General features: G+C 72.5%; 48 protein-coding genes (1 of these 48 cut by a window edge). 30 read left to right on the top strand and 18 right to left on the bottom strand.

All coding sequences use genetic code 11. The annotated features are described in order from the left end of the window. The 7 genes from ACTMTU_RS22165 to ACTMTU_RS22135 form a co-directional block, all read left to right on the top strand. Positions 1–56: the 3' end of a bifunctional 3,4-dihydroxy-2-butanone-4-phosphate synthase/GTP cyclohydrolase II gene (locus tag ACTMTU_RS22165; RefSeq protein WP_441265251.1), read on the top strand. The gene continues 1285 nt to the left of window position 1, outside the view; the window shows 56 of its 1341 coding nt (coding positions 1286–1341); the start codon falls outside the window, past its left edge; it ends in the stop codon at positions 54–56. Positions 57–213: 157 nt separating this feature from the next. Continuing rightward, positions 214–699: a 6,7-dimethyl-8-ribityllumazine synthase gene (gene ribH, locus ACTMTU_RS22160; RefSeq protein WP_159693905.1), complete on the top strand. Its 486-nt coding sequence runs from the start codon at positions 214–216 to the stop codon at positions 697–699. 33 nt (positions 700–732) lie between these two features. Then, positions 733–1005 (top strand): phosphoribosyl-ATP diphosphatase, encoded by a 273-nt coding sequence (locus tag ACTMTU_RS22155; protein ID WP_005319995.1) that lies wholly within the window; start codon positions 733–735, stop codon positions 1003–1005. A gap of 53 nt (positions 1006–1058) precedes the next feature. Then, positions 1059–1907, top strand: coding sequence for an ATP phosphoribosyltransferase (gene hisG, locus ACTMTU_RS22150; RefSeq protein ID WP_441265250.1), 849 nt, complete (start codon positions 1059–1061; stop codon positions 1905–1907). Positions 1908–1924: 17 nt separating this feature from the next. After that, positions 1925–2413, top strand: coding sequence for a PH domain-containing protein (locus ACTMTU_RS22145; RefSeq protein ID WP_441265249.1), 489 nt, complete (start codon positions 1925–1927; stop codon positions 2411–2413). Positions 2414–2621: 208 nt separating this feature from the next. Then, positions 2622–3974: a hemolysin family protein gene (locus ACTMTU_RS22140; protein WP_441265248.1), complete on the top strand. Its 1353-nt coding sequence runs from the start codon at positions 2622–2624 to the stop codon at positions 3972–3974. Continuing rightward, positions 3971–5110: a hemolysin family protein gene (locus tag ACTMTU_RS22135; RefSeq protein WP_441265247.1), complete on the top strand. Its 1140-nt coding sequence runs from the start codon at positions 3971–3973 to the stop codon at positions 5108–5110. Before ACTMTU_RS22140 ends, ACTMTU_RS22135 begins: the two co-directional genes overlap by 4 nt. A 12-nt stretch (positions 5111–5122) precedes the next feature. Here the strand turns inward: ACTMTU_RS22135 and ACTMTU_RS22130 are convergent, their stop codons facing one another. Continuing rightward, positions 5123–7018, bottom strand: a complete 1896-nt coding sequence (locus tag ACTMTU_RS22130) for an AAA family ATPase (RefSeq protein ID WP_441265246.1) — start codon at positions 7016–7018, stop codon at positions 5123–5125. A gap of 410 nt (positions 7019–7428) precedes the next feature. Next, on the bottom strand, positions 7429–8061 hold the full coding sequence (locus tag ACTMTU_RS22125) for a uridine kinase family protein (protein WP_441265245.1): 633 nt from the start codon (positions 8059–8061) through the stop codon (positions 7429–7431). A gap of 199 nt (positions 8062–8260) precedes the next feature. Between ACTMTU_RS22125 and ACTMTU_RS22120 the strand changes: the two genes are divergently transcribed. The 3 genes from ACTMTU_RS22120 (at position 8261) to ACTMTU_RS22110 (ending at position 11350) form a co-directional block, all read left to right on the top strand. After that, positions 8261–9637, top strand: coding sequence for a peptidase C39 family protein (locus ACTMTU_RS22120; protein ID WP_441265244.1), 1377 nt, complete (start codon positions 8261–8263; stop codon positions 9635–9637). A gap of 149 nt (positions 9638–9786) precedes the next feature. Then, positions 9787–9936, top strand: a complete 150-nt coding sequence (locus ACTMTU_RS22115; RefSeq protein ID WP_159693922.1) for an SCO1431 family membrane protein — start codon at positions 9787–9789, stop codon at positions 9934–9936. A 241-nt stretch (positions 9937–10177) separates the two neighbouring features. Beyond that, entirely contained in the window at positions 10178–11350 is a 1173-nt protein-coding gene (locus ACTMTU_RS22110) for an acyl-CoA dehydrogenase family protein (RefSeq protein ID WP_441265413.1), read from the top strand. Between the two features lie 556 nt (positions 11351–11906). On the opposite strand, the gene ACTMTU_RS22105 is transcribed toward ACTMTU_RS22110, so the two are convergent. Further along, positions 11907–12323 carry a hypothetical protein gene (locus ACTMTU_RS22105; protein WP_441265243.1) on the bottom strand — a complete coding sequence of 139 codons (417 nt, stop codon included), beginning with the start codon at positions 12321–12323 and terminating at the stop codon, positions 11907–11909. Positions 12324–12528: 205 nt separating this feature from the next. Between ACTMTU_RS22105 and ACTMTU_RS22100 the strand changes: the two genes are divergently transcribed. From ACTMTU_RS22100 to fxsA, 4 genes are all read left to right on the top strand, one after another. Further along, positions 12529–12969 carry an Lrp/AsnC family transcriptional regulator gene (locus ACTMTU_RS22100; RefSeq protein WP_441265242.1) on the top strand — a complete coding sequence of 147 codons (441 nt, stop codon included), beginning with the start codon at positions 12529–12531 and terminating at the stop codon, positions 12967–12969. Between the two features lie 78 nt (positions 12970–13047). Continuing rightward, positions 13048–14694, top strand: coding sequence for an amidohydrolase (locus ACTMTU_RS22095; RefSeq protein WP_441265241.1), 1647 nt, complete (start codon positions 13048–13050; stop codon positions 14692–14694). Positions 14695–15237: 543 nt separating this feature from the next. Beyond that, the gene (locus ACTMTU_RS22090; protein WP_441265240.1) at positions 15238–16053 is read left to right on the top strand and encodes a polyprenol monophosphomannose synthase; all 816 of its coding nucleotides are present in this window, start codon (positions 15238–15240) and stop codon (positions 16051–16053) included. 46 nt (positions 16054–16099) lie between these two features. Continuing rightward, positions 16100–16672: an FxsA family membrane protein gene (gene fxsA / locus ACTMTU_RS22085; protein ID WP_441265239.1), complete on the top strand. Its 573-nt coding sequence runs from the start codon at positions 16100–16102 to the stop codon at positions 16670–16672. Between the two features lie 154 nt (positions 16673–16826). On the opposite strand, the gene ACTMTU_RS22080 is transcribed toward fxsA, so the two are convergent. From ACTMTU_RS22080 to yczE, 4 genes are all read right to left on the bottom strand, one after another. Then, positions 16827–17201, bottom strand: coding sequence for an RNA polymerase-binding protein RbpA (locus tag ACTMTU_RS22080; RefSeq protein ID WP_003959706.1), 375 nt, complete (start codon positions 17199–17201; stop codon positions 16827–16829). A gap of 266 nt (positions 17202–17467) precedes the next feature. Then, positions 17468–18826, bottom strand: a complete 1359-nt coding sequence (locus ACTMTU_RS22075) for an MFS transporter (protein ID WP_441265238.1) — start codon at positions 18824–18826, stop codon at positions 17468–17470. 61 nt (positions 18827–18887) lie between these two features. Continuing rightward, complete coding sequence (locus tag ACTMTU_RS22070; protein ID WP_441265237.1) at positions 18888–19652, bottom strand: glycerophosphodiester phosphodiesterase family protein; 765 nt, start codon at positions 19650–19652, stop codon at positions 18888–18890. Further along, positions 19649–20368, bottom strand: a complete 720-nt coding sequence (gene yczE / locus ACTMTU_RS22065; protein WP_441265412.1) for a membrane protein YczE — start codon at positions 20366–20368, stop codon at positions 19649–19651. The genes ACTMTU_RS22070 and yczE overlap by 4 nt, the downstream gene beginning before the upstream one ends. A 30-nt stretch (positions 20369–20398) precedes the next feature. On the opposite strand from yczE, the gene ACTMTU_RS22060 reads away from it, so the two are divergent. After that, a complete protein-coding gene (locus tag ACTMTU_RS22060) occupies positions 20399–21898 on the top strand; it encodes an SCO1417 family MocR-like transcription factor (protein WP_441265236.1) in 1500 nt (499 codons plus the stop codon). Positions 21899–21970: 72 nt separating this feature from the next. Here the strand turns inward: ACTMTU_RS22060 and ACTMTU_RS22055 are convergent, their stop codons facing one another. Both ACTMTU_RS22055 and ACTMTU_RS22050 read right to left on the bottom strand, forming a co-directional pair. Beyond that, positions 21971–23554, bottom strand: coding sequence for a hypothetical protein (locus ACTMTU_RS22055; protein WP_441265235.1), 1584 nt, complete (start codon positions 23552–23554; stop codon positions 21971–21973). 33 nt (positions 23555–23587) lie between these two features. Further along, complete coding sequence (locus tag ACTMTU_RS22050) at positions 23588–23782, bottom strand: hypothetical protein (protein WP_005320068.1); 195 nt, start codon at positions 23780–23782, stop codon at positions 23588–23590. A gap of 295 nt (positions 23783–24077) precedes the next feature. On the opposite strand from ACTMTU_RS22050, the gene ACTMTU_RS22045 reads away from it, so the two are divergent. The 5 genes from ACTMTU_RS22045 to ACTMTU_RS22025 all read left to right on the top strand — a co-directional run bounded on the left by ACTMTU_RS22045 (position 24078) and on the right by ACTMTU_RS22025 (position 29653). Then, positions 24078–24470, top strand: a complete 393-nt coding sequence (locus tag ACTMTU_RS22045) for an ankyrin repeat domain-containing protein (RefSeq protein WP_441265234.1) — start codon at positions 24078–24080, stop codon at positions 24468–24470. Positions 24471–24735: 265 nt separating this feature from the next. Then, positions 24736–26154, top strand: coding sequence for a HEAT repeat domain-containing protein (locus tag ACTMTU_RS22040; RefSeq protein ID WP_441265233.1), 1419 nt, complete (start codon positions 24736–24738; stop codon positions 26152–26154). Between the two features lie 189 nt (positions 26155–26343). Then, the gene (locus ACTMTU_RS22035; RefSeq protein ID WP_441265232.1) at positions 26344–27468 is read left to right on the top strand and encodes a glycosyltransferase family 4 protein; all 1125 of its coding nucleotides are present in this window, start codon (positions 26344–26346) and stop codon (positions 27466–27468) included. Further along, the gene (locus ACTMTU_RS22030; protein ID WP_441265231.1) at positions 27465–28634 is read left to right on the top strand and encodes a glycosyltransferase; all 1170 of its coding nucleotides are present in this window, start codon (positions 27465–27467) and stop codon (positions 28632–28634) included. The genes ACTMTU_RS22035 and ACTMTU_RS22030 overlap by 4 nt, the downstream gene beginning before the upstream one ends. After that, positions 28631–29653: an SGNH/GDSL hydrolase family protein gene (locus tag ACTMTU_RS22025; RefSeq protein WP_441265230.1), complete on the top strand. Its 1023-nt coding sequence runs from the start codon at positions 28631–28633 to the stop codon at positions 29651–29653. Before ACTMTU_RS22030 ends, ACTMTU_RS22025 begins: the two co-directional genes overlap by 4 nt. A gap of 53 nt (positions 29654–29706) precedes the next feature. On the opposite strand, the gene ACTMTU_RS22020 is transcribed toward ACTMTU_RS22025, so the two are convergent. Further along, positions 29707–30984: an MFS transporter gene (locus ACTMTU_RS22020; protein ID WP_441265229.1), complete on the bottom strand. Its 1278-nt coding sequence runs from the start codon at positions 30982–30984 to the stop codon at positions 29707–29709. Between the two features lie 386 nt (positions 30985–31370). On the opposite strand from ACTMTU_RS22020, the gene ACTMTU_RS22015 reads away from it, so the two are divergent. The 3 genes from ACTMTU_RS22015 to ACTMTU_RS22005 all read left to right on the top strand — a co-directional run bounded on the left by ACTMTU_RS22015 (position 31371) and on the right by ACTMTU_RS22005 (position 38811). Beyond that, entirely contained in the window at positions 31371–32915 is a 1545-nt protein-coding gene (locus ACTMTU_RS22015; protein ID WP_441265228.1) for a hypothetical protein, read from the top strand. A 130-nt stretch (positions 32916–33045) separates the two neighbouring features. Next, the gene (locus ACTMTU_RS22010; RefSeq protein WP_441265227.1) at positions 33046–33972 is read left to right on the top strand and encodes a hypothetical protein; all 927 of its coding nucleotides are present in this window, start codon (positions 33046–33048) and stop codon (positions 33970–33972) included. A gap of 39 nt (positions 33973–34011) precedes the next feature. After that, positions 34012–38811 (top strand): hypothetical protein, encoded by a 4800-nt coding sequence (locus ACTMTU_RS22005; RefSeq protein WP_441265226.1) that lies wholly within the window; start codon positions 34012–34014, stop codon positions 38809–38811. 366 nt (positions 38812–39177) lie between these two features. Here ACTMTU_RS22005 and ACTMTU_RS22000 read toward each other — a convergent pair whose 3' ends face one another. Beyond that, complete coding sequence (locus tag ACTMTU_RS22000) at positions 39178–39618, bottom strand: hypothetical protein (RefSeq protein WP_441265225.1); 441 nt, start codon at positions 39616–39618, stop codon at positions 39178–39180. Between the two features lie 456 nt (positions 39619–40074). Here ACTMTU_RS22000 and ACTMTU_RS21995 point away from each other — a divergent pair, with 456 nt between their 5' ends. The 4 genes from ACTMTU_RS21995 to ACTMTU_RS21980 are packed head-to-tail and all read left to right on the top strand — an operon-like array spanning position 40075 to position 44347. Further along, on the top strand, positions 40075–42891 hold the full coding sequence (locus tag ACTMTU_RS21995; RefSeq protein WP_441265224.1) for a sensor histidine kinase: 2817 nt from the start codon (positions 40075–40077) through the stop codon (positions 42889–42891). Beyond that, positions 42888–43343 (top strand): roadblock/LC7 domain-containing protein, encoded by a 456-nt coding sequence (locus ACTMTU_RS21990; RefSeq protein ID WP_159693960.1) that lies wholly within the window; start codon positions 42888–42890, stop codon positions 43341–43343. Before ACTMTU_RS21995 ends, ACTMTU_RS21990 begins: the two co-directional genes overlap by 4 nt. A 4-nt stretch (positions 43344–43347) precedes the next feature. Beyond that, positions 43348–43752 (top strand): DUF742 domain-containing protein, encoded by a 405-nt coding sequence (locus ACTMTU_RS21985; RefSeq protein WP_005320095.1) that lies wholly within the window; start codon positions 43348–43350, stop codon positions 43750–43752. Next, positions 43733–44347 carry a GTP-binding protein gene (locus ACTMTU_RS21980; RefSeq protein WP_005320097.1) on the top strand — a complete coding sequence of 205 codons (615 nt, stop codon included), beginning with the start codon at positions 43733–43735 and terminating at the stop codon, positions 44345–44347. Before ACTMTU_RS21985 ends, ACTMTU_RS21980 begins: the two co-directional genes overlap by 20 nt. A 215-nt stretch (positions 44348–44562) precedes the next feature. Here the strand turns inward: ACTMTU_RS21980 and glpK are convergent, their stop codons facing one another. From glpK to ACTMTU_RS21960, 4 genes are all read right to left on the bottom strand, one after another. After that, positions 44563–46077, bottom strand: coding sequence for a glycerol kinase GlpK (gene glpK / locus ACTMTU_RS21975; RefSeq protein WP_441265223.1), 1515 nt, complete (start codon positions 46075–46077; stop codon positions 44563–44565). Positions 46078–46157: 80 nt separating this feature from the next. Beyond that, complete coding sequence (locus ACTMTU_RS21970; RefSeq protein ID WP_441265222.1) at positions 46158–46919, bottom strand: MIP/aquaporin family protein; 762 nt, start codon at positions 46917–46919, stop codon at positions 46158–46160. A gap of 482 nt (positions 46920–47401) precedes the next feature. After that, positions 47402–47752, bottom strand: a complete 351-nt coding sequence (locus ACTMTU_RS21965) for an Mpo1-like protein (RefSeq protein WP_441265221.1) — start codon at positions 47750–47752, stop codon at positions 47402–47404. Between the two features lie 31 nt (positions 47753–47783). Continuing rightward, a complete protein-coding gene (locus ACTMTU_RS21960; protein ID WP_441265220.1) occupies positions 47784–48602 on the bottom strand; it encodes a M15 family metallopeptidase in 819 nt (272 codons plus the stop codon). Positions 48603–48660: 58 nt separating this feature from the next. On the opposite strand from ACTMTU_RS21960, the gene ACTMTU_RS21955 reads away from it, so the two are divergent. Further along, complete coding sequence (locus ACTMTU_RS21955) at positions 48661–49170, top strand: NUDIX domain-containing protein (RefSeq protein ID WP_441265219.1); 510 nt, start codon at positions 48661–48663, stop codon at positions 49168–49170. 13 nt (positions 49171–49183) lie between these two features. Here ACTMTU_RS21955 and ACTMTU_RS21950 read toward each other — a convergent pair whose 3' ends face one another. Continuing rightward, positions 49184–51559 (bottom strand): glycoside hydrolase family 31 protein, encoded by a 2376-nt coding sequence (locus ACTMTU_RS21950; protein WP_441265218.1) that lies wholly within the window; start codon positions 51557–51559, stop codon positions 49184–49186. Between the two features lie 214 nt (positions 51560–51773). On the opposite strand from ACTMTU_RS21950, the gene ACTMTU_RS21945 reads away from it, so the two are divergent. Beyond that, positions 51774–53750 (top strand): acetoacetate--CoA ligase, encoded by a 1977-nt coding sequence (locus tag ACTMTU_RS21945; RefSeq protein ID WP_441265217.1) that lies wholly within the window; start codon positions 51774–51776, stop codon positions 53748–53750. Positions 53751–53877: 127 nt separating this feature from the next. After that, positions 53878–54786 (top strand): hypothetical protein, encoded by a 909-nt coding sequence (locus tag ACTMTU_RS21940; protein ID WP_441265216.1) that lies wholly within the window; start codon positions 53878–53880, stop codon positions 54784–54786. 61 nt (positions 54787–54847) lie between these two features. Here ACTMTU_RS21940 and ptsP read toward each other — a convergent pair whose 3' ends face one another. Together ptsP and ACTMTU_RS21930 are read right to left on the bottom strand one after the other, a co-directional pair. Further along, entirely contained in the window at positions 54848–56518 is a 1671-nt protein-coding gene (ptsP, locus tag ACTMTU_RS21935; RefSeq protein ID WP_441265215.1) for a phosphoenolpyruvate--protein phosphotransferase, read from the bottom strand. Between the two features lie 74 nt (positions 56519–56592). Then, the gene (locus ACTMTU_RS21930; protein ID WP_441265214.1) at positions 56593–57042 is read right to left on the bottom strand and encodes a PTS sugar transporter subunit IIA; all 450 of its coding nucleotides are present in this window, start codon (positions 57040–57042) and stop codon (positions 56593–56595) included. Positions 57043–57484: the final 442 nt, after the last annotated feature.

Raw genomic sequence — 57484 nt, 5'->3', positions numbered from 1 at the left:
GCCACGACCTGCCATGGCTGGACGCGGCCCCGGCGACGACGTGCGGCAACCAGTAGAACCCGTCATCAGCACAACCGCGTACAGCAGAACCGCGTGAGGCGAGACACCGCGCGCGGCCGGTAGAACTTCGCAACAAGTGAGAATCGCGCCACCAGCAGGACTGTCCGACCGGCAGGACTGCGCAACGGCGGTGAAGAACGGCTAGGGAGAAACATGAGCGGCAAGGGTGCGCCCGAACTGTCCGTCCGCAACTGCGGAGACCTGCGCGTCGCGGTGATCGCGGCCCAGTGGCACGAGAAGGTCATGGACGGTCTCGTCGACGGCGCGCTGCGCGCACTGCACGAGCTCGGCATCGACGAGCCGACGCTGCTGCGCGTCCCGGGCAGCTTCGAGCTGCCCGTGGTGGCGAAGGTGCTCGCGGGCCGCGGCTACGACGCGATCGTCGCCCTCGGCGTCGTCATCCGCGGCGGCACGCCGCACTTCGAGTACGTGTGCCAGGGCGTCACCCAGGGCCTGACCCAGGTCTCCATCGACACCGGCGTCCCCGTCGGCTTCGGCGTGCTGACCTGTGACACCGAGGAGCAGGCCCTCGACCGGGCAGGTCTCGAGGGCTCGAACGAGGACAAGGGGCACGAGGCGGTCACGGCGGCGGTCGCCACCGCGACCATCCTGCGTTCAGTATCCGAACCCTGGCGCTGAGCAGCGGCCGCTTCCGCGTAGTCTGGGACCACCATGTCCAATAAGACGTTCGAGGAGCTCTTCGCCGAGCTCCAGCAGAAGGCCGCCGAGGGCGACCCCGCCACCTCCCGCACCGCCGAGCTGGTCGGCAAGGGCGTCCATGCCATCGGCAAGAAGGTCGTCGAGGAGGCCGCCGAGGTGTGGATGGCCGCCGAGTACGAGGGCAAGGAAGCCGCCGCGGAGGAGATCTCGCAACTGCTGTACCACGTCCAGGTGATGATGGTCGCGCGCGGAATCTCCCTCGACGACGTCTACGCCCACCTCTGAGCCAGCCCACCCCTCCGCACGTACACATCACGCGAACAAAGGAAGCCCGTCTCATGCTGCGCATCGCCGTCCCCAACAAGGGTTCACTGTCCGGACCTGCGTCGGCGATGCTCCATGAGGCCGGCTACCAGCAGCGCAAGGAGTCCAAGGAGCTCGTCCTCGTCGACCCCGACAACGAGGTCGAGTTCTTCTACCTGCGTCCGCGTGACATCGCGATCTACGTCAGCTCCGGCAAGCTCGACATCGGCATCACCGGCCGTGACCTGCTGCTCGACTCCGGCGCCGACGCCGAGGAGATCCTCCAGCTCGGCTTCGCCCGGTCCACCTTCCGCTACGCCACCAAGCCGGGCACCGCGGGCGGTGTCGAGGACTTCGGCGGCATGACGATCGCCACCTCCTACGAGGGCATCGTCGCCGCGCACCTCGCGGAAAGCGGCATCGACGCCTCGGTGGTCCACCTCGACGGCGCCGTCGAGACCGCCATCGAGCTCGGTGTCGCCCAGGTCATCGCCGATGTCGTCGAGACCGGCACGAGCCTGCGCAACGCGGGGCTCGAGGTCATCGGCAAGCCGATCATGACCTCGGAGGCCGTCGTCATCCGCCGCACCGGCGCGGACGGCGAGGACCCGAAGGTGCAGCAGTTCCTGCGCCGCCTCCAGGGCGTCCTGGTCGCCCGCAGCTACGTGATGATGGACTACGACTGCCGGGTCGAGCACCTGGAGCAGGCCGTCGCCCTCACCCCCGGCCTCGAGTCCCCGACGATCTCCCCGCTGCACCACGAGGGCTGGGTCGCCGTCCGCTCCATGGTCGCGGCCAAGGAGGCCCAGCGGATCATGGACGACCTGTACGCGCTCGGCGCGCGGGCCATCCTCACCACGGCCATCCACGCCTGCCGCCTCTGAGAGACCGACGACACACCATGTCCGCACCTGCTCCGGCGCCTCGGCCGCCCGCGCTCCCGGTCACCTTCCGGCCGACCCGTACCCGGATCGTCCTGCTGACCGTGGGCGTGGCCATGTTCGCCGCCGTCACCACCGTCACCCTGCTCCTCGACAAGCTCAGCCCGCCCGAGCAGGTCAGCTTCATCTTCACGGCCCTGCTCTTCCTCGGGGTCCTCGCCCTGCTGAGCCGGCCGAAGGTCGTCGCCGACGACGACGGTGTCACCGTCGTCAACCTCACCCGTACGCGACGGCTGGCGTGGGCGGAGATCCTGCGGGTGAATCTGCGCGCCGGCGACCCGTGGGTCTTCCTCGACCTCAGCGACGGCACCAGCCTGCCGGTGCTGGGCATCCAGCCCGGTATCGCCAGGGCCCGCGCCGTCGAGGACGCCCGCGCCCTGCGTGCCCTCGCCGAGACCCGCGGGACCCGGCCGGAGCAACCCGGCGACACCCGGCCGGACCAACACTGAGCGCTGGGACCGACATTTGGGGCAGCGACCCTGCCCTCCACAGCCCCGGCTTGACTACTCTGGTGGCGGTGGCGCCGAGTGCGCCCCGCCCCGCATCGCACGGCCCGTGGGCCGGCGGGGCCACCCTGCGACCCGAGGAGTGACTCCCTCCAGCAATGGACGGATCGTCCGGTAGTACCTGCGCCGCCCCCTCTCCGGAGGCGGCGGCATGATCGTCCCGCTTCTGCTGCTCGCCGCAGCATTCCTTCTCATCCTGGCCAACGGCTTCTTCGTGGCCGCCGAGTTCGGACTCGTCACCGTGGAACGCCCGGACGCCGAACGCGCGGCGGCCGAGGGCGACCGCCGGGCCCGCCGCGTCGTCGGCGCGCTGCGCGAGCTGTCCTTCCAGCTCTCCGGCACCCAGCTCGGCATCACCATCACCTCCCTCGTCGTCGGTATGCTCGCCCAGCCCGCGCTCGCCGCGCTGCTCGGCGGCCCCCTGACCGCGACCGGGCTGCCCGAAGGCGCAGTGCCGGGCGTGGCGGTGGTCGTCGGCATGCTGCTGGCGTCCGCCGTCCAGATGGTGATCGGCGAACTGGTCCCCAAGAACTGGGCGGTGTCCAGGCCGCTCCAGGTGGCCAGGTTCGTGGCAGGCCCGCAGACCGCCTTCTCGTCGGCCTTCCGCCCCGTCATCACCCTGCTGAACGCCGCCGCCAACCGCCTGGTACGGCTGGCGGGCGTGGAGCCGGCCGAGGAACTGGCCTCCGCGCGCACCCCGGTCGAGCTCATGTCGCTGGCCCGCCATTCGGCGCGGGCCGGCACGCTGGAGCAGGACACCGCGGACCTGTTCGTACGCACCCTGTCGCTCGGCCACCTCACGGCGCAGCATGTGATGACCCCGCGGGTGAAGGTGAGCGCTCTCCAGTCCGACGCCACCGCGGCGGACGTCCTCAACCTCACCCGGGCCACGGGCCTTTCACGCTTCCCCGTCTACCGGGAGCGCATCGACGAGATCGTGGGCATGGTGCACCTCAAGGACGCCCTCGCCGTGCGCGCGGAGGAACGCCGGCGGGTCGGCGTCGAGCGGATCGCCGTCGTCCCGCTGATGGTGCCGGAGACCCTCCCGGTGCAGCAGCTGCTCGAACAGCTGCGCAGCGGGCAGCCCATAGCCGTCGTCGTCGACGAATACGGCGGCACGGCCGGTGTCGTCACCCTCGAGGACATCATCGAGGAACTGGTCGGCGAGGTCAGGGACGAGCACGATTCCGACTCGGACGCCCGTCCGGAGCTGGCGCCAGTGGCCCCGGAGGACGGACGGCCCGCGTGGGAGGCCGACGGCAGCTGCCGAGTGCTGACGCTCCGGCGGATAGGCCTCGAGGTGCCCGACGGTCCGTACGAGACCCTCGCCGGCCTCGTCGCCGACCTGCTGGGCCGCATCCCCGCCCCCGGCGACCGCGCGGAACTCCCCGGCTGGCGGCTGTCCGTGCGCCAGGTCGACCGGTACCGTGCGGAGCGGGTCCGTCTGGTCCGCACCGCCGACGCGGTCACGCAGGCGGAAGCCATGACGGGGGCCACCCGGTGAGCGCTCTCCAACTGCTGTTCGCCCTGCTCCTCGTCGTGGCCAACGGGTTCTTCGTCGGCGCCGAGTTCGCCCTGGTGTCCGTACGCCGCAGCCAGATCGAGCCGCTCGCCGCCGCCGGCTCCTCTCGGGCCCGGAGGGTCCTGCACGGGCTGGAGAACCTGCCGCAGATGATGGCCGCCGCCCAGTTCGGCATCACCGTCTGCTCCCTCACCCTCGGCGCCGTCGCGGAACCGACCGTCGCCCGCCTGCTGGAGCCCGTCTTCCATGCGGCACATGTCCCCGAGGGGATCATCCATCCGCTCGGCTACGCGATCGCCCTGGCCGTCGTGGTGTTCCTGCACCTCGTCGTCGGCGAGATGCTGCCGAAGAACCTCGCCATGGCGGCGCCCGAGCGCACCGCCCTGTGGCTCAGCCCCGGCCTGGTCGGCTTCGCCCGTCTCTGCCGCCCCGTCACCACCGCGCTGGGAGCCTGCTCCCGGCTGGTGCTGCGGGCCTTCCGGGTCGAGCCCAGGGACGAGGTCGAGGCCGTCTTCACCAGCGTGCAGCTGGGCCGGCTCGTCGAGGACGCGGGCCAGGCCGGACTGCTGGCCCCCGCGGAGCAGGAACGCCTCGAGGACGCCCTCGAGCTCGGCAGCCGCCCGGTCACCGACGTGTTGATCCCGCGCGCGGCGCTGGTCACGGTCGCGCCCTCGGTCACCCCCCGGCGACTGGAAGAGCTGACCGTCCGCACCGGATACTCGCGCTTTCCCGTCTGCGCGGACGGCGAGAGCCCGTTCATGGGGTATCTGCACGTCAAGGACGTCCTCGACCTCGAGGACGGGGAGCGTGCCGTACCCCAGCACGTCTGGCGGCCGATGGCGACCCTGCGCGCCGAACTGCCGCTCGACGACGCGCTCACCGTCATGCGCCGTGCGGCCACCCATCTCGCGCAGGTCGCCGACGCGTCCGGACGGGTCCTGGGACTGGTCGCGATGGAGGACGTACTGGAAATGCTCGTCGGCGAGGTACGCGACCCTTCCCACCGGGTCGCGCCCGGCACTCCCCGGCCGGCCTCCGCCCCCGCGGTGACGACCGCGCCCGCGCCCGCCGTCACCGACGCGCGGGACAGCGACGCCGGAGCGCTCGTGAAGGGCTGAGCGGCGTACGCATCACCCGAAGGGAGGCTCCTGCGGGCCGCGGCCGGCCGGACCGCGGCCCGACAGGACCTCCCCGTACGCCTGCATCAGATCGGGCAGCCGCAGCGTCGACAGGTCCTCGCGGGTCGGCGGACCGGGACAGCCGGACAGCCGCAGATCGCGGTACGCACAGCTCTTCTCGTACAGCGTGCGCAGGAAGCGGCCGTTGCCCAGCTCGTCGATCCAGCCCTGGTCGACCACATGGCCGCTGATCGAGCGGAGCTCGTCGCGCGCCTCCTCGTCCCACACGTCGCCGTTGTCGGCGGCCAGCACCCCGCCGATCGCGGTCAGTTCCAGCGGCCGGTACGACGGGAAGTCGACGCGGGTGGTGAAACGGGACGACAGCCCGGGGTTGGCGGCGAGGAGCCGGTCCATGCCCTCCGGATAGCCGGCCAGTATGACGACGAGGTGATCGCGGTTGTCCTCGGCGCGCTTGAGCAGCACCTGAAGGGCCTCGTCGCCGTAGGCGTCGCCCTTGCTGTAGCCGGAGTTGGACAGGCTGTACGCCTCGTCTACGAAGAGCACGCCACCCAGCGCCGAGTCGATCAGCTCGTTGGCCTTCACCGCCGTCTGGCCGAGGAACTCCCCGACCAGATCGGACCGTTGGGCCTCCACCAGATGGTCGCCGCCCAGCAGGCCGAGGGCGTAGAAGACCCGGCCGAGGATCCTGGCGACCGTCGTCTTGCCCGTCCCCGACGGGCCGGAGAATACGAAGTGCCGCTTCGGCGGCTGTACGGGCAGCCCCTGCACGGCCCGCAGCCTGGCCATCTCCAGCTGCGCCGACAGCGCCTTCACCTGCCGCTTCACCGGTTCCAGCCCCACCATGCGCTCCAGCTCCGCCAGCGCCTGCGCGAGCAGAGCCGGGTCGGTGGGCCCGGCAGGGAACCGCGGGGGAGAGGACGGCGACGACGTGGCCGACCTGCGGCGCGGGCCGTCGGCCGGCACGACCGGAGCGGGTCCCGGCACGGTGACACCGGTGTCGCCGCCGAAGCGAGGCTCGGGGCCCTGGGCCGTCTCGCCCTCGGCCTGGACGTCCGCCGTGTCACCGCCGTATCCGGCCAGGGAGACGGCGGCCAGACCGACCGAGTCGTCGTACACGTCGATCCCGTCGTACTCGGCGATGGCCGCCAGGCGGGCCGCGGTGTCCATGAAGGCCGGATCGATGCGGTGCACGGCGCGGTACAGGGGCAGTGCCGCCGCGCTGCGGCCGGTGCCCTCGTGCGCCCGCGCCAGCCAGTACCGAAGCTCCTTGCGCTGCGGCTGCTCGCTGCGGCAGCGCATCAGGGCCGCGGACAGCAGCGGCTCCGCCTGCCCGTACATTTCCAGCCGCACTCGGGCCATGCCGCCGAACAGCCCGGCCTCGATGCCCAGCAGCGGGTCGTCGACCAGCGGCTCCGTATGGCGTACGAGCTGCTCCCAGTCCTTGACGAGATAGGCCCGGCAGGCGTGCAGAAACCGCACCTGAGGGTCGGTGTCCACCGGCGGCAGCGCGGCGAGCGCCCGGTCGAGCTCGGGCACATGGCGGCCGTCGAGCCAGTGGGAGGCGTGCGCGAGCAGCAGATCACGTCCGCTCTCCAGCACCGGCTGCACCCACCAGCCCAGCCAGTACCAGGAGTTGAGGGTGCGGCGGTGGCGTGCCCGCTGCTCGCCGAAGCGGTCGCGGCTGCGGTACATGTGGAGCAGCGCCGTCGAGGTGTCCACCCGCAGGGCGTGCAGCCCCAGCCAGGCGTCGGCCATCCCCGGGTCCAGCCGGACGGCCGTGCGGAACTCCTCCTCGGCCTGCGGGTACGCGCCCATGGTGCAGGCGTCCACGCCACGCACCCAGGCCAGGTCCGCCGGCGGCCGTGACCCTTGCGTGCCGATGTCCATAGGGTCCCCCCACTCCCCCCTACAAACCGTGCACCAGTGTTGTCGCGCCGGGCGGAGGCCCACGACCGCTGCCGGAACAGCCATGCCACGAGGGGGAGTTGGGCGCCCGCTGTGGCGTGGCAGCCGTCAAAGGCTTCCAGTCGTGCATCGTACCCGCGCACGGGGCGGCGATTAAGAGCGCCACAACGACCCGGTGACGGCGCGGAGATGGTGACCCAGGGTGAGCGACAGTGGCTCGCAAGGGGGAAAGGAGAAGGAAAACGGGCAGAACGAAGCCCCCGATCACGGGGGAACAACCGGGGGCTTCGCGTCTGCGACGGCTTCGAAAAGCCGCACATTGAGAACGTAAGACCTGTACGCCCCGTCGGTCAAGCAGAGTTGAGGCACTCTTGAGACGTAATCCCGACACCTCAGAATGCCGGGGGAAGGCCATTACTGGGAGTGATCGATTGGTGCGAACCTGCATTCCCGGCGGGCACCTGGAGCCACTCGTAACCCTTCGGGCACTCGCGTATCAGGGCATCGGCGAACGGTGCCGAAGGATCGGACAAGAAATGGCGCATCTCCGCCGCTGTCCATCCGTCCCAGAAGCCCGAGAGCGCCGCACCGTCACGCGCTCTGCCGCGTGCCCAGGACTCCTCGGCGCCCCGGTCCATCCACAGCAGCGCCGCGAGATACGGCCGCAGCGCCCGCCGCCCCGCCCCGACGCCCTCCACCAGGACCACGGGCGCCGCGGGCAGCACGCGCGGCGCGAGGAAGCGCCGGAGGTTCCAGTCGTACGGGTGATAGGCCGCGTCCAGGCCGTGCGCCAGGGGCTCGATCACCTGGCTCAGCATCCGTCCCGTCCAGTCGAACAGCTCCTCGTGGGTGGCCAGATCGTCGAGGTGCAGTACGGGCACGTCCGCGCCGAGCGCGTCGGCCAGCCGGCCGGCGAACGTGCTCTTGCCCGAGCCCGCGTGACCGTCCACCGCGACCAGGCGCACGGGGCCGCAGGAGGGCGGCAAGGCGCGCAGCCCGGCGGCCCGGCGTTCGAGGTCGTTCATGGGGCCACCCTAAGAGGCGCTCGTCCGGCGCGGCAGTCCGGTACGGTGCGGCGCCCCAGGTCACCCCGCTGACCCCGACGGCGGAACCGCCGGTGGACCAGACCAATATTGCTTCCGCGACGCGAGGCGAATCCCTGGCAGAAGCGAGGCGCGAACCGCGATAGTGGCCCCACTGTCGTGCTCCTGACTTGGGGGTCCCATGGCCAGACCTACTTCGCGCAGAGACGTTCTGGGTGCCGCCATCGCGGTAGCCGCCACCGCAGGAACGCTGTCCGTCGCGGCCGGCCGGGCAGTCGCCGCGAGCGGTGCGGCCGCCGTCGCCGCGGCACCTGCCAGGCGCACGCAGCCGCTCGTCGACAACCGCTTCTGGTCCTCCTACACGGACTGGCGCTGCGGCGACCGCGCCGGCACCAAGGCCGTCGCCGGCCGCCGCCCGGGCGTGGTGATCGCCCAGCCCGCCGGCACCACCGACTACACCGACCCGCACACCGGCACGACCGCCACCTGGGAGTACGCGACCTGGACCTCGCCGGTGCACCGCTCACGCGTGCCCGCCACGGAAGCCATCGCCTCCTGGAACGCGGACACCCCCGCCGGGACATGGCTCCAGGTGGAGCTGAGCGGCGAGTACTCGGACGGCGCCGCGACGCCCTGGTTCGTGATGGGCCGCTGGGCGGCCGGCGACCAGGACATCCGCCGGACCTCGGTGGACGACCAGGGCGACGGCAGGGCGAGCATCTGGACGGACACCTTCTCCGTCGACGACGCCGCGAGCGGGCTGCGCCTCGACTCGTACCGGCTTCGGCTCACGCTCTACCGCCGGCCGGGGACCTCCCTCACGCCCACCGTGTGGCGGCTGGGCGCGATGACCTCCGACATCCCGGACCGCTTCGGCGTGCCGGCCTCGGAGCCGGGCCTCGCCCGCGAGCTGATCGTGCCGAGGTACTCCCAGAACACGCATGTGGGCCAGTACCCGGAGTACGACAACGGCGGCGAGGCATGGTGCAGCCCCACGTCGTCGCAGATGATCATCGAGTACTGGGGACGCAGGCCCACCGCCGACGATCTGGCGTGGGTCGACCCCGCGTTCGCCGATCCGCAGGTCTGCCACGCGGCCCGCTTCACCTTCGACCACCAGTATGAAGGCTGCGGCAACTGGCCCTTCAACGCCGCCTATGCCGCGACCTACCGCGACATGAGCGCCGTCGTCACCCGGCTGAACTCGCTGACCGATCTGGAGACGCTGATCGCCGCCGGCATCCCGGCCATAACGTCCCAGTCGTTCCTGAAGGAGGAGCTGACGGGGGCCGGCTACGGCACCGCGGGGCACCTCATGACGGTGATCGGCTTCACCGCCGACGGTGACGTGATCGCCAACGACCCGGCGTCGCCGAGCAACGAGGCGGTGCGCCGTGTCTACCGCCGTGCCGAGTGGGAGAAGATCTGGCTCCGTACGAAGCGCTACAACGCGAGCGGGAAAGTGGTCTCCGGCACAGGAGGCGTCTGTTACCTGTACTGGCCCGCGCACCCCACGGCCGCCCAGCAAGCGGCTCTGGCGGCCGTCGGCGTCCACTGACGCACCGCGAGCCCCCGGCGGCAGTGACGAACGTCTCTACCCCGGGGGCCGCTGCCGCTGGCACTGTTGTGTGGCCAGGATCTTCCGCCCGATCCGGACGAAAGATCCCCAGGGGGAGCCACCCGCCGGACGACCGAACGAGACGCACCATGACCTCGAACGCAGCAACCGCCGACCGCACTCTGCCGACGACCCGCACCGGCGGCCCGGACGACGGACCCGACTTCCTCGAGCACGTCCTCGGCTGGACGCTCGTCGTGGTCCTGGCCATGCTCATCACCCAGGTCGGCCTGCTCTAGTCCCCGGTCTCCCGCCCGCGACGCCCCACCTCCCGGGAAGCGCCCCGCGGGCTGCGGCTTTCTCCCCGGCAGACTCGTGACGCCCGCGTTCCGATCGGGCATACTCAGGCGCGCCACAAGCCGCCATGCAGCCTCTTTCGTGATCCGGAAGGGCACCATCGGCCTGGCAGAACAACCGGCGGCGCGCCCACACCCTTTGCGCGTGACCGCCGCAGCGCCCGACAGGGAGGAGAGCGCCGCCATGCCCGACCGCGCCCCGCAGCCGGTGGACCGTCAGCTGCCCACCGAAGAGGCCAGGGATCTGATCACCCTGGTCCGCGACATCGTCCAGCGGGAGATCGCCCCCCGCGCGGCCGAGGAGGAGGACGCCGGGCACTTCCCGCGCGAGGTCTTCTCGCTGCTGTCCGAATCAGGACTGCTCGGCCTTCCCTACGACTCCGAGTTCGGCGGCGGGGACCAGCCGTACGAGGTCTATCTCCAGGTCCTCGAGGAGCTCGCGGCGGCCCGCCTCACCGTCGGCCTCGGCGTGAGCGTCCATTCCCTGTCCTGTCACGCGCTGGCGGGATACGGCACCAAGGAGCAGCAGGGCGAGCACCTGCCCGCGATGCTCGGCGGCGGTCTGCTCGGCGCCTACTGCCTCTCCGAGCCCGCATCCGGTTCCGATGCCGCGTCGCTGCGGACCAAGGCCGTCCGGGACGGTGACGACTGGGTCATCACCGGGACGAAGGCCTGGATCACCCACGGCGGCGTCGCCGACTTCTACACGGTCCTCGCCCGCACCGGGGTGGAAGGCCCGCGGGGCATCACCGCGTTCCTGGTGCCGGGCGACGCGCCGGGGCTGAACCCCGCGGTGCCGGAGAAGAAGATGGGCATGAAGGGATCACCCACCGCCCAGCTCCACTTCGACGGCGTCCGGATCCCCGACTCGCGCCGTATCGGTGAGGAGGGCCAGGGCTTCGCCATCGCGCTGTCCGCCCTCGACTCGGGCCGGCTCGGCATCGCCGCCTGTGCCATCGGCGTCGCGCAGGCCGCGCTGGACGAGGCGCTCGACTACGCCACCGGACGCAAGCAGTTCGGACGTCCCATCGCCGACTTCCAGGGCCTGCGCTTCATGCTCGCGGACATGGCCACCCGGATCGAGGCGGGGCGCGCGCTCTACCTCGCCGCTGCCCGGCTCAGGGACGCGGGACAGCCTTTCTCCCGGCAGGCCGCCATGGCGAAGCTGTTCTGCACGGACGCGGCGATGAGCGTCACCACCGACGCCGTCCAGGTCCTCGGCGGCTACGGCTACACGCAGGACTTCCCGGTGGAGCGCTTCATGCGCGAGGCCAAGGTGCTGCAGATCGTCGAGGGGACCAACCAGATCCAGCGGATGGTCATCGCCCGCCATCTGGCCGGCCCTGAGACGCGCTGACCCGCGCGCTCTGCACCGGCGGCGCCGCGAGTCTCGCCCACTCGGGGTCGCGGCGCCCCGGCAGCGTTCTGCCCCGGCTAGCCCACAGTTGGAGAAGCTCACGGTAGATGGGCGGATCGGCCGGGTGCGGAACCGATTCTTCACGAACGGGCACGACGAGGCGCCGACGGCCTTGCGTGGTCGGGGGATGCAGGCTCATGCCCGGCCAACGCGCCACGCGCGGAAGCGGTTACCGGCGGGACTATTCGAGCGCCAGTGCAGGGGCTACACGGTCGCCGACCGCGGCGCGAGGCGCTGCGCGGTCACGTTCCCGCGGCACCGGAAGCACCCGACGCCCGGGGACACGTCTTCGGTCGTGATCGTCGGCGCGCCGGGAGCGCGTGCGGCGCCCCGGCACACGTCTGCGGTCGTGTTCGTCGGCGGGAGCGCGTGCGGCCTCGGTACACGTCTGCGGTCGTGTCCACCGACGCCGGGAGCGCGTGCGGCGCCCCCTTGGCACGTCTGCGGGTCGCACTCGCGGTCCGGGGAGCGCGTCGGGCTCCCCGGGGCACGTCCTTCAGGCGGCCCGCCGCATCGGCGGCACCTTCAGCGGCCGCGAGCCCGGGCCGCCGACGTGCGAGAACGGCTGGGTGCGCCAGTCCAGGCCCTGCGGCAGCGTCAGCAGGAGCGCGGTGTCCTGCTCCTGGACCTCCAGCGACTCGTCGGCGGGACGGGCGAGGGAGGCGTCCCGGCCGGTGCCCGAGCAGACCGTCAGACCGAACGGGTTCCACGGGGTGGGGCACAGCGCGTGCTCGGGCAGGACGTCCTCGTCCGCCAGCAGCGCGATCGGCTGAGCGCAGTCCGGGCAGATCACCCGGTACATCTCGAAGGTGTCGTACGCGTCCAGGACGTCCGTCTCCGCCGGCTCGGCCGGATCAACAGGCTCCGGTTCGGTACGTCCGGACTTGGAAGACACAGTCTTGACACTCTGCATGGAGAATCTCCCCCTTGGATGGGCCGACCAGGCATGTGCGGCCTCGACCACAGCAAGCAATGCCCACCGTGCAGGTCGGGTAACCGTGGGGTCACGGCGCATCGGCCGGGCAAACCTGTGGCGTTGGTCACATGGAGGCCTCTGGCGCCCGTCCGGACGCTTCGGGACTGTGCCGGAAGCGATCCAGGGCCATAGGTTGATCCGCATGGAGGAGCTGGATCGTCAGATCGTGGACCTGCTCGTCAAGGACGGGCGGATGAGCTACACCGACCTGGGCAAGGCCACCGGCCTGTCCACATCGGCGGTGCACCAGCGCGTCCGCCGTCTCGAGCAGCGGGGCGTCATCCGCGGCTACGCGGCGGTCGTCGACCCGGAGGCCGTCGGCCTGCCGCTCACCGCGTTCATCTCGGTGAAGCCGTTCGACCCCAGCGCTCCCGACGACATCGCGGACCGGCTCGCCGGTGTGCCGGAGATCGAGGCCTGCCACAGCGTCGCCGGCGAGGAGAACTACATCCTCAAGGTGCGCGTCGCGACCCCCCTCGAGCTGGAGCACCTGCTCACCCGGATCCGCTCGCTCTCCGGCGTCTCCACCCGTACCACGGTCGTCCTCTCCACCCCGTACGAGGCCCGCCCGCCGCGGATCTGACCACAGTGGTCCACGGGCCGCGGCCACGGACCACCGGCCCGGCACGGGGCGCGCCCACCGGCTCTCTAGGCTTGCCCCATGACCGAGAGCACCGCCCCCCAGAGCGAACACCGCACCGTGCTGCTGCGCGGTGGAGAAGTCCACAGCCCCGCCGACCCCTTCGCCACCGCGATGGTCGTCGAGAAGGGACACGTCGCCTGGGTGGGCTCGGAAGGCGCCGCCGACGCCTTCGCCACCGGCGTCGACGAAGTGATCGACCTCGAAGGGGCCCTGGTCACCCCCGCGTTCACCGACGCCCACGTCCACACCACCTCGACCGGCCTCGCCCTCACCGGCCTCGACCTGTCGGGTGCGACCTCCCTCTCCGAGGCCCTCCGCCTCGTACGCGAATACGGTGCCGCCCACCCCGCCGCCGGCCAGGTCCTCCTCGGGCACGGCTGGGACGCGACACGCTGGCCCGAGCAGCGGCCCCCGAGCCGCGCGGAACTCGACGAGGCGGCCGGCGGACGGCCGTTGTACCTGCCGCGGGTCGACGTCCATTCGGCGGTCGTCACCACCGCGCTGCTGGATCTCGTTCCCGGCGTCACCGGTCTGGCCGGCTTCCACCCCGACGCCCCGCTGACCGCGGCGGCCCACCACGCCGTCCGCGCCGCCGCCCATGCGGCCGTCACGCCCGCCCAACGGCGGGCCGCGCAGCGGGCAGCGCTCTCCCGCGCCGCGTCCCTCGGCATCGGCAGCATCCACGAGTGCGCGGGCCCCGAGATCTCCGACGAGGCCGACTTCACCTCCCTGCTCGCGCTCTCCCGTTCGGAACCCGGCCCACGGGTCGTGGGCTACTGGGCCGAACAGGTCGCCGACGAGAAGGACGCCCGGCGCATCCGCGAGCTCGGCGCCTCCGGCGCGGCAGGGGACCTGTTCGTCGACGGCTCCCTCGGCTCGCACACCGCCTGCCTGCACGCCCCGTACGCCGACGCTCCCGCCACCACCGGAAGCGCCCATCTCGACGCCGCGGCCGTCGCCGCCCATGTGGCCGCCTGCACCCGGGCGGGGCTGCAGGCCGGGTTCCACGCCATCGGCGACGCCGCCCTCAGCGCGGTCGTCGACGGTGTCCGGGCGGCGGCCGACGTGCTCGGGCTCGAGCGGATCCGCGCCGCGAGGCACCGGATCGAGCACGCCGAGATGCTGACCCCTGAAACCATCGCCGCCTTCGCCGAGTTCGGCCTCACCGCATCCGTCCAGCCCGCCTTCGACGCGGCCTGGGGCGGCGAGGGCGGCATGTACGCCCAGCGTCTGGGCGCCGAGCGGGCCCGCACCCTCAACCCGTACGCGGCGCTGCTGCGCGCCGGGGTGCCCCTCGCCTTCGGCTCCGACAGCCCGGTGACCCCGCTCGACCCGTGGGGCACGGTACGGGCCGCCGCCTTCCACCGGACGCCCGAGCACCGCATCTCCGTACGGGCCGCCTTCACGGCCCATACCCGTGGCGGCTGGCGTGCCGTCGGCCAGGACGACGCCGGCGTCCTCGTGCCGGGCGCCCCCGCCGACTACGCGGTCTGGCGCACCGGGGCGCTGATCGTCCAGGCGCCCGACGACCGGGTGGCCCGCTGGTCCACCGACCCGCGCTCCGGTACGCCCGGTCTGCCCGACCTCGGACCCGGTGCCGAACTGCCCGTATGCGTCCGGACAGTGGTGGGAGGGCAAACCGTCTTCGAGGGACCGAACGGGTGACGTAAGGACATTTCGCGCCGTCGGGCCGCATTCCCACCGTTCCGCCTCGACCTGCGGATCTTCGCCCCTGACCTGGTGGTTCCCGTAATTCTCGCTGATCAGGCGACTGTTGACAGCGAGCGCCCACCGGCCGGTAGGTTCGGGACAGTCCACCGAAGAACTCCGACCGGCAACCTCCACGCAAGTCGTCGAACGCCGCTGGGTCATGGGGTGGTGTGCCGCACCGGCGCACCACCACTGGGAGCCAGGTTCAGCGCCCGCGCCTCGGGGGCAGAGGGAAGGTTTCCGCCGGTCGGCAGGTGCGACCCGGGTGGGGCCCGGCGTTCAGTAGACAACGGCTCTCGGTCGACCCGCAGCCAGCGGGCCCCAGGTCGGCCCGAAGGACGCCGGGCCCGATCCGCTGCGTCCTGCCGGGCCGGCCGTCGTTCCGTCCCCATGCGGTGTCCTCGTCGTTCCGCCGCAGCTCCGTAGATCCGTGTCGCCGGAAACGCCATGCCGGGGCTCGCTATGGTTGGGCTCTGCGACGGACTTTAAGGGGCAGCAGTGAACGACGGTGGTGCGGTTCCCCATGGTGGACCCCAGGGGAGGCGGTACGGCCCGCTCGGCCGGGTGTTGGTGATCATTCCCACCTACAACGAAGCCGAGAACATCCGGTCGATCGTCTCCCGGGTGCGCGCCGCCGTGCCCGACGCGGACGTGCTCGTCGCCGACGACAACAGCCCCGACGGCACGGGCAAGTTCGCCGACGAGCTCGCCGTGCAGGACGAGCAGGTGCACGTTCTGCACCGCAAGGGCAAGGAAGGGCTCGGCGCGGCCTACCTGGCCGGCTTCCGCTGGGGCATCGAGCACGAATACGGCGTCCTGGTCGAGATGGACGCCGACGGCTCCCACCAGCCCGAGGAACTGCCCAGGCTGCTGACCGCCCTCAAGGGCGCCGATCTCGTCCTCGGGTCCCGCTGGGTGCCCGGCGGGCGTGTCGTCAACTGGCCCAAGCACCGCGAGATCCTCTCCCGCGGCGGCAGCACCTACTCGCGTCTGCTGCTCGGTGTGCCGCTGCGCGACGTCACGGGCGGCTTCCGGGCCTTCCGCGCCGAGACCCTGGAAGGCCTCGGGCTCGCCGACGTCGCGTCCCAGGGCTACTGCTTCCAGGTCGACCTGGCCCGGCGGGCCGTGGCCGCCGGATTCCATGTCGTCGAGGTCCCGATCACCTTCATCGAGCGTGAGCTCGGCGACTCGAAGATGAACAGGGACATCGTCGTCGAGGCCCTCTGGCGCGTCACCGCGTGGGGAGTGGAGGAGCGGGCCGGCCGCCTCCTCGGCCGCAAGGCGTCACCGCCGCGGCGTCCGCGATCTTCCTGACAACCCCCTTACGCCGCTCCGGCAGGCGCCCAGGCACACTGGGAGCATGACGACCGGCGCACCGCCCCCGACCGCCCCGAGGCGCTCCCGCGCCCGCACTTTCGTCCCCCTGGCGATCGCCGCCTGGCTGGTCCTGGAGATCTGGCTGCTGACCGTCGTGGCGGACACGGCGGGCGGCTTCGCCGTCCTCGGGCTGCTCGTCGGCGCCGCGGTGCTCGGTGCCGTGGTGGTCAAGAGGGCGGGGCGGCGGGCCTTCGCCAACCTCACCGCGACGCTTCAGCAGCAGACGGGCAGCCAGGAGGCCGCGCCGTCCGTGCGGGCCGAGGGCAACGGGCTGCTGATGCTCGGCGGTCTGCTGCTGATGCTGCCGGGTCTCGTCTCCGACGTTGCCGGGCTGCTGCTTCTGGTGCCGCCGGTCCGGGCCCGGCTCGGCCGCGCCGCCGAACGCTCGCTGGAGCGGCGGATGAACGCCGCGAGGGCCGGCGGCCTCGGCGACGCTTTCCAGCAGGCCCGCATGCACCGCCCGGACGGCAAGGTCGTCCAGGGCGAGGTGATCCGCGAGGACGGCGCGCGGCCCCGCGACGAGGAGCCCGGCCGGCGGCCGCCGCTGACCCCCTGATCCCCGCCGGGTGCGGCTCCTTCCATGACGGCCGGCGCCGTACGGGGCCGCGACCGGCTCCCCGGATGCGGACATGACGAGAGCCGCGGCCGGCCCACACGGTGTGTGGGCCGGCCGCGGCTCTCGTGCTGCTCGCTTCGCGCGCCTGAACGCGCTACGCGGACTTGCGGCTGTCGCGCGGGTGCACCGCGATGTTCATGGCGCCGGAACGAAGGACCGCCAGCCGTTCGGCCAGCACCTCTTCCAGCTCCTCGCGGGTGCGCCGCTCCATCAGCATGTCCCAGTGCGTGCGCGCCGGCTTGCCCTTCTTCTCTTCGGGGCCGTCCCCGTCGACCAGGAGTGCCTGGGCGCCACACGCCTTGCACTCCCACTCCGGCGGAATCTCCGCCTCGACCGAGAACGGCATCTCAAAACGATGTCCGTTCTGGCATGCGTACTCCACCGCCTGGCGCGGGGCCAGGTCGATGCCGCGGTCCGTCTCGTAGCTGGTAACCACAAGTCGCGTGCCGCGGAGAGCTCGCTCACTCATGAATCGTGCCTCCCGGGCTTGTCGCCCACAGGACAGGTGTCGCTGTCGTCGTCATCCGGTCAACGTCCGGTCGGCGGTAAAGATTCCCGTTCCGGGTCATGCGTCGCCCGTCGTGCCGCTGCTTTGCCATTGGTTGGGGTACCCACCAGTGCCCGGTTTGTCACATCTGACAGAAAGTGTCACCCACTGATTTCACTATTCCAGCACGCAGTAACGGTCCGCCTGGCAAGCCAAAGGCGTACACTACCGGCCTTTTACTCAGGCGTCTAAATCCGCTCCGGTACCGGGTTCCCCGCAGCGGCCACCGCACGCCTCACGGGAACCCTCGCGAGCAGCACGAATCCCACTCCGAAGAAGATCACCAAAGAGATGATCGCGTCACGGTAGCTGCCCGACATCTGATACGCCAGACCGAATACGAGCGGTCCGAGCCAGCTGAGCCCTCGATCGCTCATCTCGTAGGCCGAAAAGTACTCCGCCTCCTTGCCCCGCGGCACGAGATGCGAGAACAGCGACCGCGACAGCGCCTGGCTCCCGCCCAGGACCAGTCCGATGGCGGCCGCGAGGCAGTAGAACCACAGCGGCTCGCCCGGGGGCAGGAAGTACGCCGCCGCCAGGATCAGGGTCCACACCGCGAGCGAGGCGAGGATCGTGCGCTTCGCGCCGTACGAACGGGCCAGCCGGCCCATGCCCAGCGCCCCCGCGACCGCCAGCACCTGCACCAGCAGCACCGCGGTGATCAGGGTGGTCTGGTCCAGGCCCAATTCCTCCGAGCCGTATACGGAGGCCTGGGAGATGACCGTCTGTACGCCGTCGTTGTAGACGAGGTACGCGAGCAGGAACGAGAGGGTGAGGGGGTGCCGGCGCATGTCGCGGAGCGTCGCGACGAGCTGCCGCCACCCCGATCCGACCGCGCCCTCGCCGGACGGTGCGATCCTGCGGTCGCGCAGCCGGCGCAGCGGGATCAGCGTGAAGGCGCCCCACCAGAGACCGGCCGAGGCCAGGCAGATGCGGACCGCGTCGCCCTCGGAGAGGCCGAACGACTCGTGGCCCGAGTAGACGATCAGGTTCAGCACCAGCACGAGGGCGCCGGACGTGTAGCCGAAGGCCCAGCCGCGCGACGACACCGCGTCCCGCTCCTCCGGCCCGGCGATCTGCGGCAGATACGCGTTGTAGAGGACCATCGACACGGCCAGCGCGGCGTTCGCCACGATCAGCAGGAGAGCGCCCAGCAGATAGCGGTCGCCGTCCAGGAAGAACATTCCGGTCGTCGCCGCCGCCCCGACGTACGCGGCGACGGCGAGCAGCGGCTTCTTGCGGCCCGTACGGTCCGCGGCCGCCCCGGCGAACGGCATGATCAGCACCGCGAGAACCACCGAGACCGACACCGCGTACGGGAAGACGGAACCCGCCCGCACCGGGATGCCCAGGGGATGGACGAAGCCCTCGGCGTCGGCCGCGGCCTTCGCCACCGACGTCAGATAGGGCCCGAGGAAGACCGTGAGCACGCTCGTCGAATAGACGGAGCACGCGAAGTCGTAGAAGTACCAGCCTCGTTGCTCGCGTCTGCGGGCACCGTCGTCCTCGCCGGTGCCCTCGGTGCTGTCCGCCGTGTCCGCACTCACTCGGCGCCCCCTCGCTCATGCCGTCGCAGACGCCGGTGCCCCCGCGGCCGCGCGGGCGCGATCAGACCCACACTCCCCGGTCGGTCAGCACCGTGCGCAACGTCTCAAGATGATCGGTCATGATGCCATCCACGCCAAGGTCCAGGAGCCGGGCCATCCGGTCGGCGTCGTTCACCGTCCACACGTGGACCTGCAGGCCCCGCCGGTGGGCCGCGCGTACGAAACGCCGGTCCACCACGCGGATCCCGCCCTGCGTCTCCGGCACCTGTGCGCACACCGCACCGCTGCGCACCGCCGCCGGTATCCCGTACGAGCCGAGCCGCAGGCCGAGCACGCCCCGCACCCCGTACGAGGTCGCCAGGCGCGGACCCGCGAGCCGCATCGCCCGGGCCACCCGGGCCTCCGAGAACGAGCCGACGCACACCCGGTCCCAGGCCGCGGTCCGCCGGATCAGCTCCATCAGCGGCGCCAGCGCGGACTCCGCCTTCAGGTCCACGTTCCACCGGGCCTCGGGGAACTCCTCCAGCAGCTCCTCGAACAGCGCCAGCGGCTCGCGGCCGGCCACCCTCGCCCTGCGTACCTCGCTCCACGGCAGGGCGGCGATCCGCCCTCTGGCGTCGGTCACCCGGTCCAGGGTGGTGTCGTGGAAGGCGACGAGACGTCCGTCCGACGTCGTGTGCACATCGGTCTCGAAGTAGCGGTATCCGGCCGCGGCGGCCCGGCGGAAGGCCTCCGCGGTGTTCTCGATGCCGTCGGCCGCCCCGCCGCGGTGGGCGAAGGCGAGGGTCGCGGGGTGGTCCAGATAGGGGTGGCGTATGCGGGTCACCGCGGCAGTATGGCCTGCGAGGGTGACCCGGTGGCGACCACGGTGCTGCGTCCGTCCCTCTCCCGGACGGCGAACAGGCGCAGGAACAGCTGCGCCAGCGGCCCGATCGCCAGCGCGTACGCCACCGTCCCGATGCCGACGGAACCGCCGAGCGCGAACCCGGTCGCGACGACGGCGACCTCGATCGCGGTGCGCACCAGCCGGATCGAGCGTCCGGTCAGCCGGTGCAGCCCGGTCATCAGGCCGTCCCGCGGGCCCGGTCCGAAACGGGCCGCGATGTAGAGGCCCGTCGCCGCGCCGTTGAGCACGATGCCCGCGACCATCAGCGGAATCTGCCCGACGAGCGTCGTCACCTGCGGTACGAGGGACAGGGTGGCGTCCATGGCGACGCCGATGACGAACACATTGGACACGGTCCCGAGGCCGGGCCGCTGGCGGATCGGTATCCACAGCAGCAGCACCACGGCGCCCACGATGATCGACACCACGCCGATCGTCAGCCCGGTCAGCTCGGCCAGCCCCTGATGCAGCACCCCCCACGGCTCGAGACCGAGCCCGGCGCGCACCAGCAAGGCGGAACTCGCTCCGTACAGCGCGAGGCCGACGTACAGCTGAAGCAGTCGGCGGATGAGATGCGCGGACACGATGGCGCCCCCTGTCTGGTGTTCGTGGACTGACGCATGACACTCTGTGGCTATGGAACGACCGGCAACCATGGCCAATTCGAGGAAGGTGGACCGACTTCCATGACGCAGTGGACTTCTGCCGTGGGCGCGGCCCAGCTCGCCCGACAGCTCACGTCCCAGCAGGCGCGCCCCGCGGGACCCGGCGCCCGCAAGCCGCCGGCGTACCGCGCGCTCGCCGACGGCATCCGCCTGCTCGTCCTCGAGGGCCGCGTGCCGGTCGCGGCACGGCTGCCCGCGGAACGCGAACTGGCGCTGTCCCTCTCGGTCAGCCGCACCACCGTCGCCGCCGCGTACGAGGCACTGCGCGGCGAGGGCTTCCTCGAGTCCCGCAGGGGCGCCGGCAGCTGGACCGCCGTACCCGCCGGGAACCCGCTGCCCGCCCGCGGCCTCGAGCCCCTGCCGCCGGAGTCGCTCGGCTCCATGATCGACCTGGGCTGTGCCGCCCTGCCCGCGCCGGAGCCGTGGCTGACCCGGTCCGTCCAGGGCGCCCTCGAGGAGCTGCCGCCCTACGCCCACACCCACGGCGACTACCCGGCCGGTCTGCCCGCCCTGCGCCGGATGCTCGCCGACCGCTACACGGAACGCGGCATCCCGACCATGCCGGAACAGATCATGGTCACCACCGGCGCCATGGGCGCCATCGACGCGATCTGCCACCTGTTCGCCGGCCGGGGCGAACGCATCGCCGTCGAATCGCCCTCCTACGCCAACATCCTCCAGCTGATGCGCGAGGCCGGCGCGCGGCTCGTGCCCGTCGCCATGGCCGAAGGACTCACCGGCTGGGACCTGAACCGCTGGCGCCAGGTGCTGCGCGACGCCGCGCCCCGGCTCGCGTACGTCGTCGCCGACTTCCACAACCCCACCGGCGCGCTCGCCGACGAGCACCAGCGCCGGGCCCTGGTCGAGGCCGCCCGCTCGGCCGGGACGGTGCTCGTCGTCGACGAGACCATGTCGGAACTGCACCTCGACCGGGACATCGAGATGCCCCCGCCCGTCTGCTCGTTCGATCCCGCGGGCTCCACGGTCCTCACCGTCGGCTCCGCCAGCAAGGCCTTCTGGGCCGGCATGCGGATCGGCTGGGTCCGCGCCGCTCCCGACGTGATCCGCTCCCTCGTCGCCGCCCGCGCGTACGCCGACCTCGGCACGCCGGTCCTGGAGCAGCTCGCCATCAACTGGCTGATGCGCACCGGTGGTTGGACCGACGCCGTGTCCATCCGCCGAGAGCAGGCCCGTGACAACCGGGACGCGCTCGTCGCCGCGGTGCGCAAGGAACTGCCGGCCTGGGAGTTCGACGTCCCCCGCGGCGGCCTCACCCTCTGGGTCCGCACCGGCGGCCTCTCCGGCTCCCGCCTCGCCGAGGTCGGCGAACGCGTCGGCGTCCGGGTGCCGTCGGGGCCGCGCTTCGGGGTCGACGGCGCCTTCGAGGGCTACGTGCGACTGCCTTTCACCGTGGGCGGCCCGGTGGCGGAGGAGGCGGCGGCCCGCCTCGCCGCGGCGGCGCGCCTCGTCTCCAAGGGAGCGACGACGGGCACGGAGGCCCCCCGCACGTTCGTGGCGTAGCCGCCCCGGTGCCATTCCACAACGCCGTCGGGCCGGGCGATCGCCCGGCCCGAAGATCCGCCCGCCCAGGACCTAGGGTTCCGCCGGGACCGTGGGCGGGCAGAGCGGCTTCGCCGGGATCACCGGCGGCGCCGGGGGAGTTTCCGGAGTGCCCGGGCCGGCGGGCAGGAGGGCCAGGACCGCCTGCCGCTGGGCCTCCGTCGTCGCGTCGTCGAACGGGTCGGGCGTCGCCGGGACCTGGAGCCGCAGGACCGGGCCGTTGCCCAGCCGTGCGTAGCCCCGGCCGGCCGGGACGTCGGGGACGGGCGTGGAGCGCGGGGTCTCCCCGAGCACGGACCTGATGTCGTCCGCACCGGCCGCGCCCAGCACCACCCGGGCACGGGTGTGCGTGCGTACCGCCTCGGTCAGCGCGCCGACGCTGTCGAACTGCTCGGCCACGACCACCGTCACCTGCGCGGCCCGCCCGTGGCGCAGCGGCACGGACAGCAGCTCCTGGGGGTCCATGTGCCCGTCGGCCGCGGCCAGGTGTCCGAAGACGCCGGGCCGGTCCACCAGGATCCACAGCGGCCGCCTGGTGTCCTCGGGGGCCGGCTGCCCGGCCTGCCGGGCCCGGTTGGCGGCGATGAGCCGCCGCTCCGTCTCGTGTGCGGCCCACTCCAGGCTCGACAGCGCGCCGGCGAGACCGCATTCGACGGCCAGGACCCCCGCACGGCCGGTGAGACAGGCGTATTCGCCGGTTCCACTGCCCTCCACGATCAGTACGTCCCCGTGCTGCAACGCCTGCAGGGCGATGGAGCGGAGAAGGGTCGTGGTGCCGCTGCCCGGTTCGCCGACGGCCAGCAGGTGGGGCTCTGTGGAGCGGGGGCCGGTGCGCCAGACGACCGGAGGCGCCTGGACGGTCCCGTCGCCCGTCGTGACCGGCACCGTGCGTTGGACCGCGTCGGCGTCGGTGAAGCCGAGGACGGTCTCGCCGGGGACGGTGACGAAGCGCTGGGCGGCGATGCCGGTGGACAGGGCGGGCAGCACGCTCATCACGAGCTCGTTGCCCTCCTCGTCCCAGGTGAAGAGGTATTCGCGCCCGCGCCCGGACTTCGCGTGCAGCAACTGCTCGATCCGGGCCCGGGCAGCATCCTCGCCGTCGGTGAAGTACGCGGGGTAGGTGACGCGCAGCCGGGTGAGGCGGCCGTTGCCGTCGAACTCGTACTCACTGAAGGCCTTGCCCCACTCCCCGCCGTGGGCGAACAGCGGAGCCGGGTCCTCGGGGACGGAGAAGTACGGGACGAGTGCCTCGTACAGCGCCCGCAGCCGGGCGGTCTCCGCCTCGTCGGGTCCGGTCCTGGCCGGGGTCCTGACACGGCCCTGCCAGGCGGCCGCGCCCATCACCGAGATCAGGGCGACCAGGGGCCCGTAAGGGATGAGCGCGACCACCAGGACGCAGGCGGCGACAAGGAACAGGGTCGGACCACGCCGCTCCTTGGGGGTGCCGGCCCACTTCTGCCGGCCCTTCACGGCGAGCTTCCGCAGACCGCGGGAGACCGTGATCAGCGGATGGAGGACGTCCGTGGCGCTGTCGGCGGCCGTGCGCGCGATCTCTCGGCTGCGGGTGATCTGCGCGCTGCCGCTGCTCAGAATGCGGGGGAGTGGACGCCGGGCCACATCGTCTCCTGTGGGTGCCGAAGGGACAGGCGGTCAGAACTTGATCCCGCCCAGCAGACCGGCCAGGCTCGTCGTGCCTGCCTGGATGCTGGGGGCGATCGCGGTGCCGGCGAGGAAGAAGCCGAACAGCGCGGAGACGAGCGCGTGCGAGGCCTTGAGGCCGTCCTTCCTGAAGAAAAGGAAGACGATGATGCCGAGCAGCACGACGCCTGACATGGACAGAATCATGAGGTTCTCCTGGGTGAGGGGACAGTCACCATGAGTTCTTCCAGACTTACCGAAAGTATCTATGCGACAAAAGGTGCAAAAGAGTGAAATTCTGAGCATTTCACTGCACTGGTGGACAGGCGGTCGTTGCCCGGCGGGCAGAGGGCCGGACCGCGCGGCACAGTGCCTCCGCGGCGGGATCCATTGCCACCGCCGCGCCGCGTCATGTCGGCCGCCGGGCAGTACCCTGTCGATTCACTCGTACGGCTGCTCCTGCCGTGCGGGCCAGGTCAAACGGTGAAAGGCGGTACGTCCGATGAGTGAGGTCCCGGACCCCGAGGTGATCGAACTCGCGACCAAGGTCTTCGACCTGGCGCGACAGGGGGAGACCGAGGCGCTCGCCGCGTACGTCGACGCCGGCGTCCCGGCCGACCTCACCAACGACAAGGGCGACACGCTCGTCATGCTCGCCGCGTACCACGGCCACGCGGCCGCCGTGGAGGCGCTCCTCGCTCGCGGCGCAGAACCGAACCGGGCCAACGACCGGGGGCAGACCCCTCTCGCCGGCGCCGTCTTCAAGGGGGAGGACGCCGTCATCCGCGCTCTGCTCGACGGAGGCGCCGACCCCCACGCGGGCACCCCGTCCGCGGCGGATACCGCGCGGATGTTCGGGAAGGCGGATCTTCTGGAGCTGTTCGAAGGCCGCTGAGCGGCTCGCGGACAGCCGCGAGGGCCACCGCGGGGGGCGCCGTAAATGTGGTCGCGGTGGCGAAATGGGTGGGTCATCATGACGTCAGCCCCATCCCGGACGACATCAACCGGGAGTTTCCCCTGGGGCCACCGAAGAGAGGCAGAGGAAGATGGTCTACACCGAGCGGAAGACGCGTACGACGACGGGCGGCCCTGCATGCTGCTGCGTGGCCTAGGCACAACAGTCCCCGGTTGCGTCGACAGCTTGATGTGAGGCATTTTCCATGTTCGATCCAGTCATAGCGCCGAGCGGCACCCTGCTCGGCCTGCTGCAGAGGGGCCGTGGCGACGGCACGCTGCACGCGCTCGCAGCCCCGCGGGCCGAAGCACTCGCCGCCCTCAACCACTGCGTGCTCAATGACCCCCGCCACGACTGGCAGGTCGAGAACCGCTCCCTCTACTACGCACGCCTCTACCTCGATCTCCACGGCAGCCTCGAGGAGATCGAGCGGCATCTGTGCGACGCCGACGACCACCTCGACACCGAGGAGTGCCGGACCGGTCTCGCCCTCGCGGTGCTCGGCCATCTCGCCTCCTACGGCAGGGGCGACGCACTCGCCCTGCTGCGGCAGTACGCGAGGAACGGCGCCAACTGGGCGTGGGCGCTCGACGAGCTCGCCCTCCGCGACGACGACGCCGGGCTGCGGGCACTTGCCGTTCCCGTCCTGTCCCGGTTCCCCGCGACACCCGAAGGCGACGCCGAACTGGCCGCCGCGGTGCGGGACTCCTTCGAACCGCGGCCCTGGCGGCTGTGGGCGGAGGACGCGCGGGAAGGCGTGGGCGCCAGGATCAAGGCAGCGCAGGAAGCGGGCTCCTTCGACCGCTGGCAACGCCAGATGCGGCCCTCCGGGCCCCGGCCCGGCTGGAGCGTCCAGGCGGTCCTGGACTGGGCGGACGAGGGATTGGAGCGAGGCAGCGCCTTGCACGTCCCGGCAGCCCGGTGCCTGAGCGCCGTCGCAGGGCCGGAGGACCGGCCCGTCATCGTCGAAGCTGCCCGCAGCGGCCCGGACGGCGCGCGCTGCACCGCCCTCCACTACCTCGCCGAGTCACGCGACGCCGTCGTCCTCGACCTGATCGAGACGGCGGTGGGCGCCGGTTCGAGGACCGTCGCCGAAGCCGCCGTCGCCGCCTTCGAGCGGATGTGCGGCGAGGAGGCCGTCGACCGCGCACGGGCCTGGGTGCACCGCCCCGACGCCCTGGGCGCCTCCGCGGCCGGCGTGCTCGCCTGCCGCGGCGTCCCCGGCGACGCGCAGCTCGTCCTCGGCGCCCTGCGCGAGACCGTGCGGGGTGACGGGCCCGACTCGCCCCGGCTGTGGACCCTGGTCGACGGCGCGGGACGGCTCGGCATCGCCTGCGCCGCCCCCGTGCTGCGCCATGTGTACCGGGAAACCGCCTCCTCGCACCTGCGGGGCCGCGCCGCCCGCGCCCTCGCCACGACCGACCCCTCCTTCGCCACCGGCTTCGCAGTCGAATGCCTGTGGGACTGCGAGGAGACCACCAGAGAAGTCGCCGCACTCCACGCGGAGACGGGTGACGTACGCGTCGCCGACCGGTTGCGCAGGCTCGCCGCCGACCCGGCGGAGGAGGCCGAGGTGCAGACCGCCGTACGGAGCCGGATCGGCCCGGACCGGCCGACGGTGTGACACACATCCCGTGACGGACCCCGGCGCCCCGGGGTCCTGGGACGGGCCCCCGGCCGACGCCCGCGGGGGAGGGCGATCGGCGGCTGACACCGGTCGGCAGCCGGCCCGGACACAAACGCTCATGGGACGTTCCACATACGGAAAGATCCACGTTGGCGCAGCCACTCCGGGGCCGACGACAACACGGGTATGCGTGTCGTCATCGTCACCGAATCCTTTCCGCCAGACGTCAACGGTGTGGCGCACTGCGCCCAGCAGACCGCCCGGCATCTCGCCGCCTGCGGTCATGAACCGCTCGTCGTCGCCCCGGCCGCGGCCGGGGCGACGAGCTGTGACGCGGCCGCCCCCTTCCCGGTGGTGCGCGTGCCCTCGCTGCCGCTGCCCGGCTATCCGCAGGTGCGCGTCGCCCTGCCGAGCCGCCGGGTCGCGGCGGCGATCACCGCGCACCGGGCCGACCTCGTCCACCTCGCCAGCCCGTTCGTGCTCGGGGTGCGCGGCATGGCCGCCGCGGCGCGCCTCGGCCTGCCGGCCGTCGCCGTCTACCAGACGGACCTGGCCGGCTACGCGCGCACCTATGTAGGAGCGGGCGAGGGCGCCGCGTGGCGGCGCATCAGGGCCGTGCACGGCGCCGCCGACCGTACCCTCGCGCCGTCCACCGCCGCCGTGCGCGACCTCGAGGAACACGGTGTCGAGCGGGTGCGGCTGTGGCCGCGCGGAGTGGAGACCACGCGCTTCCGGCCGCAGCTGCGGGACGAGGAGCTGCGCCGCACCCTGGCGCCGGACGGCGAGGTGATCGTCGGATACGTCGGCCGCCTCGCACCCGAGAAGCACGTCGAACTCCTCGCCGGGGTCTGCGCGCTGCCGGGCGTACGGCTCGTCGTCGTAGGCGACGGACCCAGCGGTACGGCTCTGCGCGCCGCCCTGCCCGGCGCCGTGTTCCTCGGCCGGCGGACCGGCGACGATCTCGCCCGGATCTTCGCCTCCTTGGACGTCTTCGCGCACACCGGCCCCTACGAGACCTTTTGCCAGACCGTGCAGGAGGCCATGGCCAGCGGGCTTCCCGTGATCGCGCCGGCCGCCGGGGGCCCGCTCGACCTAGTCGCGCACGGCCGGACCGGGCTGCTCGTGGAGCCGCACAGCGCCGACGCCGTACGTGCGGCGGTCGCCACGCTCGTCGGCGACCCCGCCCTGCGGGCGGCGTACGGGCTGGCCGGGCTCGCCGCCGTCGAGGGCAGGACCTGGGCGGTGGTCGGGGACCTGCTGCTCGACCACTACGCCGATGTGCTCGGCGCGCGTACGGCGGTGGCCGCATGAGCGGGGGACACGGCCTGCGCATCGTACGTCTGGCGAACTTCGTCACCCCCTCGTCCGGAGGGCTGCGCACCGCGCTCGCCGAACTCGGCCGCGGATACCTGGCCGCGGGCCACGAGCCGGTTCTCGTCGTCCCCGGTGAGGTGGAGAGCGACCGGCTGACCGAGCAGGGGCGCGTCATCACCCTGCCCGGGCCGGAGATCCCCGGCACCGGCGGGTACCGGGTGCTCGCCGGGCGGCGCCGGCTCCGCGGCCTGCTGGAGGAACTGGCGCCCGACCGGCTCGAGGTCTCCGACCGCACCACACTGCGCTGGACCGGAGAGTGGGCGCGGCGGCAGCGGATCCCCTCGGTGATGGTCTCGCACGAGACCGCCGACGGAGTGCTGCGCACCTGGGGCCTTGCCGAGTCCGTCGCCGCCGCCACCGCCGACCGGCTCAACCGCCGCAGCGCGTGGGCCTATTCATGGATCGTCTGCACGACGGAGTGGGCGGAGCGGGAGTTCGTACGGATCGGGGCGCGCAATGTCGTACGGGCACCTCTCGGTGTCGACCTGCGGCGCTGCCGGCCGGAACGCCGCAGCGCACTGCTGCGCGCCCGGCACGCGGCGGGAGCCGACGTAATGCTCCTGCTGTGTTCGCGGCTGTCCGTGGAGAAACGTCCCGCTACCGCCCTCGACGCGCTCGCCGCACTGCGCGAGAGGGGCCTGCGGGTGTCGATGGTCGTCGCGGGCGACGGGCCGCTGAAAGCCTCGCTCGTGCGCCGGGCACACGCGGACCGGCTGCCCGTCCACTTCCTCGGCCATGTCCCCGACCGGGAAGCGGTCGCCGACCTCCAGGCGGCGGCCGACGTGTGCCTGGCCCCGGGGCCGGCCGAGACCTTCGGGCTCTCCGCCCTCGAGGCGCTGGCCTGCGGTACCCCGGTCGTCGCCAGCGCCTCCTCGGCGCTGCCCGAGGTCGTGGGCGACGCGGGGATCGCAGCGGCCGACACGGGCGCGGACTTCGCGGCCGCTGTCCTGGAGTTGCTCGCCCGCCCGGAGGAGGCGCGCCGCCGGGCGGCACGGGCGCGGGCCGAACTCTTCGACTGGCAGCGTTCGGTGACGGCGTTCCTCGCCGCCCATCAGGCGCTGCCGGCCGGGGACCCGGCCTCCGGCCCGGGGAGCGGACGATGACGCCGGCCGGCACACCCGACTGCCTCCCGCCGCCCGCGACGGTGGCGGAAGCGGACGCCGGGCCCCGTACGGACGAGCAGGCCCACGGCCCCGGCGTCCCGGCCGCGCCGTCCCGCCGCACGGGTAAGGAGCGGGGCGGCCGTGCCGTACGGACCGTACGGTTCGCGGCGCTCGGCGACTCGTTGACCGCCGGCGTCGGGGATCCCGTCGAAGGCGGCCGGCGGGGATGGGCGGCGCTGCTCGCCGGCACGATCGGCGGCGACGGCACGTCCGTGCTCTTCCGCAACCTCGCCGTCAGCGGCGCCCTCAGTAAGGACGTCGCCGAGGCTCAGACGCCCGCCGCTCTCGCGTTCGCACCGGACATCGCGTCCGTCGTCGTCGGCGTGAACGACACCTTGCGCCGCACCTTCGACATAGCCGACGTCGCCCGGCGGCTGGACGACGCCACGTCCGCGCTCGCCGCCCGCGGGACCGTGCTGCTGACGGCGTGCCTGCCCGACCCCGGCGCCATGTTCGGCCTGCCCGTCCCGCTCGCCCGCCCCCTGGCCAGACGCCAGCGGGCGGTCAACGCCGTGGTGCACGCCCTCTCCGACCGCTACGACACCGTCCACCTGCACGCGGCCGACGCGGCATGGGTGGCCGACCGCGCCATGTGGAGCGCCGACCGGCTCCACCCGGGGGAGCGTGGCCACCGGATGCTCGCCCGGCGCTTCCACGAGCTGCTCGCCGCCCGCGGTCTCGCCGACGGCCGTCCACCGGACGCCGAGCCCGACCAGCCGCCACCGACGACGGCGGAGGCGCTGCTGTGGCTGGCGACGGCCGGCACCGCCTGGGTGGGCCGCCGCTGCACCGACCTCCTGCCGCAGCTGGTGCGCCTCGCGGGCGACGAGGTGCACCACTGGGCCCGTGGCACGAGCGCCCGCCTCGACCGCAGCGCCGAACTGGCCCTGTCCGCGGCGCTCGCGGCGATGTCTCCGGCCGTGCCGGGAGGGCACCTCGGGCCGGGGACGGGGGACTGAGGGGCGCGGCGGCGGGTGCCGGGTCCCCTGGCGAACGGGTCGTCGCGCGGCGGTCACAGGAGTTCGCGGTCGCGTGTCTCCGGCAGGCCGGTCAGGGCGAGCACGGCGAGCCCGTAGCCGGCGGCGCCGAGGACGAGGGCACCGCCCACGCCCCAGCTGTCGGACAGGAAACCGACGAGCGTCGGCAGGAACGCGCCCACCGCGCGGCCGCTGTTGTAGGTGAAGCCCTGCCCGGTGCCCCGGACCGCCGTCGGGTACAGCTCGCTCAGGAAGGAACCGAATCCGCTGAAGATGGCCGACATGCAGAACCCGAGCGGGAAACCGAGCACCAGCAGCAGGCTGTTGGAGCCCGGGGGGATGTTGGTGTAGGCGAGGATCCCCACCGAGGACAGCACGGCGAACAGCGCGATGTTCTTCTTCCGGCCGATCCGGTCGGTGAGGTAGCCGCCGGTCAGATAGCCGATGAAGGCGCCGGAGATGAGGAACGCGAGATACCCGCCGGTGCCGACGACCGTCAGCCCGCGTTCGGTCTTCAGATAGGTGGGGACCCAGGTGGCGAGGGTGTAGTAGCCGCCCTGGACGCCCGTGGACAGCAGTGTGGCGAAGAGCGTGGTGCGCAGCAGGTCCTTCTTGAAGATCGTGGTGAACGATCCGCGTGCGGTGCCGGCGCGGCGCAGCTCCGCCGCCTTCGGGGCGTCGCTCACATTGCGGCGCACGTAGATCACCAGCACTGCGGGCAGCGCGCCGGTCCAGAACAGCACGCGCCACGCGGTGTCGGCGTCGACGAACCGGAAGACGAGTGTGTAGACGATCACGGCGAGCGCCCAGCCGGCCGCCCAGGCGCTCTGGACCGCGCCGAGCGTGCGGCCGCGGTGCTTGGCGGTGGCGTACTCGGCGACGAGGATCGCGCCGACCGCCCACTCACCGCCGAAGCCGAGGCCTTGAAGGGCCCGGAAGACCAGCAGCGTCTCGTAGTTGGGTGCGAAGCCGCAGAGCACGGTGAACACGGCATACGTGATCACCGTCGCCATCAGTGCCTTCACCCGGCCGACGCGGTCCGCGAGGATGCCCGCGAGGGCGCCGCCGACGGCGGACACGACCAGGGTGACGGTGGTGAGAAGCCCGGTCCTGCCGTTGTCGAGGCTGAAGTACGCGGAGATCGCGACCATGCTCAGCGGCAGGGTGAAGTAGTCGTAAGAGTCGAGGGCGTAACCCCCGAACGCACCGCCGAAGGCGCGGCGGCCGCGTGGGCCGAGGGCGCGCAGCCAGGCGAACGTTCCGGTGTCCTCGGGGAGTTGGTCGTTCTTCTGCCGGACCTGTGGCGTGCTCATCTGCACCTCGCTGGGGGAGGGGAGCGGGACGGAGCATCTGGCGGTGTACAGTCACGCCAAGGTAGGGGATTGTTGAACGATACGGCAAGAGTCGTGTTGAGCGTTCCAGCCGTCACTGCGTCGTCCGGGCCTCGCGCCGGCGAGAACGGACGCGTACTCCCTCGCTTCGGGAGCCCAACCGGGTCCCCGCGCAGGCAGGTTGAGGCCGTTGGTGAAATGTCCATTGCGGCGCCTTCAGGCAGGCGGTGCCGGCGCCTTCGGGCGGGCGGTGCCGAGGCCTGCGCCCCAAGGCGGCCCGCGGGGCGCGGCCGTCCTTGGCGGGCGGCGCCGAAGGGTGCTCTGCGTCGTTTCGACCGTTGTCGGTGCGAGGACCTAATCTGTCCTGCGTGACTTCGCCTGCCTCGACGGACCTCGCTCCGCCCCAGCTCAGCGCGGGGCCGCGCCCCGCGCAGGGCCCGGCCGCCGACGAAGGGCTCGCGCGGCGGCTCCGCGCGCTCGCGTGCACCGCGCCCCTGCACGACCTGGACGTACGCAAGGCGAATCTCGCGGGCGAGTACTCGGTCTACGCCATGGCGGAGGTGGCCCTCGCGGCCATCGACCTCGTCACGCTCAACATGGACTTCGACACCGGCGCCGACCACGACCAGATAGTCGCGCGCCTCCTCCCGCGGGTCGCCGCCCAGGCCCCGGGGCGGCCTGCCGCCGAACACGAGCGCGTCGCCCGCTGGGTGCTGGAGAACCTGATCAACGTGGGCAGCGTGGACCGCGGCTTCCGCGCCGTGTACGGCACCTTCGGACCAGATGGCGTCTACACCCGCCGTGACTACGACTTCAAGCTCATCGAGGAAGTCCCCGGCCGTGACGGCACCGTCTATCTGCGCACCACCGACGAAGCGGTCAACGTGCTGGTCGGCGCACTCGACACCGATGTCACCAGCGCGCAGATCGCCGCCGAGGTGAAGCTCGAGGTGCTCATCAACCGCGGCCGCCTCGCCGACGCGCAACTCGCCGCCGAACAGGCCCGCTACCGGACCGTGCAGTACAGCGAGACACTGCGCCGCACCCTCGAGGCCACCCGGCGCAACGTCCGCGCCGTCGACTGGCTCCGCACCGTCCCCGACATGATCGCCGAGGCGCTCGACCACGTCGCCGACCGCTACCGCCACGAGAACGCGATCCTCACCAACATCCGCAAGGCCCGTGACGAGGCCGAGACCGGCGCCGACCCGAAGACGGCCGAGCACAAGCGGCGCGCCGCCGAGCTCGTGGACATAGTCAAGGACTGCATCCGGCGGCACACACAGCTCCAGTCCCGGCTGCTGGAGGCCGGACCCCTGTTCCGCGCCGAGCAGGACCGGCAGGCCTTCGCCCGGCCCGCCGCCCGCAGCGGCCTCGACCTGTACGGCCAGCTGCTGGCCCCGCTACTGCCGCTGCCCGTGGAGTCGGCCATCCGCGTCACCGACGCGTTCTTCGCGAGCGGCACCGGGCTGCGCACACCGTCCTCCGTACGGGTCGGCGATCTGGTGGACCTGCTGCTGACCCCGCCGGCGGAACGCGAACACCTCGGCGCGGAGATGCCGGAACCGGACCTGATCGCCACCCCCGACGACAGCCGCTTCAGCGAGGAGCAGCTCGCGATCGCCATGGACCTGCTCGACCTCGAGCACGACGCGCCGCGCCGCCTGTCCGGGCTGCTCGCCGAGGCCCGCCGCCGGGACCCCGAACTGCCGTACCTGGTCGCGCTGCTGGCCGTCCACGCGGCGAGCCCGCCGGTCGGCACCGCCTACCGCCAGGGCGAGCAGCGACTGCTGTTCGCCGTCGACGACGGCACCGAGCTCGACGACCCGGAGTTCGGCGGCGCCGACCTCATCGTCGGCACGGCGCTGCTCGACGCGGTGGGCATGGCGGCGGCACGCGCGGAGGCGACATGAGCCTCCACCCCGCCGGCCGTCCCGCCGCGCATGGGGGCGACATGACCTCCGCCCGCGCCGGCCGTCCCACTGCCGCACCGCCGTGCCCCGCCCCCACCTCCGACCCGACCACTCACCACCGAGGAGCCCCGTGAGCGACCACCACGCCGAGCCCCCCGCCGCGTGGAGCGACCAGGCCGCCCCGCAGGGACCCCCTTCCGGCCCGATGGCCACCACCACCGCGGCCGCCGCCGGCGGCGTCACGCCCGCCGACGCGGCGGACGCCGCGCGGCTCGTCTCCTTCGGCCTCCAGCCCAAACTGCTGCCGGCCCGCGACGCCGAATACGCCGACCTGCTGCGCCGCTACCGCGAGGACTCCGCCTTCGCCCGCCTCGCCGACGCGGTCGCGACCGGCCTCGGCCTGGTCGTGCTCGAGGTGTCGCCCCGGGCGGGCATGGCCGTCACCGCCGGCGAGGACTCGGTGTTCGCCGTACGGATGGGCGACTACGCCCGCCGGGCCTCCGCCGAGTCCGCCGACCGCTTCCTGCACGGCCTGGCCCATCTCGCCGTCGCCGCCATGGCCTTCCCGCGCCCCGAGGACCTCGCCGATGACGGATACATCGGCCGGATCACCGTCAACGGCGTCGACGCCTTCGTACGTCAGGCCTGCCGGCGTCTCGAGGAGCGCGCCGACGAGCAGGGCGACAACACCGACCCGGCCAGCGACGCCCCCGGCCTGGAGGCGGCCTGGCGGGTCTACGCGCGCCGCAGCGCCACCGGCGCCACCAAGGACGCCCGCCGCCTCGCGGGCTCGACCACCGGCATCGTCGGCAAGGCCGTCGCCTTCCTCACCGACTCCGGCTTCCTCCAGCGGACCGGCGACGACGCCGGAGGCGCGTACCGCACCACCGCCCGCTACCAGTTGCAGGTCCGCGACATGGCGGGCAGCGCCGCGATGGCCGAGCTGCTGGAGCTGGGCGTCGTCCCGGTCGGCGACGGCTCGGCCACGCTCGTGGCGCCGCCCGACGGCGACGACCTCGACCTGGCCGCCGACGCCGGCCTGCCCTTCCACGCGTAACCGCCCGCGCAACTGTTAGACGACTGAGAGTCCGCCGCCATGTACGAGTTGTCCCGGGTCCGCCTCTACTCCATCGGTCCCGCCGGTGCGCGCTACGCCGACACCGTGCTCGACCTGCGCGGAGTCGGCGAGCCCGTGCCCGATCCGGCCCCCACGCAGGCCGAGTTCTTCGAGGAGGAGCCGGTCGGCCCGCCGCGCCGGCCTGCGCCCGCGGGTGTGCTCTTCCTCGAGAACGGCGGGGGCAAGTCCGTCCTGCTGAAGCTGATCTTCTCCGTGATGCTGCCGGGCCACCGCAACACCCTGGGCGGCGCCAGCTCGGGCGTGCTGCGCAAGTTCCTGCTCGCGGACGACTGCGGACACGTCGCGCTCGAGTGGCAGCACACGCTCACCGGCGAACTGGTCGTCGTCGGCAAGGTCAGCGAATGGCGCGGCCGCCAGGTGTCCAACGACCCCCGCAAGTTCGCCGAGGCCTGGTACTCGTTCCGGCCGGGCCCCGGCCTCGGCCTCGACTCGCTCCCCGTGGCCGAGTCCACCGCCGTCCGTCCGCCCGTCGAGGGAGTCTCCGGCGCCCAGGGCCGCCGCCGCACCATGAAGGGCTTCCGGGACGCGATCACCGAGGCGGGCAAGGCGTATCCGCATCTCGACGTGCACTGGGAAGAGATCCACGACCGCTGGAACGAGCACCTCGGCGATCTCGGCCTCGACCCCGAACTGTTCCGGTACCAAAGGGAGATGAACGCCGACGAGGGCGAGGCGGCCGGCCTGTTCGCGGTGAAGAAGGACTCCGACTTCACCGACCTGCTGCTGCGCGCCGTCACCGACACCCGTGACACCGACGGTCTCGCCGACCTCGTCAGCTCGTTCGGCAACAAGCTCGGCCGCCGGGCGGAGCTCACCGCGGAGCGGGACTTCACCGCGGGCTCCGTCGACCTCCTCGGCAGGATCGTCGACGCGGCGGAGGCCAGGACCAGGGCCCGGGACGTCCACGCCGGCGCGGAGCGCCGCACCCGCACCCTGGCACGCCGTCTCTCCGCCCGCGCCGCGGACGAGCGCTCCCGCGCCGCGGACCTCGCCCAGCAGGTCACAGCGGCCGCGCACACGGTCACCGGCGCCGAGCAGGAACGCGACCGCCGCTCCCTTGCCGCCGCCGAACTGGCGTACCGACACGCCTCGCTGGCACTCGCCGCCGCGGAGAAGGGCGCCGCGGCACAGCGCCGTGAGCTGATCGACGCGCGCACGCTGCACTCCGCATGGCTGGCCGCGGAGGCGGTGCTGCGCCACCGGGCGGCCGCCGACCGGTCCGCCCGTGTCGCCGCGGCGATCCGCGAGGCCGAACGGGACGCCGCCCCCGCGCTCGCCGCCCGGGCCAAGGCCGCCGGCGACCTGGTGCGCGCCCTGCACACCGCCGCGGAGGACGGCGAACGCGTCGCCAACGAGGAGGAGGAGCGTTCCCGCGCACTCCAGGAGACCGGCGAGGCCGCCCACCGCGACGCCACCGTCGCCGCGACCGAGGCGCAGCGCGCCCGCAGCGAGATCGGCCACCTCCGCCAGCGGCTGAGCGAGGTCGAGCAGGAGACCGCAGAGGCGGTACGGGCCGGATGGCTCGACGACACCGCTCCCGACGCCGATCCGGCACGTGCCGCCCTGGCGGCGAGCGACGCGGAGAAGACCGCAGTCGCCGCATGGGACGAGGCCCGTGAGGCGGCCCGCTCGACGGCGGACCGGGCGAAGGAAGCAGCCGCCGCGGAGTCACGCGCGGAACTGACCGCGGCCCGCGCCGCGGACGCCGAGCGCGCCGCCGAGCACGCTTACGAGGCGGAGCGCCGCGCCGCGGAGTCCATCGCGGTGGACGAACGCCTCGCGGACCTGCTGAGCCTCGCCCCGGCGCTGCCCGTTCCGGTCCCCTCCCCGCGCACCGCGGCGGCCGACGGACAGAGCCCCACGACGGACGCACCGGACACGGCCCACCGCTCGGCAGCGGCCGACGGGGACACCCCCGCGAGCAGCCGTTCCGGCCGGCTCTCCGGCGGCCGCCGGGGCCCCCGCCGTACCGGCGAAGGACCCCTCACCGTCGAGGAGTTCGACGGATTCGCCGACGAGCTGCGCGAACTGCTCGACCAGTCCGTCTCCTCCGCGGAACGGCAGCTGTTCGACCTTCGTACCGCCGCTGCCGACGACGCACGCATCCTTGGCGCACTCGGCGACGGCGGCCTGCTGCCCCCCGGCCCCGACGTCCTCGCCACCGTCGAATACCTGGGCGAGCACGGCATCCCCGCCCTGCCCGGCTGGCGCTACCTCGCCCAGTCCGTCGACCCCGCCGACCACGTCGCCGTGCTGGCGGCGCGGCCGGAACTGGTCGACGGTGTCGTGATCACGGACCCGGCCTCGCACACCCGCGCACGCGAAGTCCTCGCCGGAGCAGCCCTGCTGCCGCGGTCCGCCGTGGCCGTCGGGACCGCCGCCGCACTGCTCGCCCCCGTACCGCAGGGGAACGCCGACGGGGACGAGGGCGTTTTCCTCGTGCCGCCGAACCCGGCGATGCACGACGAGCACGCCGCCGACGAGGAACGTCACGCACTGCGCGCCAGGGCGGCCGCGCGGGACGAGGAGATCCGCGTGCTCGCCGCACGCCTCGCCGCCGACCGGTCCCTCGCGGCCCGGATCGGCGCATGGCGGGCGGACTGCCCGCCCGGCATGCTCGCCGAGCTCGCCGAAGGCGCCCGTACGGCCCGCGAGGCCGCACATGAAGCACAGGAGACACTCGAAGAAGCCCGCACCGCCCGTGCCGAGGCGGACGAGGTGGCGGGCGACGCCGCCCGTGTACGCGACGAGCGGCAGGAAGCGGCCCAGCGGGCCCGCCGCGCCGCCGACGCCCTCGCCGGCCTCGCCTTCCGGCTCCGCGAACGGGCGGCCTGGCAGGTGAAGCTCCGCGAACTGGCCGACGAGGCCGCCGAGTCGGAGGCCCGCGCCGCGACCTGCCTCGAGCGGGCGAAGGCCGCCGACGAGGACCGCAGGGCCGCCCAGCGCGCGGCGGACGACGCACGCCGCACCGCCCGCGCGCTGCGGGCAGAACGTGCCGAGATCGCCGGAGCGCCCGAAAGCCTGCCGGAGCAGGACGACCGGACACCCCGCCCCTCGCTGCCCGCGCTGCGCGAGGCGTACCGTGCTGCCTCCCAGCTCTACGAGAAGGTCGGCGTCGGAGCGGACCTGCGCGCCGAACAGGCCCGCGCGGAGAGCGACGAGAGCGCCGCCCTCGCCGAACTCGACCGGCTCACCAACAAGGTCCGTACCCGCGCCGCCCAGCTCCTGGAGGGCACGGACGGCGCCGACGGGCCCTCACGCCAGGCGGCCGTCGTCCGCGCCGAGTCCCTGGTGCAGATGCTGGAGACGCGTGCCTCCGAGGCCAGCGAGAAGCTGGGCCGGCTGCGCGGCGAGGCCGAGCGGCTCGCCCCCGCCGACGGCGAGGCGCACACCGAGCTGCCCGAGGACCTCGTCCCCGCCGACGCCGAGCATGCCCAGACTCTCCTGCGCACGGCCACCGCGGGGCTGGCCGCCTGCAACGACACCCTGGAGACAGCCCGCTCCGCCCATGCCGGACTGCTCCACGCCCACCGGGCCGCGGAGGACGCGGCGGGCGGCTTCGACGAGACGGCCGCACTGCTCCGCGACCTGCTGCGCGACCACCACCAGGACGACGAACCGGCGCAGAGCCCGGAGCCGTACCCCGGCACCCTGGAAGAGGCCCGCCACTTTGCCGCCGAGGCGCGCCGCTCGCTGCGCGGATGCGCCACCGACCTGTCCACCGCGGAGGCGGCGGTACGGGAGGCGAGCGACGTGCTCGTACGGCACGCCAACTCCACCCGTTACGAGCAGGTTCGCACCCCGGCCCGGCAGCAGATCCGCGAACTGCCCGCCGCCGCGCTGCCCGAGCACGCGGCCAAGTGGGCCGAGGCGTTCGCGCCCAGGCTGCGCGTGCTCACCGACGAGCTGGAGCAGCTCGAGCGCAACCGCGACACCATCGTCGACCGGCTGCGCGGCCTGGTGGAGTCCGCGCTCGCGACGCTCCGCTCGGCCCAGCGGCTCTCCCGCCTGCCGGAAGGGCTCGGCGAGTGGTCGGGACAGGAGTTCCTGCGGATCCGATTCGACGAGCCGGACCAGGCGACCTTGGCGGAGCGGCTCGGTGAGGTCGTCGACGAGGCGACCCGCGCGGCGGTCAGGAAGAACTCCGACCTGCGCAGGGACGGGATGTCGCTGCTGCTGCGCGGAGTGCAGGCCGCCCTCGAACCGCGGGGCGTGGCCGTGGAGATCCTCAAGCCCGACGCGGTGCTGCGCGCCGAGCGGGTACCGGTCGGGCAGATGGGCGACGTCTTCTCCGGCGGCCAGCTGCTGACCGCGGCCATCGCCCTGTACTGCACCATGGCCGCGCTGCGCAGCAACGACCGGGGCAGGGATAAGCACCGGCATGCCGGGACGCTCTTCCTCGACAATCCCATCGGGCGGGCGAACGCGACGTATCTGCTGGAGCTCCAGCGCGCGGTCTCCGATGCGCTGGGTGTGCAACTCCTCTACACCACCGGGCTGTTCGACACGACGGCGCTGGCGGAGTTCCCGCTGGTGATCCGGCTGCGCAACGACGCGGACCTGAGGGCAGGTCTGAAGTACATCAGCGTCGAGGAACATCTGCGGCCCGGTCTGCCGCAGGTGGACCCGGCCGACGCGACCGTGCACGGGGAGATCACCGCGACCCGTATGTTCAAGCGGGCGCCGCTGCCCGGGCAGGCGACGGGGGAGCAGCCCGCGCCCCGCTCCCCGGACACGGCCGCGCACGGTCGTGCATAGCGGGCCGCGGAGCCACGCGATCCCCGGCCACCTGCCGGGCGGGCGCCGCTGCCCGGGCAGGCGACGGGGGAGCAGCCCGCGCCCCGCTCCCCGGACACGGCCGCGCACGGTCGTGCATAGCGGGCCGCGGAGCCACGCGATCCCCGGCCACCTGCCGGGCGGCCGCCGCTGAGCCGTGCGGCGGTACGGCGCCATGCCTCGTGCCGCACGGCGCACCGAGAGCGCTTGGTGCCGACGGCGCACCGAGGGCGTCCGGGTGGCGCACGAGGTACCCAGGGCCTCTGGTGCTGTACGACGTGCAGGCCGCCGTGTTCGCGTCGGCGGCGCAGTCCCCAAGGGCGTCTGGTGCCGCACAGCGCACCGGCGCTACGCCTGGGAGAGCCTTCCGCCGGACCGTTGCCGTATGCGCGACGCCCCCCTCGCGGCGGCGCGGGCGGCCCGGCGGGCCCGGCGGCGGTCGCGGCGCAACTGGCGCGCGGTGCTGCTGGGCACCGACACCACGCCGTTGCGCTGGTTCCACACCTGGCGGGTCACCCACACGTCGAGCACCGCCCACGTGGCGACCACCGTGCCGGCCACGGTGCTCAGCACGAACGGGAAGGCCAGCCACGCCCCGGAGAGTGTGAAGAGCAGGGCTGTCATCGCCTGAATCATCGTCAGCGACACGATGATCACCGCGCGGACAGCGGCTCTGCGGACAGGCTCGGCCATACGCCTTCTGGTCGCCGGCTCCTCCACCCAGAGCTGCCGCGGCACATACAGGTCGTCCGCCGTCGGCGTCGCCTCACGACGCTCGTCCGTGTCCATGGATCGTGTCACTCCCCACCTCAAGTCCGACTTAACGGTGGCTGCCCGGATTCTGCCGTCCTACTCCGGTTGCCGCACAACCGCAGCGCATCGCACTGCACTTCACGTGCCCCGGAATCCCGATCCCCCACCGACAACGGCCGGATCCTTGTGCGTGGCGAGTGCGAACCCCCGGCGCCCCCGCAGGGAATGACGTACGGCCGGGCGCGATGATTCCCGCAGAGCGAAGAGATCCAGCCATCTGCCCGGGTCCCGAAAACGACGTGCCGACGTCCTCGCCCCGTACTCGCGGTAATGCCATCTCTACGAATACCGGGACATCCCATGATCAGACGGCGTTACGAAGGCCGAAAACCGTCCGGACGTGTCTTCGAGATGCCTGTGCGTCAGTAGTAGGCTCACGCCGTTTGCTGACGGAACACCACCCGCACCGTGCGGGTCGAGCAGGGGGAGGCCATGCGCTTTCGCGGGAAGTCCATCCGCCGGAAGATCGTGGCGCTGCTGCTCGTCCCGCTGCTGTCGCTGACGGCCCTGTGGAGCTTCGCCACCGTACTGACCGGTCGGGAGGCGAGCCAGCTGCTGGCGGCGAGTTCCGTCGCGGAGCAGGTCGGCAAGCCCGTCGAGGACACCATCGACGTCATCCAGAAGGAACGCCGGCAGACGCTCGTGTACCTCGCTGACCGGCGTGCCTCGGGCGCGCAACAGGCCATGAACACAGGCCGCCAGGCCACGGACAGCGCCGTCGCCGCCGTGCGCCGCAACGCGGAGTCGTCCTCGGTCCGCGACGACCTGACCTCCGACTCGTCGCGCCGGCTCACCTCTCTGATCGAGGCGTTCGACGGGCTCGACGCCCTGCGCCGGTCCGTGGACACCAACACCGTGACCCGCGCACAGGCGCTGGAGTTCTACAACGGCCTCATCGACCCGTCGCACGGATTCCTGCTGACCCTGCACGCCCTCGACGACGTCGAACTCGAACGTCAGGGCCGCGCACTGGTCGGCCTCTCACGGGCCCGCGAGATGCTCTCCCGCGAGGACGCGCTGATCGCCTCCGCGCTGACGACCCGGAAGACGACCGCACGGGAGATCCGCGAACTCACCGACCACGCCGCGCACCGGCAGGTCTACTACGAGACCAACCTCGAGATGCTGCCCGCCCGCGACCGGGGGACGTTCCAGCAGTACTGGCGCAGCCCCGAGACGGCGCCCCTGCGCGACGCGGAGGAACGCATCATCGCCGCCGGGCCCTCCGACGGGCTCCCGCCGTCGGAGGCCGAGCGCTGGCAGCAGGCCGCCACCCCGGTCCTCGACAACCTCGACCGCGAGGCCTCCGACGCCCGCGACCGCTACCAGGACCGGGTCGAACCCGCCGCGTACGGCGTGCTCGTCAAGGCGGGCGTCGCGGGCGTGCTCGGCTTCCTCGCCCTTCTCGTCTCCGTCATCGTGTCCGTCCGCATCGGCCGCGACCTGGTCCGAGACCTGTCCCGGCTGCGCAAGGAGGCCCACGAGGTGTCCGGCGTGCGGCTGCCCAGCGTCATGCGCCGCCTCGCCGCCGGAGAACACGTCGACGTCGAGACCGAGGCACCTCGGCTCGAGTACGAGAAGGACGAGATCGGCCAGGCCGGTCAGGCCCTCAACACCCTCCAGCGGGCGGCCGTCGAGGCCGCGGTGCGCCAGGCGGACATGCGGCGCGGCGTCTCCGAGGTGTTCGTCAACCTCGCCCGCCGCAACCAGGTCCTGCTCCACCGCCAGCTGTCGCTCCTCGACACCATGGAGCGACGCACGGAGGACACCGAGGAACTGGCCGACCTCTTCCGGCTCGACCACCTCACCACCCGTATGCGGCGTCACGCGGAGGGCCTGGTGATCCTCTCGGGTGCGGCGCCCTCACGGCAGTGGCGCAAGCCCATCCAGCTGATGGACGTGGTGCGTGCCGCGGTCGCGGAGGTCGAGGACTACGAGCGCATCGAGGTGCGCAGACTGCCGCGCATCGGCGTCGGCGGCCCCGCCGTCGCCGACCTCACCCACCTCATAGCCGAACTGCTCGAGAACGCCACGGTGTTCTCGCCACCGCACACCGGTGTCCAGGTCCTCGGCGAGCGGGTCGCCAACGGCTTCACCCTCGAGATCCACGACCGTGGTCTCGGCATGGCCGCCGACGCCCTCCTCGAGGCGAACCTGCGGCTCGCGGAGACACCCGAGTTCGAGCTCTCCGACACCGACCGGCTCGGACTGTTCGTCGTCAGCCGCCTCGCCCAGCGCCAGAACGTCCGCGTGTCGCTCCAGCAGTCCCCGTACGGCGGCACGACGGCCGTGGTCTTCATACCCGCGGCCCTGCTCACAGAGGCGCCGGAGACCCAGGGCACCGGATTCCGGCTCGACCGCAAGAGCGAGAGCGCCGCCGGCCGGCGCGACGGCAGGCAGCCGGCCCTCTCGAAGCTGCCCAGCGGCCTCGGGACGGCCGCCGTCCTGGACGGCCCCGTCGAACTGGAGGCCCCGGTCGGCGCGCTGGGCCTCGACGAGCGGGACCGCTCGCTCCTCGGCGACGACCGGCCCGTGCCGGCGGACCCCGGCCGCCTCGCCGACATCGAGGACAGCGAGAGCGAGCGGGGCGGCATCTTCCGCCCGCGCCGCCGCGGCGACGTGGCGGGCGAGCACCACCAGCAGGCCCCGGAGCAGTCGGAGGAGCACCGTTCCGGCCCGGTGCCCCTCCCGAGGCGCAGGCCCCCGACGCTCGTCGCCGATCACGGCCGCAGGGTCGACGAGCGAGGCGTGGACGGTCGCGGCCATCCGGCCCCGGAGCCGGGGCGGGCCGTGGAGCCCACCCCGTTCGCGAGACCGCCGCTCTCGGCCGCCCCCACACCGCTCACGTCCGACCGCCGCGACCGCGACCGAGGCAGGTCCGGGCCGGCGCCCGTGCCGCCGTCCGGCGACGCGGCACGACCGTGGCCCGCGCGGCAGCCCGACGAAAGCCCCGCGCCCGCCGCTCCGCTGCTGGACGGTCTGCCCCGCCGCGTACGGCAGGCCAGCCTCGCACCCCAGCTCCGTGCCTCGGCCGCCGCTGCCGCGGAGCAGAGCGCCGCCTCCCCGGCGGCGGGCGGACCGGAGCGTGACGCGGACGAGGTCCGCAACCGCATGGCCTCCATGCAGCGCGGCTGGCAGCGCGGCCGCCGCCGCAACGCCGAGGAGGCCGCGGCAGAACAAGGCACCGACCCGGCCGTCGGCGACGGCCGGACCGCACCAGGATCGACATCGGAGGGGGACGGTCGATGACCGCACCGCACGCCGCAGCAACCGACGCCACAGGGGACCGGTTCGGGGCCCAGCGCCCGGGTGGTCTCAACTGGCTCCTCGATGAGCTGGTGGACCGCGTCGCCAGTATCCGCAAGGCCCTGGTGCTCTCCAGCGACGGCCTTGCCACCGGTACCTCCCGGGAACTCACCCGCGAGGACAGCGAACACCTCGCCGCCGTCGCGTCCGGCTTCCACAGCCTGGCCAAGGGGGTCGGCCGCCACTTCGACGCGGGCCAGGTCCGCCAGACCGTCGTCGAGCTCGACGAGGCGTTCCTCTTCGTCACCGCCGCGGGGGACGGCAGTTGCCTGGCCGTCCTCGCGGACGCCGACTCCGACGTGGGTCAGGTGGCGTACGAGATGACGCTGATGGTCAAGCGCGTCGGAGCGCACCTCGTCACCGCGCCACGGACCGGTCAGGCCGCCGGAGGGTGAGGCCATGAGTGAATCGCTGCGGCACGGCCGCAGGTCGCACCACTGGATCGACGCCGACGCCGGCCCGGTGGTGCGCCCGTACGCGATGACCCGCGGCCGCACCAGCCATGCCGGCCGCCACCGGCTCGACCTGATCGCCCTCGTCGTGCCGGAGGCAGCGGCCGACGACCCGGGCCGTGACCAGACGCTCTCGCCGGAACACGTCGAGATCGTCGAACGCTGTGGCAGTACCCCCCAGTCCATCGCCGAACTGGCCGCCGGTCTCGACCTGCCCGTCGGTGTGGTCCGTGTCCTCGTCGGCGACCTCGTCGACGACGCACTCGTACACGTAACCCGTCCCGTTCCGCCGGCCGAACTGCCGGACGTGAGCATTCTCCGCGAGGTGATCAATGGTCTTCGGGCGCTCTAGCCGCCGCAAGGCGCCGATCGAGCCGGTGACGCTGAAGATCCTGGTGGCAGGCGGCTTCGGCGTCGGCAAGACCACCCTGGTGGGCGCGGTCAGCGAGATCAAACCGCTGCGCACCGAGGAGACGCTCACCGAGGCCGGACGGCCGGTGGACGACATCGCCGGCGTCGAGGGCAAGACGACCACCACGGTCGCCATGGACTTCGGGCGGATCACGCTGCGCGAGGACCTGGTCCTTTATCTGTTCGGCACCCCCGGGCAGGACCGGTTCTGGTTCCTGTGGGACGAGTTGGCGCAGGGCGCGCTCGGGGCGGTCGTCCTCGCGGACACCCGCCGCCTCGAGGACTGCTTCGCGGGCGTCGACTACTTCGAACGCAGGGGCATCCCGTTCGCGGTCGCCGTCAACTGCTTCGAGGGGGCGAACCGTTTCCCGGAGGAGTCCGTGCGGGCGGCCCTCGACCTCGACCCAGAGGTGCCGCTGCTGATGGGCGACGCGCGTTCCCGCGAATCGGTCAAGGACATCCTCGTCGCCGTCGTCGAGCACGCACTGACCCGCGCCGACCAGGTCCGCGAACACGCCGCGACCGCCGGCACCTGAGGCCGGGCGCGTACCCCGCCCCGCCGGGCACGGACACGGCACGCACCCCCGCCGGTACCTGCCCCCTGGCCCGTACCCTCGTCGGCACCTGGGACGGACACGGCCCGTACCCCCACCGACCGGGGTACGGGCCGTGAGCTTTTCGCCCCGTGCCGCGACGGCCCACCTGGGACGTCGCGGCACGGGGCGAGCCGGATGCGCCCGGACGGAAGCACCTAGCTGCCGCCGGCCTCCTCCTCCCAGCCGAAGCTCTTCTCCACCGCCTTGCGCCAGTTGTGGTACTCGCGCTCGCGGACCTCCGCCTCCATCCGCGGCGACCATTCGACATCGCGCTGCCAGTGGGTCTTGAGTTCGTCCAGGTCCGCCCAGACACCGGTCGCGAGCCCGGCCGCGTAGGCCGCGCCCAGACAGGTCGTCTCCGACACCTTGGGCCGGATCACCGGCACGCCAAGCACGTCCGCCTGATGCTGCATCAGCAGATTGTTGGCGGTCATGCCCCCGTCGACCTTGAGCGTGGTGATCTGCACGCCGGAGTCCTGGTACATCGCGTCGACCACCTCCCGCGTCTGCCAGCTCGTCGCCTCCAGTACCGCCCGTGCCAGGTGGGCCTTTGTGACATACCTGGTCAGGCCGGTGACGACGCCGCGCGCGTCGGAGCGCCAGTAGGGCGCGTAGAGGCCGGAGAAGGCCGGCACGATGTACGCGCCGCCGTTGTCCTCCACGCTCGCGGCGAGTGTCTCGATCTCGCCCGCCGAGCGGATGATGCCGAGCTGGTCGCGGAACCACTGCACGAGGGCGCCGGTGATGGCGATGGAGCCCTCGAGGCAGTAGACGGGCGATTCGTCGCCGATCTTGTAGCCGAGCGTGGTGATGAGCCCGCTCTTCGAGGGGACGGGCCGGTTGCCGGTGTTGAGGAGCAGGAAACTGCCGGTGCCGTAGGTGTTCTTGGCCGTTCCGGTGTCGTAGCAGGCCTGGCCGAAGATCGCGGCCTGCTGGTCGCCGAGGGCGGAGGCCACGGGCACGCCGGCGAGCTGTCCGACGGCCGTCCCGTACACCTCGGAGGAGGACCGGATCTCGGGCAGCACCGCCTTGGGCACGTTCATGGCGGCGAGGATCTCTTCGTCCCACTGGAGGGTCCGCAGGTCCATCAGCATCGTCCGGGACGCGTTGGTGACGTCGGTGACGTGCACCCCGCCGTCCGTGCCGCCGGTGAGGTTCCAGATCAGCCAGGAGTCGATGGTGCCGAAGGCGATCTCGCCCCGCTCGGCCCGTGCGCGCAGCCCTGGCACATTGTCCAGCAGCCAGGCGGCCTTGGGCCCGGAGAAGTAGCTGGCGAGCGGCAGGCCGGTGGTGTCGCGGAAGCGGTCCTGCCCGTCGGCGCCGCCCAGTTCGTGACAGAGCGCGGCGGTACGGGTGTCCTGCCAGACGATGGCGTTGTGCACGGGTTTTCCGGTGGCCCGCTCCCACATGAGTGTCGTCTCGCGCTGATTGGTGATGCCGAGCGCGCTGAGCCGGTCGGCCCGCAGACCGGCCTTGGCGACGGCCCCGGCGACGACGGCCTGCACCTTCGACCAGATCTCGGTGGCGTCGTGCTCCACCCATCCCGGCCTGGGGAAGATCTGGCGGTGCTCGCGCTGGTCGACGGCGACGATGGCGCCGTCCTGGTTGAAGATGATGCAGCGGCTGGACGTGGTGCCCTGATCGATGGCGGCGACGAACCTGTCCGTCATGGCGTCCCCTTGTCGGATCGGCTTCGGAATCGGCCCCTGGCCCGTCGGCGGGAGAGCCGGAGGCGCAGGGGCCGGAGGCCCTAGAAGGCTGCGTTGAAGATGACCCCGGCCAGTAGCCCGCCGATGATGGGTCCCGCCACCGGCACCCAGGCGTAACCCCAGTCGGAGGTGCCCTTGTTGGGGATCGGCAGCACGGCGTGCACGATGCGCGGGCCCAGGTCGCGGGCCGGGTTGATGGCGTAGCCGGTCGGGCCGCCGAGCGAGAGGCCGATGCCGACGACCAGCAGTGACACCAGCAGGATGGAGATGCCCGAGCCGTAGATCCCCGCGTCCTCCCCGGGGATCTGCCCGATGCCGATGCCGTCGTTCCTCCCGAACGCGAGGAGCGGGAGTACGAGTCCGATCGTGGCGATGACCTCGGTGAGGATGTTCGCCCACGGCTTGCGGATCTCCGGCCCGGTCGCGAAGATCCCCAGCGTCGGCTGGGCGTCGGCGATGTTCGCGTTCGCCTGGAACTGCGCGAAGTACACGAGGTAGGCGAGTACGGCGCCGAGGACCGCTCCCACCATCTGCGCCAGGATGTAGAGCGGTACCTTGCCCCATTCCCCGGTGTCGACGGCGAGTCCCACGGTCACGGCCGGGTTGAGGTGGCCGCCAGACAGCGGGGCGGCGGTGTACGCGCCGGCCAGTACGCCGAAGCCCCAGCCGAAGGCGATGACGACCCAGCCGGCCGCCCTGGCCTTCGAGTGGTGCAGTGTGACGGCGGCGCAGACGCCCGCGCCGAAGAGGATGAGTATCGCGGTTCCGATGACCTCGCCGAGAAATATGTCCGAGTTGCTCATGGCGGCTCCTTGGCCCTCACCCGGGACACCGGCCCCGGCCCTCCGTGCAGGGTTCGCGCTCCATGTGCGTTCCCATGGATTCCATGGCTGCGGAGCCGAGGGCAGGGCAGGTCCCTGCCACGCCCGGCGTCCGTGACGAGCGTGGTGAGCGTGTGCGGCGGCCTGCGGGGCTGCCGACGAACAGGCAGTTTTCACCTGCCGTGATGGGCCGTCAAGGTCGCGGACAGCATGCGCAGTTCACGGCCGGTGCTGGACACCGCCGCCAGGAACGTCAAGGTTCCCCGGACGCTCGGCGGACGCCCACGACCGTGGAACCATGGCCGAAAGAGCCCGGTCCCGCGGTGACCGCGGCACACGCCCGGCACACCCCGTCACACGCCAGGGACCCGCCGGTCGCCGGCCGTGCCGCGCGCCTGCCGGGTCGGTTCACGGCGCGGCGAGCGTCCCGTCGCGTCAGGGGTGTGCCGCGGAGGAACGGGCCGTCAGCGGTTCTCCGCCAGCCACTTGGCCGCGATCTCGGCCAGTTCCCCGTCCTTGCCGGACAACATCATCCGAATCATCTGTACGTCGCCGCGGAGCGACCACGCGGGATGTCCGAACGTCGCCGGGTTGTTCTTCTCGATGAGGAAGTGGGCCGGCCACGCCGTCCCGTACCCGATGAGCGGCAGGGCGGCCAGATAACGCTTCCGCCCCCGCGCCAGCCCGTACACGCTGACCGCGAGCCCGGTCAGCGTGCCCGTCAGATGCACCCAGCGGGTCGCCGCCCGCGAGTGCATCGCGACGTAGTAGGGCCAGAACTCCTCGTACGACTCGAACGTCTGCTGCTGCGCCATTCCCGCACCGTAGCCGCCACGGCGCGCGGCGTCAGCCCACCCGGTGCCCTGCCACCGATCGCACGGCGACGGGGAAGTCGAAGTACGTGCCGGGGAACGGCTCCGGCTTGTACGTGAAGTGCCACCACTCCTCGGGCAGATTGACGAACCCGACCTCCGCCAGCGTGCCCCGCAGCAGGTCGCGGTTGGCGCGCTGTTCGCCGGTGACCCGCGGGTCGTCCGTGTGCGACAGCGTGTCGAAGCAGTCGTAGCCGGTCCCCATGTCGACGGAGTTGTCCGGGAAGCGGTCGTCCTGCGGTGCGTAGCACGGCACGAGCGCCTCACCCGGGACGTACGGACGTGTGGGCGCCGCCGGCAGCCTCACGATCGTCAGGTCCACCGTGCTGCCCCGGCTGTGGCCGGACTTCTCCGCGATGTAACCGTCCGCGAACAGACGTGACTTGTCGACCTGCGGATAGAACTCCTCCTTCATCGCCTCGTCCTCGAGATCCTTCGCCCACCGGACGAAGTGGTCGACGGCGCGTTGCGGGCGGTAGCAGTCGTACACCTTCAGCGAGTAGCCCTGCCGCAGCAGCTGTGACTGCGCCGTGCGCAGGGCCTCGGCCGCCGGGCGCGTGAGGATGCACACCGGCTGCCGGTAACCGTCCACCGGCTCTCCCACGAAGTTGTGCTCCGTCGTGTAGCGCATCTCCTGGATGATCGTCGGCGCCACGGTGCGCAGTGCCACGAACTCCCGTGGCGCCTTCGGCTCCGGAGCGGCCTGCGCGGTGGGCGCCACCGAGACGCAGAGCAGAGCCGCGGCCGCGGCCGCGGCGGTCAACATTCGGACGGCTGAACCAAGTCGAGTCATGCCCACCGTTTATCAGTAACCGCTCCTCGCGGAAAGGGTGATCGGATACAGTCCGCGCGTGTCCAAGGACTCCCACTGCGGCCATTGCGGAGCGCCGTACGGCGCGGACGCCGGCTGGCCGCGCACCTGCCCGGCCTGTGGCACGACCGCCTACCGCAATCCGCTGCCGGTCGCCGTCGCCCTTCAGCCCGTGCACGATCCCGCCCACGGCACCGGCCTCGTCGTCATCACGCGCACCATCGAACCCGCCCGCGGCGGCACCGCCCTGCCCGGCGGTTTCATCGATCACGGCGAGGACTGGCGGCACGCCGTGGTCCGCGAACTGTGGGAGGAGACCGGTATCGAGGCCCCGGCGCACGAGGTGCGGCTCGCCGACGTCCTCAGCTCCCCGGCCGGCCACCTCCTCGTGTTCGGGCTGCTGCCGGAACGCCCCGCGGCGGCTCTGCCGCCGTTCGTCCCCACCGAGGAGACCGGCGGCCGACGGCTCCTGCACACCCCGGAGCCCTTGGCCTTCCCGCTCCACACCATCGCCGCACGCAACTGGTTCGCCGGCGCCTACGACCGCTGACGTCGCGCCCGCCTCATTCGAGTCCCCGCACGAGCACCGGCCCCTCCACCGCCGACTGCCCGTCGTCCGTGGCCCGTTCCACCACCACACGCCCGCCGGCCAGCCGCGACGTGTACCGCTCAATCTCCGGCTCCGCCCACCCGTCGCCGGCGTCCCGCACCACCAGTCCGCCGCCCCTGCGCCCCGCGGCCGGCGCCCACACCTCCAACCCGACCCGGCCCGACCGCGTGCCGCCGGACCGATTGCCACCGCCCGGGCCCCTGCCGTCGTCGTCGAGCACCGGAAGCACCGCCCCCGCCCGCGCGAGCACCGGGATCCGCGACAGCGGCGCGTCCACCAGCACCTGCCCGGGGCCCTCGTACGGACGGCCCGAGCCCGTGTCGTACCACCGTCCGCGCGGCAGCCGCACTGCCCGCCGGTCGGCCCCGGGCTCCAGGACCGGCGCCACCAGCAGCGAGTCGCCCAGCAGGAACGCGTCCTCGCAGTCCCGCAGCGCCCGGTCACCGGCGGACCGCCACCACAGGGGACGCACATACGGCGCCCCCGTCAGCCGCGCAAGGTGCGCCAGGGTCATGAAGTACGGCCCCAGCCGCTCCCGCTCCACCAGCACGGCCCTCGCCCGCGCCGTCACCTCCGGCCCGTACAACCAGGGCGCCGCGGAATCCCGCACCCGCAACAGCGGCAGATACGCCGCCAGTTGGAGCCGGCGCAGATACAGCTCGTCCGACATCCCGTCGGCGCCCTCCACGTCCGGGCCCGCGTACGGGACGCCGCAGAGCCCGAGACCCAGCACCAACGACAGCGCGGCACGCAGCCCCGGCCAGCCCGCCGTCACGTCCCCCGCCCAGCTACCCCCGTACCTCTGCATGCCCGCCCAGCCGGAACGGGAGACAAGAAACGGCCGCTCCTCGGGAAGCAGCCCGCGCATCCCCTCGTACGCGGCCCGCGCCATGGCCAGCCCGTACACGTTGTGGGCCTCCCGGTGGTCTCCGCCGCGGCCCTCCAGCACGTGCCGTGACGAACGGGGGAGCGTCGCACCGGCGAACGCCGTACAGGACACCGGCTCGTTCCCGTCCAGCCACACACCGGCGAAGCCCTCCGCGGCCCCCTGCCCGGTCAGCTCTCCCCACCACTCGCGCACCCGCGGATCCGTGAAATCGGGGAACACGCAGTCATTCCGGCCGGCCGTTCCTCGCACCTCGGAACCGCAGGCGTCCCGGACGAAAAGCCCCGCCGCAGAGCCCTGCCCGTACAGCACGTCCCCGGGCCCGGCCCCCACCGTCGGACCTGCCCCGCGCGCCAACCGCACCCCGTCCTCACGAAGATCCTTCGCCAGGACGGAGAGCCGGGGAAAACCGTCGAGGTCCGCCGCGGGCCCGGCCGGCGCACCATGGAGGCCGCCGCCGACATGGACCGCGGACAGCGGCAGCCCGCGCTCCCGATGGGCGTCGACCGTGCGGCGCACGTCCTCCTCGCCCCCGGCCGGCACGACATGTTGCGGGCCCAGCGCCCAGGACGGAGGCAGCGCCGGCCCGCCGGTCAGCTGCGCCCAGCCGCCGAGGACGCGCGCCGGTGTGCCCACCAGCACCCAGCTGCGCAGCGGCCCGCCGTCCATCCGCACCTCGACCGTGCCGGGCCTGTCATGCCCGGAACCGGCACCCTCCTGGCCCTCGCGCACGATGACGCGGCCGTCCCACGTGTTGTCGTGGAACGCCAGGTGGCAGCCGGCGTCGGCCACCACGGTCTGCACCGGCATCGTGATGTGCAACGGGTCCTCGCCGGGGCCGAACCCCGCCCGCGGCGCCGTGTTCCACAGCCGGTACGACCCGTCACGCAGCCGGGGGCCCGACCCCCGGCCGCCCAGGCCGAACAGCCGGGCGTCGGCCGCGATCTCACTGCGCTGCACCCAGCGGGCCGGGCCCCCTTCCACCGGCTCCCACCAGCGCGGCGGCAGGTCCCTGCGCAGCACCACGCCGCCGGGTGTACGGATCTCCACCGCACCGTGCCGGGAGACGGCGACCGTCAGCCGCTCGGACACCACCTGCCAGCCGCCGTCCTTGTCCGGCTCCAGCCCCGCCCGCGGATCCGGCTCCGGGGGAGCACCGGCCAGCGCGTACGACGGCTCCGGGCGCGCGCCGTCCCAGCCGCGGAACACCGCCCCGCCCACCGTCACCATGATGTGCAGTTCGGAACGGGCGAACCGGACCGTCCCCCCGCCCGGCAGCGGCTCCGCCCCCTCCGCCGGCCCCGGCACTCTGGCCCGCTCGGCACCCCGGGGCACCAGCCCCACGGCATCGGCCCGGTGCCGGCGCCACGCCGAGCGCATCGCCCGCAGCCCCTGTGCCGTACCGAGAGTTGTCACCGCGCGCACCAGATCACGACCGTCCATGCCGTTCACCCTGCCACCGGGCAGGGAGCTCCGACGCGCTGTTCAACTGCCGTTCACCCATGGTGGGAGCACATATTCGCCACGCCGACCATGGAGGATCCGCCCTGGTGCGAATGACGATCACATGGCATCGTCCTGTCAGCCGCGTCCGCGCACACCCCGCTCGTGCGCGGCGCACGCATACACCGCGTAGAGCCAGCCCGGGAGCCGCCCCATGACCTCAGCAGCGAACCATGCCCCTCTCTGGCAGCCCGACCCCGACCGCATCGCCGGCGCCCGCATCACCCGCTTCCAGGCCTGGGCGGCCGAGCACCACGGGGCTCCGGCCGAGGGGGGATACCAGGCGCTGCACCGCTGGTCCGTCGACGAACTGGAGACGTTCTGGCAGGCGGTCGCCGAGTGGTTCGAGATCCGTTTCTCCACCCCCTGCGCACGCGTGCTCGCCGACCGCTCGATGCCCGGCGCCCAGTGGTTCCCCGGCGCCACGCTCAACTACGCGGAGCACGCCCTGCGCACCGCCGAGGACCCGGCGCGCGCACATGACCCCGCCCTGCTCCATGTGGACGAGACACATGAGCCGACACACATCAGCTGGTCCGAGCTCCGCCGCCAGGTCGGAGCGCTCGCCGCGGAACTGCGCGCCCTCGGCGTACGCCCCGGCGACCGCGTCAGCGGCTACCTCCCCAACATCCCGCAGGCCGTCACCGCCTTCCTCGCCAGCGCCGCCGTCGGCGCCGTCTGGACCTCCTGCGCCCCCGACTTCGGTGCCCGCAGCGTCCTCGACCGCTTCCAGCAGGTCGAACCCGTGGTCCTGTTCACCGTCGACGGCTACCGCTACGGCGGCAAGGAACACGACCGCACGCAGACGGTCGCCGAACTCCGCCGCGAACTGCCCACCCTGCGCGCGGTCGTCCACATCCCGCTGCTCGGCACCGACGCCCCTGAAGGCACCCTCGACTGGTCCGCGGTGACCTCGGGAGACGCCGAGCCGGTCTTCGAACAGGTCCCCTTCGACCACCCCCTGTGGGTGCTCTACTCCTCGGGCACCACCGGCCTCCCCAAGGCCATCGTCCAGTCCCAGGGCGGGATCCTGCTGGAGCACTTCAAGCAGATCGGCCTGCACTGCGACCTCGGCCCCGGCGACCGCTTCTTCTGGTACACCTCCACCGGCTGGATGATGTGGAACTTCCTCGTCTCCGGCCTGCTCACCGGCACCACCGTGGTCCTGTACGACGGCAGCCCCGGCTACCCCGACACCGGCGCCCAGTGGCGCGTGGCCGAACGTACCGGTGCCACCCTGTTCGGCACCTCCGCCGCCTACGTCATGGCCTGCGCCAAGGCAGAGGTCCACCCCGGACGGGACTTCGACCTCTCCCGCGTCAAGTGCGTCGCCACCACCGGCTCCCCACTGCCGCCCGACGGCTTCCGCTGGCTCCACGACGAGGTGGCGGACGACCTGTGGATCGCCTCCGTCAGCGGCGGAACGGACGTGTGCAGCTGCTTCGCCGGCGCCGTCCCCACCCTCCCGGTCGAGATCGGCGAACTCCAGGCCGCCTGCCTCGGCACCGACCTCCAGTCCTGGGACCCGCAGGGCAAGCCGGTCATCGGCGAGGTCGGCGAACTGGTGGTCACCAACCCGATGCCGTCGATGCCCGTCCGCTTCTGGAACGACCCCGACGGCAGCCGCTACCGCGACAGCTACTTCGAGATGTACCCGGGCGTATGGCGGCACGGCGACTGGATCACCATCACCGACCGCGGCTCCGTGATCATCCACGGCCGCTCGGACTCCACACTCAACCGCCAGGGCGTCCGCATGGGCTCCGCCGACATCTACGAGGTCGTCGAACGCCTCCCGGAGATCCGCGAGTCCCTCGTCATCGGCCTCGAGGAACCGGACGGCGGCTACTGGATGCCGCTCTTCGTCCACGTCGCGGAGGGCGCCGTCCTCGACGACGCCCTCCGCGCCCGGATCAAGCAGTCCATCCGCGAGAACCTCTCCCCGCGCCACGTACCGGACGACATCATCGAGGTCCCCGGCGTCCCCCACACCCTCACCGGCAAGCGCATCGAGGTCCCGGTCAAGCGACTCCTCCAGGGCACCCCGCTCGCCAAGGCGGTCAACCCGGGCTCCGTCGACAACCTCGAGCTCCTCGGCTTCTACGAGGACATCGCCCGCAACCGCACCTGAGCCGGGCCCCGGACCCGGACGCTCTCGAGAGAGCAGGTCCGGGTCCAGGGCGGCTGCCGGAGTCGATTGTCAGTGCCTCCCACTACCGTGAGTCACGAATGATCGACAGCGCACTGGGGGAATCGGCATGGCGCACACCAAGCAGTCCAAGCGGACCGGCACCAACGCATCGCTGCGGCGCGCACTGCGCCGGGAAGTCCCGAGCACGGTCGGCATCCTCGCCGACGAACAGGACTTCACACGGATGCGCCGGTACCGCACCTTCTCCTTCGACGACTACCCGGCCTACCTCAGGCAGTCCGAGCAACTGCTGAAAACCCTGTCCACCCAGCAACTCCACACGTCCGTCGCCCTCTTCGACCCCGAGGAGTTCGCCGAGTACTGCGCGGAGGCCGGCATCGACGCCGACGCCCCCGCCGGCCGCAGCCGTTTCACCGCGGAGCTCGCAGGCCGCGGCGCGAACGTCCCCTACACCGGCCAGCCGCTGGGAACCCTGCTGCCCCAGCTGATCAACAAGACCGTCCGCCAGGCCACCTGGGAGTACGCCACCCTGCTCCTCGCCGACCTCGGCACGTGCGCCGACTGCGGCCAGGACATCGGCAGGTCCGCCTTCGACCGGGCGTCGAGCATCCTGATGCGCCTCCTCGAAGTCGCCGGGCCGGGGGAGCACCACCTCGTCTGTAGCGTCCCGGGTCCGGACGAGCAGCTCCTCGCCGTGCTCCACGCCCAGGGCGGCACAGCGTCCTCCGCCCGGATCGACGCGGAGGAAGGAGCCGAGTTCGTCACCGTCCTCGCGGCCGGCATCGCGCTCGAGAGCACCGGCGGACTGGTCCTGCGCACCAGCGCGCCGGACACCGCCGACCGCGTCCACGGCTGGCGCCTCCACCAAGGGCGCCTGGAGCCGCTCACCGCCGGCGAGGTGTTCAGCGCCTACTGCACCGACGCGGCCAGCGGCGACCCGCTGTCACCGGAACCGGGCGTCGAATACTGCGCGGGCTTCCCCGTCACCACGGACGACCCGGACAGCCACCACTGATGCAGAAGGGGCTTCCCGCCGACGGCGGGAAGCCCCTTCTGCACCCTCGTCCGGAGAGTGCCTACTCCCCGGAAAGCACCGCCTGCGCGGCCGTCCGTGCCTCCTCGGCGGTGTCCGACGCACGCGCCGCGGCCGCCGCACGCTCGCACTGCGCCAGCGTGTACTTCGCCAGCGTCGCCCGCACGTACGGGATCGACGCGGCGCCCATCGACAGCGATGTCACACCGAGACCGGTCAGCACACAGGCCAGCAGCGGATCGGAGGCGGCCTCACCGCACACACCACAGCTCTTGCCCTCGGCCTTGGCGGCCTCCGCGGACAGCGCCACCAGGTCGAGCAGCGCCGGCTGCCACGGGTCCTGCAGCCGGGACACCGCACCTACCTGCCGGTCGGCGGCGAAGGTGTACTGCGCGAGGTCGTTCGTGCCCAGAGACAGGAACTCGACCTCCTGGAGGATCGACCGCGCCCGCAAGGCCGCGGACGGGATCTCCACCATGGCCCCGAACTTCGCCTGCAGCCCCGCCTGCCGGCACGCGTCCGCGAACGCCTTGGCATCGGTACGGTCCGCCACCATCGGAGCCATGACCTCGAGGTAGACGGGCAGTCCCTGCGCCGCCTTCGACAGCGCCGACAGCTGCGTCCGCAGCACCTCCGGGTGGTCCAGCAGCGAACGCAGCCCGCGCACACCCAGTGCGGGGTTGGGCTCGTCGGCCGGCGTCAGGAAGTCGAGCGGCTTGTCCGCGCCGGCGTCCAGCACACGCACGACCACGCGGCCCTCCGGGAACGCCTCGAGCACCTTGCGGTACGCCTCGACCTGCTTCTCCTCCGACGGCGCCTGCTTGCTGTCGTCCAGGAAAAGGAACTCGGTACGGAACAGACCCACGCCCTCGGCCCCGGCGTCCACCGCCGCAGGAACGTCCGCGGGTCCACCGACATTGGCCAGCAACGGCACCTTGTGCCCGTCCGAGGTGGCACCCGGCCCGCTGGACGCGGACAGCGCGGCCTTGCGCTCCGCGGCGGCACGCTCCATCTGCGCCCGCTTCTCGTCGCTCGGCTCCACGAAGATCTCGCCGGTACTGCCGTCGACGGCGATCAGTGTGCCCTCGGCGAGCTCACCCGCCCCCGGCAGCGCGACCACGGCAGGCACTCCGAGCGCCCGCGCGAGGATGGCGCTGTGACTCGTGGGCCCGCCCTCCTCCGTGACGAACCCCAGCACCAGGGCCGGGTCCAGCAGCGCGGTGTCCGCCGGCGCCAGATCGCGGGCGATCAGTACGTACGGCTCGTCGCTGTCCGGCACACCCGGCATGGGCACGCCCAGCAGCCGCGCCACGATCCGGTTCCGCACGTCGTCCAGGTCCGCGACCCGGCCGGCCAGGTACTCGCCGGCACCGGCCAGCAGAGCCCGGTAGGCAGCGAACGCGTCGTACACCGCACGCTCGGCGGTGCTGCCGACGGCGATACGGCGGTCGACGTCGGACATGAGCTCCGGGTCCTGCGCCATCATGGCCTGCGCCTCGAGCACGGCCTGCGCCTCACCACCGGCCAGGTTGCCCCGCGCGATCAGGTCGGCGGCCACCGCTTCGACGGCCTGGCGGGCGCGCCCCTGCTCGCGCTCCGCGTCCTGCGCGGGGATCTGCTTGGCCGGCGGCTCGAGAACCGCCGTGCCCATGTGCCGCACCTCGCCGATCGCCACTCCGTGGCTCACGCCGACGCCTCGCAGCGTTGTCTCCATTTCACCGTCTCCGATTGGGCGGCGGTCCAGCCGCCGCGATGGATGTCCGACTCGCCGTCACCGACGTCGGCGGGTCACTGCCAGCCGAAGAGGCTTTCCCCGGCCTTCACGTCCCCGTTCTCACGGACGTCGGACAGGGAGTCGGGTGTGGCCTCGAGTGCCACGACCGGGCAGATGGCGGACTTCCCCGCGGCCTCCACGGCCGCCGGGTCCCAGCGCACGACGGACTGGCCGCGCCGCACCGTGTCGCCCTTGTTGACGAGGAGCTCGAAGCCCTCGCCGTTGAGCTGCACCGTGTCGATACCGAGGTGCGTCAGCACACCGTGCCCCTCGTCGTCGACGACGACGAAGGCGTGCGGATGGAGGGACACGATGATGCCGTCCACCGGAGAGACCGCCTCCGACGGCTCACGCACGGGGTCGATGGCCGTCCCGGGCCCGACCATCGCACCGGAGAACACCGGATCGGGCACGGCCGCGAGACCGATGGCCCGGCCGGCAATAGGGGACGTCACTGTGGTCATGGAGCCTCCCAGGGGCGGAGATTCGGCAGGCGTCGTCACCGCTGGTACCGGACGACGCGCTGCTCTGAAGAGTAGGTCATGAGAAGTCCTAGTTCCGCCCGTGATCTACCAGTTGACGGACCTAGGTGTGCACCGGAAAGGATTTGCGTCATCTGCCGGCGGAGTTGTAGTCTCGTACCTCTGTTGGACCCCAACGCGACGCTGAGTCGGGGGTGCCGGCAGCACCTGTCAGGGCGAGATCCTAACTGGTCTAAACCACTGGACGTCTTCCGGGACGACCGCCGGGTGGTGGTCGGGAGGGCCGGAAAAGCCTGATAGTGTTGGAAACACCGAAGGGAAGCGCCCAGAGGACCCCGAGAGGGGTCCAAAGGAAGCGTCCGTTCCTTGAGAACTCAACAGTGTGCCAAAAATCAACGCCAGATATGTTGATACCCCGTCCATC

It is taken from the genome of Streptomyces sp. OZ13 (genome assembly GCF_052068155.1).
Taxonomy (GTDB): Bacteria; Actinomycetota; Actinomycetes; order Streptomycetales; family Streptomycetaceae; genus Streptomyces.
Note: the sequence above shows the minus strand (reverse complement) of the source record. Positions and strands in the feature narration are given on the sequence as shown.

Bases quoted from the DNA above. Each gene is read 5' to 3' on its own strand.
- ACTMTU_RS21945 (WP_441265217.1), top strand. From the start codon at position 51,774: ATGACCTCAGCAGCGAACCATGCCCCTCTCTGGCAGCCCGACCCCGAC.
- ACTMTU_RS21960 (WP_441265220.1), bottom strand. From the start codon at position 48,602: ATGACTCGACTTGGTTCAGCCGTCCGAATGTTGACCGCCGCGGCCGCG.
- ptsP (WP_441265215.1), bottom strand. From the start codon at position 56,518: ATGGAGACAACGCTGCGAGGCGTCGGCGTGAGCCACGGAGTGGCGATC.
- ACTMTU_RS22040 (WP_441265233.1), top strand. From the start codon at position 24,736: ATGTTCGATCCAGTCATAGCGCCGAGCGGCACCCTGCTCGGCCTGCTG.
- ACTMTU_RS22115 (WP_159693922.1), top strand. From the start codon at position 9,787: ATGACCTCGAACGCAGCAACCGCCGACCGCACTCTGCCGACGACCCGC.
- fxsA (WP_441265239.1), top strand. From the start codon at position 16,100: ATGACGACCGGCGCACCGCCCCCGACCGCCCCGAGGCGCTCCCGCGCC.
- ACTMTU_RS22030 (WP_441265231.1), top strand. From the start codon at position 27,465: ATGAGCGGGGGACACGGCCTGCGCATCGTACGTCTGGCGAACTTCGTC.
- ACTMTU_RS22110 (WP_441265413.1), top strand. From the start codon at position 10,178: ATGCCCGACCGCGCCCCGCAGCCGGTGGACCGTCAGCTGCCCACCGAA.
- ACTMTU_RS22005 (WP_441265226.1), top strand. From the start codon at position 34,012: ATGTACGAGTTGTCCCGGGTCCGCCTCTACTCCATCGGTCCCGCCGGT.
- ACTMTU_RS21985 (WP_005320095.1), top strand. From the start codon at position 43,348: ATGAGTGAATCGCTGCGGCACGGCCGCAGGTCGCACCACTGGATCGAC.
- ACTMTU_RS22095 (WP_441265241.1), top strand. From the start codon at position 13,048: ATGACCGAGAGCACCGCCCCCCAGAGCGAACACCGCACCGTGCTGCTG.
- ACTMTU_RS22155 (WP_005319995.1), top strand. From the start codon at position 733: ATGTCCAATAAGACGTTCGAGGAGCTCTTCGCCGAGCTCCAGCAGAAG.
- ACTMTU_RS21990 (WP_159693960.1), top strand. From the start codon at position 42,888: ATGACCGCACCGCACGCCGCAGCAACCGACGCCACAGGGGACCGGTTC.
- ribH (WP_159693905.1), top strand. From the start codon at position 214: ATGAGCGGCAAGGGTGCGCCCGAACTGTCCGTCCGCAACTGCGGAGAC.
- ACTMTU_RS22035 (WP_441265232.1), top strand. From the start codon at position 26,344: ATGCGTGTCGTCATCGTCACCGAATCCTTTCCGCCAGACGTCAACGGT.
- ACTMTU_RS21930 (WP_441265214.1), bottom strand. From the start codon at position 57,042: ATGACCACAGTGACGTCCCCTATTGCCGGCCGGGCCATCGGTCTCGCG.
- ACTMTU_RS22100 (WP_441265242.1), top strand. From the start codon at position 12,529: ATGGAGGAGCTGGATCGTCAGATCGTGGACCTGCTCGTCAAGGACGGG.
- ACTMTU_RS21950 (WP_441265218.1), bottom strand. From the start codon at position 51,559: ATGGACGGTCGTGATCTGGTGCGCGCGGTGACAACTCTCGGTACGGCA.
- ACTMTU_RS22060 (WP_441265236.1), top strand. From the start codon at position 20,399: ATGACGCAGTGGACTTCTGCCGTGGGCGCGGCCCAGCTCGCCCGACAG.
- glpK (WP_441265223.1), bottom strand. From the start codon at position 46,077: ATGACGGACAGGTTCGTCGCCGCCATCGATCAGGGCACCACGTCCAGC.
- ACTMTU_RS21965 (WP_441265221.1), bottom strand. From the start codon at position 47,752: ATGGCGCAGCAGCAGACGTTCGAGTCGTACGAGGAGTTCTGGCCCTAC.
- yczE (WP_441265412.1), bottom strand. From the start codon at position 20,368: ATGGTTGCCGGTCGTTCCATAGCCACAGAGTGTCATGCGTCAGTCCAC.
- ACTMTU_RS22050 (WP_005320068.1), bottom strand. From the start codon at position 23,782: ATGATTCTGTCCATGTCAGGCGTCGTGCTGCTCGGCATCATCGTCTTC.
- ACTMTU_RS22020 (WP_441265229.1), bottom strand. From the start codon at position 30,984: ATGAGCACGCCACAGGTCCGGCAGAAGAACGACCAACTCCCCGAGGAC.
- ACTMTU_RS22045 (WP_441265234.1), top strand. From the start codon at position 24,078: ATGAGTGAGGTCCCGGACCCCGAGGTGATCGAACTCGCGACCAAGGTC.
- ACTMTU_RS21970 (WP_441265222.1), bottom strand. From the start codon at position 46,919: ATGAGCAACTCGGACATATTTCTCGGCGAGGTCATCGGAACCGCGATA.
- ACTMTU_RS22105 (WP_441265243.1), bottom strand. From the start codon at position 12,323: ATGCAGAGTGTCAAGACTGTGTCTTCCAAGTCCGGACGTACCGAACCG.
- ACTMTU_RS22080 (WP_003959706.1), bottom strand. From the start codon at position 17,201: ATGAGTGAGCGAGCTCTCCGCGGCACGCGACTTGTGGTTACCAGCTAC.
- ACTMTU_RS22145 (WP_441265249.1), top strand. From the start codon at position 1,925: ATGTCCGCACCTGCTCCGGCGCCTCGGCCGCCCGCGCTCCCGGTCACC.
- ACTMTU_RS21940 (WP_441265216.1), top strand. From the start codon at position 53,878: ATGGCGCACACCAAGCAGTCCAAGCGGACCGGCACCAACGCATCGCTG.
- ACTMTU_RS21980 (WP_005320097.1), top strand. From the start codon at position 43,733: ATGGTCTTCGGGCGCTCTAGCCGCCGCAAGGCGCCGATCGAGCCGGTG.
- ACTMTU_RS22000 (WP_441265225.1), bottom strand. From the start codon at position 39,618: ATGGACACGGACGAGCGTCGTGAGGCGACGCCGACGGCGGACGACCTG.
- ACTMTU_RS22130 (WP_441265246.1), bottom strand. From the start codon at position 7,018: ATGGACATCGGCACGCAAGGGTCACGGCCGCCGGCGGACCTGGCCTGG.
- ACTMTU_RS22125 (WP_441265245.1), bottom strand. From the start codon at position 8,061: ATGAACGACCTCGAACGCCGGGCCGCCGGGCTGCGCGCCTTGCCGCCC.
- ACTMTU_RS22140 (WP_441265248.1), top strand. From the start codon at position 2,622: ATGATCGTCCCGCTTCTGCTGCTCGCCGCAGCATTCCTTCTCATCCTG.
- ACTMTU_RS22025 (WP_441265230.1), top strand. From the start codon at position 28,631: ATGACGCCGGCCGGCACACCCGACTGCCTCCCGCCGCCCGCGACGGTG.
- ACTMTU_RS22120 (WP_441265244.1), top strand. From the start codon at position 8,261: ATGGCCAGACCTACTTCGCGCAGAGACGTTCTGGGTGCCGCCATCGCG.
- hisG (WP_441265250.1), top strand. From the start codon at position 1,059: ATGCTGCGCATCGCCGTCCCCAACAAGGGTTCACTGTCCGGACCTGCG.
- ACTMTU_RS21995 (WP_441265224.1), top strand. From the start codon at position 40,075: ATGCGCTTTCGCGGGAAGTCCATCCGCCGGAAGATCGTGGCGCTGCTG.